Here is a 56,565-nt window from a genome sequence, read left to right on the forward strand (position 1 = left end):
CCGGGACACAGCTCCTGCCGGGACACAGCTCCTGCCGGGACACAGCTCCTGCCGGGACACAGCTCCTGCCGGGACACAGCTCCTGCCGGGACACAGCTCCTGCCGGGACACAGCCCCCACCCTCCCAAGGGGGCGTCCCACGTCCATTCTATCGGCCACCCCCGACAAAACCCGTGGTCAAGGCAATCGAGGGCTGAGTTGTCCACAACTCGAGGATGCTGTGGACAACTCCGCTATCGGGGTGCGGTGGCGCTGTGAACAGCGTGAATCGCCTCGCCGTAAGTCGAAGAGTGGAAGGGTTCGCCAGGAGCGAAGAAGGCCGGCATCACGCCAGCGGTCGACTGCCGGCGGAAATGCGGTGGTCAGGACCGGGCCGATAACGAGGGAAGCCGGTATGGGCCATTGATCAGGACCAGTACAGCCGAGGGACCGACCGGCCTCAGGTCCGCCGGAGTCCGAATGCGGAGCCTGGGCGGCCAGCCGACGGCGGAAGCAACCCGACCACGGCCCCGAGACCGCAGGCCACCCCACCTCAAACTACGCAGCCGCAAGGCCCAAGACCGCAAGCCCAAGATCGCGGGCCGCGCGCCTGCCAGTCACGCGACCGCGGGCCGCCGACCGGAGGCCTAAGACCGCAGGTCACGCGAGCCCAAGCTGCCGGACCGCAAGCCAGGCCACGCGACCCCAGGCCACACAACTGCAAGTCGCGCGACCGCAGGCCGCCGACCGCAAGCCCAAGACCTCGGGCCACGCGACCGCAGTCCACCCGACCGCCAGCCACCCGACCCCAAGGGCCGCATCACCACAGCCACCAACCACCCCACACAAGAAAAGGCCCCCGGGAACCAACCCCGGAGGCCTCTTCACAGCGGCAAACCCCAGCTCAGCGTCGCCGGATCGTCCGCTGCACGTTGCGCATCTTCGCGCCCGCCGGCATGGGGCCCTTCGGCATGGCCGCGCCGCGGTTGCCGAGGGCGGCGAGCTTGGCCTCGAGGGCGTCGACCTGCGGGGGCTTGAGGTTGCGGGGCAGCTTCATCAGCGTGCTCTGCAGCTTCTTGAGCGGCACCTCGTCGGCGTCGTTGCCGATGGTGAAGTCGTAGATCGGGGTGTCGCCGATCAGGCGCGACACGCGCTTCTTCTCCTGCGCCAGCAGGGTCTTCACGCGGTGCGGCACACCTTCGGCCACGAGGATCACGCCCGGCGCGCCCAGCACGCGGTGCACGGCGTCGAGCTGTGTCGTCGCGGCCACGGTGGGCGTCACGCGCCAGCTGCCGCGCATGTTCTCCAGCGCCCAGGCGCCCGCGCCCGGCTGGCCGTCGGCCTTCGTGTACACCGTCTTCTGCACGCGGCGGCCGAAGATGATCACGGCGAGCAGCACACCGAGCACGACGCCCAGCGGCAGCAGCGCCCACTGCATGTTGAAGATGAACCCGACGCCGAACAGCACACCGGCGACGACCACGATCGAGCCGACCATCCAAGGAATCAGCATCGGATCTTCGCGGCGTTGCATCTTGAACGCCTCGAAGAGCTGACCGCGCCGGGCCTTGCCGGCCGCGCGCTTCTCCGCCTTGGCCTGCTTGGCCGCTTCCTTGTCCTGCTTACCCGCCATTTAACCAGGATACGGCCGCGTGCCCTGCCACGAATCCGTCGGCCCCCTCTGCGAGGATCGCGGGGTGGCAAGCGCATCGTCTCCGAAGAGCCGTCCGAGCCTCCTGGACGGGCTCGACCCCGAGCAACGTGCCGCCGCCGCCGCGCCGCGCGGACCCGTCTGCGTCCTCGCCGGCGCCGGGACGGGCAAGACGCGCACGATCACGCACCGCATCGCGCACCTGGTCAGGTCGGGGCACGTCGCGGCCGGGCAGGTGCTCGCCGTCACGTTCACCGCGCGCGCGGCGGGCGAGATGCGCACGCGGCTGCGCGGCCTCGGCGTCGACGCCGCGCAGGCGCTCACGTTCCACGCGGCCGCGCGAAGGCAGCTGCGTTACTTCTGGCCGCGCGTGGTCGGCGACCGGCCGTGGGACCTCGTCGACAACAAGTTCCGGCTCGTCGCGCAGGCGGCGCAGCGTGCGCGGCTGAGCACGGAGACGGAGATCCTGCGCGACCTCGCGAGCGAGATCGAGTGGAGCAAGGCCTCACTCGTGTCACCCGACGACTACCCGGCCGTCGCGGCGCGCACGCAGCGCGACACCCCGGCGCCGGTCGCCCAGGTCGCGCAGGTCTACCGGTTGTACGAGGAGATCAAGAACTCCGCGCAGGTCCTCGACTTCGACGACCTCCTGCTGCACACCACGGCCGTCCTCGAGAAGCACGAGGCCGTCGCGACGGAGTTCCGCGACCGCTACCGCTGCTTCGTCGTCGACGAGTACCAGGACGTCACGCCGTTGCAGCAGCGGCTGCTCGACGCGTGGCTCGGCGGCCGCGACGACCTCACCGTCGTCGGCGACGCGAACCAGACCATCTACTCCTTCGGCGGCGCCTCGCCTCGGCCTCTGCTGGAGTTCACGCGGCGGTTCCCCGAGGCCACCGTCGTGCGGCTCGAGCGCGACTACCGGTCGACGCCCGAGGTCGTCGCGCTCGCGAACCGGGTGATCGGCGCCGCGCGCGGGCGGCCGGCGGGCTCGCGGCTGAAGCTCGTCGGCCAGCGGCAGGCGGGGCCCGAGCCGCGGTTCGCCGAGTACGACGACGAGTCCGCGGAGGCCTCGGCCGTCGCACGGCGCGTGCGCGAGCTGCTCGACGGGGGAGTGTCGGCGAGCGAGATCGCGGTGCTGTTCCGCGTGAACGCGCAGTCGGAGGCCTACGAACAGGCGCTCACCGAGGCCGGCATCCCGTACCTCGTCCGCGGCGGCGAACGGTTCTTCTCACGCGCCGAGGTGCGGCAGGCGATGTCGGCGCTGCGCGTCGCGTCCGGCGACCCCGCCGGGCCCGACCTGGTGACGACGGTCCGCTCGGTGCTCGCGCGCGTCGGCCTCACCGAGCAGCCACCGGCGGGTGGCGCCGCGAAGGAGCGGTGGGACGCGCTGCTCGCGCTGGTGGAGCTCGCCGAGGAGCTTTCGGCGACCGTCGAGGACGCCGACCTCCCGCGGCTGGTCGCCGAGCTCGACCAGCGCGCGGCGGCTCAGCACCCGCCGACGGTCGAAGGCGTCACGCTGGCGTCGCTGCACGCGGCGAAGGGCCTGGAGTGGGACGCGGTGTTCCTCGTCGGCCTGTCCGAGGGCACGATGCCGATCCTCCACGCCGACGGCGACGAGGCGGCCGTCGAAGAGGAGCGCCGCCTGTTCTACGTCGGCGTCACGCGGGCGCGTGAGCACCTGTCGCTGTCGTGGTCGCTGTCGCGCACGCCGGGCGGCCGGCGCAACCGGCGGCGCAGCCGGTTCCTCTACGGGCTGATCCCGGAGGACCACCCGGCGGCCCGCGTCGCGCGGTCGCAGCAGGTGTCGTCGGCGGGCACGAAGGCCGCGCGGTGCCGGCTTTGCGGCGGGCCGCTGCTGCAGACGCTGGAGGTGAAGCTGGGGCGGTGTTCGAAGTGCCCGTCCACAGTGGATGAAGAACTCCTCGAGAAGCTGAAGACGTGGCGTGGTGAGCGTTCGCGGGAGCTGAAGGTGCCGGCGTTCGTGGTGTTCACGGACGCGACTCTGATGGCGATCGCCGAACAGCGACCGACCGACGACGGAGCGCTCGTGTCGATCTCCGGGATCGGCGCGACGAAGCTCGAACGCTTCGGCGCGGAGGTGCTCGACGTGGTCCGCTCGACGATGCGGTCTTGACCGCGTCCGCACCCTGATCGATGCGGCGAACCCGCTGCTCGCACGCGATCTTCGTAGCTTCGGAGAGTTTTCGGGAAAATGAGTTGCCCCCGTCTCGCAGGGGCAATAACCTGCACGTACCCGGGTGGGAAGAGCCCGGTCTGGGGATCCATGTGACGAGTGCCGCCCGGTGCGGCAGCGTCCGGACAGCGAAAGGTGGTGCCGGTGAAATGATCAGCAACATGACGCTCACGAACCCTGGCACCGGTCTGTCCGGCTGCGGACTCATCCCCGCTTCGCGCCAGGGTACCGGTGTGTCCACGAGTGCTCACCTCGGCGGACTCCGCCGGGTCGATGAGCGTACGTGGACCTCGGTTGAGGTCACCCTGGCCAACGCTGCCTTCGTTGGCGCGTACCCGCAGGTCGAGGTCGATCTGCCGACCATCAAGCAGTTCCGTGTTCCGTTGTCGATACGGGAGCGAAGTTCCTGACCTAGTCAGGACACGAGGCTCACGAAGGCCGCGGAACCGGTAACCGGATCCGCGGCCTTCGTGTTTTTTTGGCTGCACAACCCCGAGGAACAAGTTGTCCAGTTCGATCGACAGTCCGAAAACCACCGCAACGATGAAGAGGAGCACGGAAATGTCGTCCGCCATCGCCTTCGCCGAGGGGTTCGACCTCGGTATCGGCGACCTGCTCGACGGGGTCGCCGCCCCCGAGCTCGAGCTGCCCTGCCGTTCCCGCGACGCAGACCTCTGGTTCGCCGAGTCGCCTGCCGAGCTCGAGCGCGCCAAGTCCCTGTGCGCCGACTGCCCCGTCCGCGAGGCCTGCCTCGCGGGTGCCCTTGCCCGGCGCGAGCCGTGGGGGGTCTGGGGTGGCGAGATCTTCGAGCGTGGTGTCGTCATCGCGCGGAAGCGGCCCCGTGGCCGTCCGCGCAAGAACGCCGCGCTGGAGCCCGCTGCCGCTGCCGGGAGCGCCGCCGCATGACCGTCGAGCTGATCACCATCCGCGATTACGAGGCGCGCACCCGTGAACCGGATCGCGCGCAGCCACTTCCCCAGCAGAACGACACTCAGGAGACCAGCGAAATGTTGCTTCACGAAGAACTGTCCAGGGCCCGAATACGGGATCTGGAGGAAGAAGTACAAGCGCAACGCCCTTGGCGTCGCGCACGCGCCGCGCGCCGGTGGGCCCGCGTCGCCCGGTGGGCGGCCGACCGCTCCCGCCGGTTCCAGGATTGATCCGCGCGGAGGGCCGGTCACTTCGGTGGCCGGCCTTCCGGCTTTTTCCCTGAACTCGCACGGAGTTCACCGCGCGGTCGCCGGTCCGTCGGCTCGTTCGGCCGCGGGGTTCGGGTGTTGAATGAGGGTCGTGTCCGCACACCACCATTCCCACAGCCACACCCACGACCACATCGACTGGGCCGACCGGCTCACCCAGCTCCGCACGGCCGACACCCTCGACGCCGACGCCCAGTCCGCGATCGCCCGCCGCCTCGTCGCGGCCCTCCCGCGCGGCGCCACGATCGTCGACCTCGGCTGCGGCGCCGGCGGCATGAGCACCCACTTCGCCACCGCCCTGGCCTCCCACGGCGGCGGCACCCTCATCCTCGTCGACGCGACGCCGGAGCTGCTCGCCGTCGCCGAGGAAACGGTCAAGGCCGCCGCTTCGGGCGGCCCTTCGGCCGCCGGTTCTGGTGCGGCACCGGCTGTCGCCGTGCCTGGCGGAATTGGTTCGGGTGCAGGGGTTTCCCCTGCGGGTCCGGTCGCGACGGGTGTGGCCGGCACGGTTGGCTCCGGTGCTGGGGTTGCGCCCGCCGGTTCGGTTGCGACGGGTGTGGCCGATACGGTCGGTTCTGATGACGCTGTTGCGCCCGATGGCTCGGCCGCAATGGGCGCGGCCGAGCGGGTTGGTTCCGGCGACGCGGTCGCGCCCGCCGGTTCGGTCGAGACGGGTGTGGCCGACGAGGTTGGTTCGGGCGCAGGGGTTTCCCCTGCGGGTCCGGTCGCGACGGGCGTGGCCGGTTCCGGGTCCGGTCCGGTGCCTGCGGGTGGCTCCGGCGCGGTCGGTGCCGGGCCTGTCGAGGTGCGGGCCGTGCTCGGGGATCTCGCTGATGCGGAGCTCCCGGAGTCTTTGCCGGCGGCGGATCTGGTGTGGGCGTCGCGCGTGGTGCACCACTTGCCGGATCAGCAGGCGGCCGTGGGGACTCTCGCGCGGGTCGCCAAGGCGGGCGGGTTGGTGGCGCTCGCTGAGGGTGGGCTGGATTTCCGTTGTCTCCCTTGGGATCTGGGGATCGGGCGGCCGGGGCTCGAGGACCGGTTGCTGGCCGCGCAGGCTGAGTGGTTCATCGGTATGCGCGAGGGCATCGAGGGTGCGGTCGCGATGCCGTACGGCTGGTCCACGGCGCTTGAGCACGCCGGGCTCACCGACGTCGACTCGTTCGGCGCGCTCGTGCACCACCCGTCGCCGGGTCCTGCGATGCTGGCCGACTACGTCGTCCACCGCATCACGCGCATCTTCGAGTTCGGCGGCGAGTACCTCACCCCGGACGACCGCGAAACCCTGACCTCCCTCCTCGACCCGGACGGCCCCCACCACCTCGCCGCCCGCCACGACCTCTACCTCACCGGCGCGAAAATCGTCCACTGTGGACGACGCCCGTGACCGCCCCCGACGCCACGTGCTCCCGCTGCAGCCGCCCCCGCTCCGGCGAATCCGACCCCCTCGCCGCCCTCTCCTGGGTCTCTACCAAGGACGACGGCCGAGAACGCTGGCTGTGCCCGAACTGCGCCCGCGACCACGTGCGCGACATCGAAGCCAAACTCCCCGACGAGTACTGGTGATCTTTTCCGATTCCGACCGCACCTCCTCCCCCTGACGGCCCGACCCGCCCGGGCGACCCGTGCGACTACCGCGGATCACGCGCCGGTTGCTCACGGGCCGCCGTTCACCAGCACACGCAGGCCACGGCGACCGACACCAGGCCGGCGCTCGCCGGCGAGTGGTGCGCCGGACCGGGACCGCAGCGGGTGGCCGCGTGAGGTCAGGCGAGCGGCCCGCTCGACCGCAGCAGGGCACCTGGTGCTGCTCCCAGGCATGCGGCTTGTGGCCCGGTGAGTGGTGCGCTCGATGGCCGCGAGTGTGCCAGTGGCCTGCGGGCAGGCCACTGGCGCACCTCTGCTGCGGCGCACCTCCGGCGGTGGCGCACCTCGGCGGTGGCGCACCTCTGCTGCGGCGCACCTCCGGCGGTGGCGCACCTCGGCGGTGGCGCACCTCGGCGGCGGCACGCCTGCTGAACACCGCGCGGCCGGTAGCAGCTCGCGGCCCGGCGAGCCGGGAGTGCGCACGGCCGCACCGCGTCGGGCGGGCTGCCGGTGGCCAGGGGAGCTGTGCGCCGGTTCGCAGCGTGCCGGGCAGGCGGCCCCAAGTAACACTTCGGAGCGCGCGGTGGGGGACCAGGAGCGCCCCGGTAGGGGCCCGGGGAGCGACCCGCTAGGCGGCCGTTCCCGACCGGTACACGGCGCGGACCTTCGGGCGCGGGGTGCGGGCCGCTTGGGTGTAGGCGCGGACGAGTTCGCGGGCGACGGCCTTGGGGGTTTCGTGCAGTTGCTCGGGGGTGCAGCGCATCAGCACGGTGCCCGTGGCGGTCAGGGCGAGGTGGCTGAAGTCGGTGGGGCCGGCGGCGGTGCGGTAGCGCCAGGCGAGCCCGACCTCGTCCCACCAGGCGTCGGCGGTGCCGATGCGGCGGCCGCGGCGGTCGCAGACCGAGACGTTCCACTGCGGGGCCGGCAGGGGCGTCTCGTGGACGACACGCAGGGCGTGGCCGTGGGCGAAGGCCTCGTGGGTGTCGAGCGCCCGGAGCACCGCACGGACGGTGGCGGAGCCGCGCTGGTTGCCGGCGTTGAGTTCGGCCAGTAGCTCGGTGCGGTCGCACAGGCCCCAGAGCAGGGGGAGCGTGGCGAGGCGCTCGACCGCGGCCGGGTCCTGCTCGCGGCGAGCCAGGTCGAGGGCGGCGCGCGCCGGGCTCGCGTAGGGCAGGCCGTTGATCATCACGGGCTCGGGCAGGCGCGCCGTGCGGCAGGTCAGCACGCCGTGTTCGGAACCCGGACGGCGGTAGTGCGGCAGGAGCAGGTGGATCTCGTCGGTGGCCGGGTGCGTGACGCCGTGGGCCCGCAGTGCGTCGACGCCCGTGATGACGGCCGTCGGGCCGTAGCGGGCGATCGTCGCGTGCAGGAGTTGTAATCGGGTCGGCGGTTTGTCCTGGGTCAGGAACACGCCGGGGTACACGCGACGCCACGGTCCGCCCGGCCGGGCCAGCCTCGCGGCTCTTCGGTTCGAGACCCCGGCGCTGCGCAGCCGCTTCAAGTCGATCACGCCCGCGGCGGAGGCGAAGGCGCTCGAATCACTCAACGCAACGGCGCGGGTGCTTGCGGTAGTCGTCATGGTTCGAGGATGACCGCTCGGCCATCCGAGTGGAACCGGCTTTTCGAATCTGTGGACAACTCCCGCTCTGCGGCGCCCAAAACGCCGGAGCCTGTGGACAACTCAGCGCGCGAACCCGGGCTGCCAGCGCTCCACGATGCCCCGCGCGGGCACCTCGGCGTCGAGCTGGCAGAGGATGCCCGTGGATCCCGCGGTGACCCGGTGGATCATCAGGTACTCGGGCGGCAGGTTCAGCGACCGGCCGACGCGGAAGTCGCTGCCGCGGGTGTCGCCGACGCGGCCGGCCTGCTTCTGCATCCAGCGGCGCGTGAAGTGGAACGTCGGCGTGGCCAGCGGCTCCGTGAACGGCGCCAGGTACGCGAGCACCTCGTCGGCCGAGAGGTCGGAGTCGGTGCGGACGAAGCCGTTCTCCCGCAGCAGCCGCATGAGGTCGGAGGAGTCGCCGTCGAGCGCCAGGCGGGTCATCTCGCCCAGGTGGCGCGGGATGCCGTGGGGCAGCTTCGCGACGCCGCCGAAGTCCATCACGCACAGGCGGCCGTCGTCGGTGATCATGAAGTTGCCGGGGTGGGGGTCGGAGTGCAGCAGGTGCGCCCTGGCCGGCGACGAGTAGTGGAACTCCATGAGCAGCCGGCCCGCGAGGTTGCGGATCTCGCGGTCGCCCTCGGAGATGACCTTGGCCAGCGGCGTGCCCGTGACCCACTCGGTGATGACGACCTTCGGCGCGCTCGCCACCACCCGCGGGATCAGGAACTCCGGGTCGCCCTCGAAGGCCTTCACGAAGGCGCGCTGGTTGTCGGCCTCGTTGAGGTAGTCGAGCTCCTCGTCCATGCGGTCGGCCAGCTCCGCGAGCAGCGGTTTCACGTCCGTGCCGGGTACGAACGCCTGGAACAGCCGGCTGAACCGCTGCAGCTGCCGCAGGTCGCTGCGCAGCGCCTCGTCGGCGCCCGGGTACTGGACCTTCACGGCGACCTCGCGGCCGTCGTGCCAGGTCGCGCGGTGGACTTGGCCGATGCTCGCCGCCGCCGCCGGGACGTCGTCGAAGTGCGCGAACCGGCCTTCCCACGACCGGCCGAGCTGCTGGGCGAGCACGCGGCGCGTCTGCTGCGCCGACATCGGCGGGGCGGCCGACTGCAGCTTCGTCAGCGCCTCGCGGTACGGCTTGGCCATGTCGTCGGGCACGGCGGCCTCGAACACGCTCAGCGCCTGGCCGAACTTCATCGCGCCGCCCTTCAGCGTGCCCAGCACCTCGAACAGCTGCTCCGCGGCCTTCGCCGACAACGTCGCGCTGACCTGGTCCGCGCTCTGCCCCGCGAGCCGCTTGCCCCACCCGCCGACGGCGCGTCCGGCGATCCCGATCGGGATGCTGGCCAGCTTCGCGGTGCGGGCGGCACCTCGTCGCGGCAGGATTGATTCGCGGTCTGCGATTGATTCGCGGTCTGCGGCGGAGTCGGTCACCCTGCGATTCTGCCTTGGTGACCTTGCCCGCCGCAGCCTGCCGGTGGGTGTGGGCTACGTCTCCGGGTGCGGTTCGGGGGCGCCGCAGTCGCAGTCCGGGTGGGGCTCCCAGTACCGGTGCCGCAGGCGACCCTCGAACGCGTCGAGTTCCATGGTGCTGTTCCAGCTCGGCGGCGGTTCCGCGCTCGGCGACAGCACGCGCAGCGCCTGCGCGACGGCCAGCGCGGCACACGACTGCACGGCCCCCAGATCGGGCCGCTGGTCGACGTCCACGAGCTGGCTCGCGAGCCGCGGCCACGCCGCGTCCAGGTCGGTGCGGTGCAGGTCGCAGCACCGCAGGCAGGCGCTGCGGCCGGGGACGACGAGCGGGCCCACGATCGTCGTGCCGTCGCGGACCTTCGCGGGCAGGTGGGGGACGCCCGCGTCGACGAGCTCGGCCACCAGCTCCGGCGCGGGTACCAGCGCATCGGTGAGCACCACGACGTCGGGCGTGCGGTGGTGGTTGCGGCCGGTGGTGACGTCGGGTGCGACGCGAGCCAGCACGTTCAGCACCGCCCGTCTTCGCGGCAGGCCCAGCTCAGCGGTGGTGAGGCCGGAGCCGAGGTCGGCTTCCCCGACCGCGCCGGACGCGCGGACGTCGATGTGCCCGACGCCCGCGTTGGCCAGCAGGACGGCGACGGCCACGGCGATCCGGCCGTCGCCGCGAACGGTCACCAGGCTCTGTCGCCGTCGTTCCGTGAGCGCGGTCTGGTGGTGGCGGGCGCGCAGGGACCAGAAACCGGTCTCGACGCGCTTCGCGGTGGGCGTGGGTGCCTCCGTGACGAGACCCAACGCGGTGAGCTGCTTGAGCAGCAGCCGCAGCTGGCCGAGGTGTTCGCTCTCGGCGAGCAGGGTGTCGAGGTGGCGCCTGCCGTCGAGCCGGCGCACGAGTTCGACCACGCTCGGCTCGAGCCGGCCGGCCACGACGCCGTGGCGCGGGTCGAGGCCGATCTGGATTTCGCCGTCGCCGCGTTCCAGCACGTGGAGGCCCGGGAGCAGCGTCGGGTAGGCCGGCAGCAAGACGTCCGGCGGCGGAACGGTGGACAAGGTCATGATGATCAGCTTGACACCCACACGGCGTTGCCCTGCCCCAAATCCGCGAGTTATCCACAGGGCAGGCAAGTTGTGGACAACTCGGGGCTGTGACCTTAAGGCGCTCCAAGTTGTCGGCCGCTGGCCTTACCGTTGTCGAGTGGTCGAAGCACGGATGCCCTCGCTGAGGGGCCGGGGCGGAACGAACCCCCCGTCGGACACTCCTGAACACAAGGTCGAGGTACGGCGCAGCACGCGCCGGCGCCGGACGGTCACCGCGTACTGGAAAGACGACACCCTCGTGGTGCTCATCCCGGCACACTTGTCCCGCGCGGAAGAACGGCACTGGGTCGCGGAGATGGAGCGCAAGCTGCAGCGCCCAGAGCCGCGCAAACCCGCGTCACCGAAGGCGTCGGACGACGCGCTGCTGGCGCGCTGCGCCGTGCTGGCGGCGAAGTACGTGCACCCGCGGGCGATCCCCGCGAGCGTGCGCTGGGTGCCGCCCATGCGCACCCGCTGGGCCTCCTGCACCCCGGTCGACGCGACGATCCGCGTCAGCGACCGGCTGCAGCGGGTGCCGTCGTGGGTCCTGGACTACGTGCTGGTGCACGAGCTCGCCCACCTGCGGGAACCGGGGCACGACGCCGCGTTCTGGACGTTGGTGAACCGCTACCCGAAGACGGAGCGCGCCATCGGGTACCTGGAGGGTTTGTCGGCGGCGGCGGGGTGGGGGATTTCGGAGGAAGACTGAGCGCGACCCCCGGCTGAGTGGCGAGAAGACGCCCGAAACGACCCCGGTCCTCCGTCGCGGGGCGGCGGAGGACCGGGGTCGGGTGCGCAGGGGTCAGGACGACGGGGTGTCGCCCTTGTCGCCCTTGTCGTCCGAGTCGGGCTTCGGGGCGGCTTCGGAGCCAGAATCGGCCGCAGCATCGGCTTCGCGCTTCTGGGTCCGCTCCAGCTCGGCGATCGGGTCGAAGTCGTCGCCGAGCACCGGGGTTTCGCCGAGGCGGTCGGCGAAGTCGAGGGGCTCGTCGAGATCTTCCGCGGTCGGCATGAGGTCCGGGTGGGACCAGAGGCCGTCGCGCTTCTCCATGCCGTGGCGGTCGCCCACGAGCTTCCACAGGGAAGACGCGGCACGCATCCGGCGGGGACGCAGTTCCAGGCCCACCAGGGTCGCGAAGGTCTGCTCGGCGGGCCCGCCCGTGGCGCGCCGGCGGCGGAGTGTCTCGCGCAGGGCCTCGGCGCCGGGCAACCGGTCGCCGATGGCCTCGGCGACGACGACGTCGACCCAGCCTTCGACCAGGGCCAGCAGGGTTTCGAGCCGCTTCAGCGCCGATTCCTGCTCGGGCGTGGTCTTGGGCTCGAGCAGGCCCGAGGACATGGCCTCTTCGATGCTCGCCGGGTTGGCCGGGTCGATCTGGCCGGCCAGCGATTCGAGCGCGGAGGTGTCCACGGTGATGCCGCGCGCGAACTCCTCGACCGTCGCCAGCAGGCGCTGGCGCAGCCACGGCACGTGGGCGAACAGGCGCTGGTGCGCGGCCTCGCGCGCGGCGAGGAACACGACCACCTCGCTGCTCGGCACCTCCAGCCCCTCGGTGAACTTCTCGATGTTCGCGGGCAGCAGCGCCGACGTGGTGGCCGGGCCCAGCGGCAAGCCGACCTCCGTGGACGTCAGCACCTCCTGGGCGAGCTGCGCGAGCGCGTTGCCGAGCTGGGAGCCGAAGGCCATGCCGCCCATCTGCCCCATCATGGACAGCAGCGGCCCGGCGGCCTGCTTGGCCTCCTCGGGCAGCGCCTGCATCCACGCGCCGGACACCTGCTGCGCGACGGGGTCGCAGAGCCGCTGCCACGTCGGCAGCGTCTTCTCGACCCACGTGCGCGCCGACCACGCGACGGTGGTGGTCGCGCCGGCGGGCAGGATCGTCGCCGCGTCGAGCCACAGCTCGGCGAGGTGGGCGGCGTCGCGCACTGCGGTCGACGAGTCGCCCGTGGACGAGGCGAAGCCGATCTTCGCGTCCTCCGAACCGCTGAGGTTCTGGAGCGCGATCTGTTTCGCCAGGTCGTAGTTCACCGGCCCGCTCGAGGAGCCCGCCTGGCTGAGCATCTGGCCCAGCTGGCTCAGCATCTGCCCGAGCTGGTTGAACGCCTCGGCGCCGGACGGCTGCTCCGGGTCGTTGTCGCCTCGTCTGTCGGGATCGGGCGGTCCGAAACCGAACGGGGGTTTGCTCATACGTCCACCGTACGCGGGTAGGGCCCCTCCCAGCGCGTCAACCATGGCCTTCACCGGGAAGCGAACACGGTCACCGTACGCTGTCGCTCGTGACCAAACCCGACGAGGAGACCGCGACCGCGAACAGCCGGACCGAGCCGTCGAGTGAACCGGCCCGCGAAGAGCGGCGGATGACGCGCCGCGGCTGGACCCTGCTGGTCAGCGGAGCGCTGTTCCTGGTGTTCGTCCTAGCCGGTTTCCTGGTCCAGGTGCCGTACGTGGCCATCAGTCCCGGCCCGACGTACGACACGCTCGGTCGCGACGCCGCCGGCAACGAGGTGATCCAGGTCAAGGGCCACCAGTCCTTCCAGACCAACGGCGAACTGCGCATGACCACCGTGTCCCTCAACGACGGGATCAACCTCTTCACCGCGCTCGGCCTCTGGGCCAGCGGCCGCTACGCCCTCGCGCCGCGCGAGGAGTACTACCGGCCCGGCGAGACCAACGAGCAGGTCAAGCAGGAGAACATCCAGCAGCTGCAGGATTCGCAGAGCAACGCCCAGGTCGCCGCGCTGCGCCACCTCGGTTACCCGGTGGAGGTCGTGGCCAAGGAGATCGTGTCCGGCAGCCCCGCCGACCACGTGCTCGCGCCCGGCGACAAACTCCTCACGGTCAACGGCAAGCAGGTGAAGGAGGCCGCCGACGTCGCGGCCGCGCTCACCACCACCAAGCCCGGCCAGAGCGTGCAGGTCACCTTCCAGTCCGACGGCCGGCCCCAGCGCACGGTCCCGATCACGCTGGCCCAGCGCTCCGACCGCACCCAGGGCTTCATGGGCCTGACCGCCGTCGACCACGCGCAGGCGCCGTTCGACGTCAACATCTCGCTGCAGGACGTCGGCGGCCCGTCGGCCGGCCTGATGTTCACGCTGGCGATCATCGACCGCCTGACCCCGCCCGGGCAGCCCGACAGCAACCTCGCCGCCGGCCGCCACATCGCGGGCACGGGCGAGATCAGCGAGACGGGCGAGGTCGGCCCGATCGGCGGCATCTCGTTCAAGGTCGTCGGCGCGCGCGAAGCCGGAGCCACCGACTTCCTCGTGCCGGCGCACAACTGCGCCGAAGCGAAGTCGGCCGTGCCGGACGGGCTCAACCTGATCAAGGTGTCCACTCTGGACGACGCGCTGACCCAGCTCCAGAACCTCAAGACCGGCCGGCCCACCACGCACTGCTGAGGACCCCCGTGCCAGCACTCGCCCGGATCCGGAGGCCCCCACGCGGAGGCCTCCGGTTCAAGGCGGCTCAGGGCAGCAGCGTCGTCTTCAGCGCTTCGAGCAGGTTGGGCGCGAGGTCCGGGCTCTCGACGATCTCGTCCAGCGCGTCGGCGTCACCCGCTTCGTCCGGTCGCGCACCGCGCAGCCGCATCACGCACGCCACATCCCCTTCGCGCAGCACGGCCGCCACGAGCCGCGCTTCGGTGCGCCGCGGGTGGTCGGCCGCCGCGCGGCGCAAGCGTTCGGCGTCGGCCTCGGCGACGCCCTCGAGCTCAGCCTCGACGTCGGGCGGCAGCACGATGATCTCCTGCGCGAGCGCGCAGCCCACCACGATCTCGGGCCAGGCGATCCGCCCGAGCGATTCGGCGAGGTCTCCCTCGGGCAGCGCCTCCTGCGCGACGGGGGTCAGCGGGTTCGCGCGGTCGAGCTGGCCGGCCAGCTCGGGCTGCTCGTCGAGCAGCGCCGCGGTGGGCACCAGCGCGAACAGCTGCGGCGGCTGGTCCCAGCCGCCCGAGGCGACGAACTCTTCGACTTCCCGGGCCAGGCCGGCGACGGGATTGGCGGCGGGCGGATCGGTCGGAAGCATGGCGACATCGTCGCAGGCCGCCCCGCACGGCGTCGTCCGACGTCCGGTTTGGGCGGTCCCGGGAACTCGGGAACCCATCCGTAGAGTTAAACCGTCAAGGGACGACCGCGTCCCCGCGATCGTGTTCACGAAGACAGGAGCGTTGCCGTGGCGTCTAGGCCCGTGAGCCTGAAGCTGTCCCGCCGCAGCCGGATCCTCCTCATCGTCGCCGCGGTGATCGTGCTGGCGCTGCTGCTGGGCGTCAGGTTGCTCGACACCTACGTCGACTGGTTGTGGTTCGGCGAGGTCCAGGCGCGCCAGGTGTTCACGACGGAGATCCTGACCCGGATAGTCCTGTTCGTGGCCGTCGGGCTCCTCGTGGGCGGCACGCTCGCGGTCAGCCTGATCATCGCGTACCGGACGCGCCCGGTGTTCGTGCCGGTCTCGGGCAGCGACGACCCCCTGTCGCGCTACCGCTCGATGATCGTCGCGCGCATCCGCCTGTTCGGCATCGGTATCCCGGTGATCACCGGCCTCATCGCCGGTGCGTCGGCGATGGGCGACTGGCAGTTGATCCAACTGTTCCTCAACGGCACGTCGTTCGGGCAGAAGGACCCGCAGTTCGGGCTCGACATCGGTTTCTACGCGTTCGACCTGCCGTTCGTGAACTGGCTGATCGGCTGGCTGTTCGTCACGGTCGTCATCGCGTTCTTCGGCGGGCTGATCGCGCACTACATCTTCGGCGGCATCCGCCTCGCGGGCCGCGGCGGCCAGCTGTCGGGCCCGGCGCGCGCGCAACTCGCGATCACCGTCGGCATCTTCGTGCTCCTGAAGGCCGTCGAGTACTTCTTCGACCGGTACAACTTGCTGTTGTCCGATCGAGACATGCCGCTGTTCAACGGCGCCACTTACACCGATCTCAACGCGGTGCTGCCGGCGAAGCTGATCCTGCTGTGCATCTGCGTGATCTGCGCCGTCGCGTTCTTCGCGGGCGCGTTCCTGCGCAACCTGCAGCTGCCGGCGATCGCGCTCGTGCTGCTGATCCTGTCGGGCGTGCTGATCGGCGTCGCCTGGCCCGCGATCCTCGACCAGTTCTCGGTCAAGCCCAACGCGAACGACAAGGAAGCCACGTCGATCCAGCGCAACATGGACGCGACGCGCGCGGCGTTCGGCCTGCAGAACGTGAAGTACGAGAACTACCCAGGCACGAACACGGCGACGCCCGACGCGGTGAAAGCCGACACCGGGACCGTGTCCAACATCCGGCTGCTCGACCCGAACGTGCTGAGTGACACCTTCACCCAGCGCGTCGGCCGCGAGAACTTCTACGGCTTCCCGGCGAAGCTCGACATCGACCGCTACACGATCAACGGCACCACGCAGGACTACATCGTGGCCGCCAAGGAGATGAAGACCGACGGGCTGACCGGCAACCAGACCAACTGGATCAACAAACACCTCGTCTACACCCACGGCAACGGGTTCGTCGCCGCGCCGGCCAACACCATCGACCGCGCCGTGACGGACGTGTCCGACTCGAACTCCGGCGGCGGCTACCCGATCGCCACCACGAGCGACACGACGAACGCCACCGGCGCCGGTTCCGTCGGTGGCAAGCCCGGCATCCGCGTCGACCAACCGCGCATCTACTACGGCGAGTTGGCCAACGAGAACGACTACGCGATCGTCGGTGGCACACCGGGCAAGGCGCCCGGCGAATACGACACCGACAGCCAGCGCAACTACCTGTACAACGGCTCGGGCGGCGTCTCGCTCGACAGCTGGTTCAACCGGCTCGCGTTCGCGGCCGAGTACGGCGAGCGCAACATCCTCTTCTCCGACGCCATCGGCGCCGGTTCGAAGATCATGTACAACCGCGACCCCCGCGACCGCGTCAGCAAGGTCGCGCCTTGGCTGACGCTCGACGGCGACCCGTACCCCGCGGTCGTCGACGGCAAGATCGTCTGGATCGTCGACGGGTACACCACGCTCAACAACTACCCGTACGCGCAGCAGACGCAGCTCGGCGAGGCCACCAACGACTCGCTCAACGGCGTGACCAAGCAGGGCAACAGCTCGATCAACTACATCCGCAACTCGGTGAAGGCGACCGTCGACGCGTTCACCGGCAAGGTCACGCTGTACTCGATCGACGACAAAGAACCCGTCCTCAACGCGTGGGAGAAGGTGTTCCCGGGCCTGGTGAAGCCGAGCGCGGACATCTCACCCGACCTGCGGGCGCACTTCCGCTACCCCGAGGACCTCTTCAAGATCCAGCGTGAGCTCCTAGCCCGCTACCACGTGGACAGCCCGCAGGAGTTCTACGCACAGCAGGCCTTCTGGAGCGTCCCTCAAGACCCGACGGAAGACGGCAGCGCCACCACGGCTGCCGCGAACGTCGCGAACCAACCCGGCTACTACGTCCTCGCCGACGCAGCGGGCGAAGGCACGCCGACGTTCCAGCTGACCAGTGGGCTCACCGGTCTGCAACGGCAGTACCTCGCGTCGTGGATGTCGGTCTCGTCCGATCCGCAGGACTACGGCACGATCCGAGTGCTCCGACTACCCCCGGCCAGTGGTTCGAACCAGGTGGATGGGCCGGTGCAAGTCCAAAACAGATTCCAGAGCGACCAGCAAGTCGCCTCCGACCGGACTCTGCTCAACAACCCCAACGTGGTCCCGATCTACGGCAACATGATCACGCTGCCGGTCGCCGACGGGTTCCTCTACGTCGAACCCGTGTACATCAGACAACGCAACCAGCTGAGTTACCCGCAGCTGGCCCGTGTGCTCGTGTCGTTCGGCTCGCAAGTCGGCTACGCGCCGACGCTCAACGAGGCGCTCGATCAGGTCTTCGGCAAGGGCACCGGCGCCGCGGCGACGACACCCGTCGAAGGGGCACCGCCGTCCTCGTCAACGACACCGCCCAAACAGACGACACCGGCCAGCCCCACGTCGCCGGCGGCGCCGCCCAACTCGGGCGGCAGCAACCCGGCGCTCGACAAAGCCGTGACGGACATCCAGTCGGCACTGGCGAAGCTCAGGGCCGCCCAGCAATCCGGCAACTTCGCCGACCAGGGCACGGCACTCGCCGCACTGGACGCCGCCGCGAAGGAGTACGAGTCGGCCAAGGCGAGCCCCCCACCGGCCGGCAGCGGAACCCCTCAGCAGCCCGGCGGGTGACGTCGCCAACGCGAAGTGGCACCTGCTTTGCACCCCCGAGAAACCAGGGCGTAAGGTAGGTGTCACGACGCGGGGTGGAGCAGTTCGGTAGCTCGCTGGGCTCATAACCCAGAGGTCGCAGGTTCAAATCCTGTCCCCGCTACAGAGGTGGGAGGCCCGTGCTTGCGGAATGCGCAAGCACGGGCCTCTTTCGCATTTCTACGGGGGTCGAACCCCCGGGCCCCCGCCAGGAGGGGCTTCGCCCCCCTGGACCCCCCGAGGTGGGTTGCGTTGGGTGGTGAGTGTTGCCCTCTCTAGGTGGTGGGAGCGGCGGGCTGCGCCCTGGCTCCTGGTGGGGTGAGTTGGGTGGTGGGTGTCGCCTCCCCAGGTGGTTGCGGTGGGTAGGAGCTTCGGGCTGCGCCCTGGCTCCGGGTGGTGAGGGTCGCGTGCCGGGTGGGTGGGAGCGTCGGGGGTGCCCTCGGTCCCGGGGTGGGGAGCTGCGGTGGTGGGGGAGTCGTGGGTGAGGGCGGAGTGTGAGGGCAGTGGTGCGGGGCGGTTAGTGGGAGGGGAGCCAGGAGAAGTGGCCGTCGGGGCGGAGGAGGGCGGCGGCGGAGGGGAAGGGCAGGGCCGGGAGGTCCGTTGTGGACAGTGGGCCGGGGACGTGGGGCAGGGCCGAGAGGTCGGCGCCGGGGGTGCGGAGCAGGACGTGGTGGCCCGCGTGGAAGAGCGTGCTGGCCCACGAGCCGTCCGGTAAGCGGAAGTCGGGCAGGCGCGCGCCGGTCAACGGGTGGGCGTCCGCGGGGGCCGGGTAGTGGATGGCGAGGCCCGAGACCAAACCGGATAGGTGGCGGGACACGTCGGGTAAGTCCGCCAGGGTCGTGAAGAGGGCGCGGAGTGCGCGGCTCGACGTCGACTGGGGGATGAGGCCGTTCTGGGCGGCGACGTTCTCCAGCACAGCGGCGCCGACGGCGCGGCGTTCGGTTTCGTAGCTGTCGAGCACGGAAGAGTCCCCGCGGACGGCCGCGGCCAGCTTCCAGCCCAGGTTCATCGCGTCCTGGACACCCAGGTTCAAGCCCTGGCCGCCGGCGGGGAAGTGGATGTGGGCCGCGTCGCCGGCGAGCAGGACGCGGCCGGTGCGGTAGCGGGCCGCGAGGCGCGACGCGTCGGAGAAGCGCGACAGCCAGCGGATCTCCCTGATCGCCGCCGGACCGTACGTGGCGGCGAAAGCCTCGTGCACCTCGTCGGCGGTGACGGGATCGCGGAAGTTCGCGGGCCGGTGCGCGCGGTCGCCGAAGGTCAGGCGGTACAGCAGCGGCTCGTCGAGCGGGATGAGGCCGCAGAAGCCCGTCGGGCCGGCGGACCGGACCATGCCGCGCACCGACGTCCACGTACCGGCCGCGCCGTCCGGCACGCGGTCCACGACGACGTCGGCCACCACGCCGTAGCCGCTGCCGTCGTCGCCCTCGAACGGCACGCCCAGCAGCTTGCGGACGGTGCTGCGGCCACCGTCGCAGCCCACCAGGTACCGGCCGCGCAGGACCAGCTCCCCGGCGACGGCCCGCACCCCCTCGTCGTCCTGCGTGAGCGAGCCGAGCTCGTGCCCGCGCAGCACCTTGCCACCCAGCTCGGCGAAGCGTTCCTCGAGCAGGTCCTCGACCCGCGCCTGCGGGATGCCGAGCTGGTACGGGTGGGGCGTGTCCCAGCCGGCGTAGCTCACCGGGATGACCGCGAAGTGTCCCTCCTGGACGGTGGCGAACGCGCGTTCCTCCGCTCTCGGCAGCAATCCGCGCAGGTCGAGCACCTCCGCGGTGCGCGGTTGCAGGTTCAGCGCCTTCGACAGTCCGGTGCGCTCGGGCAGCCGTTCCACCACCACGGCGTCGACCCCGGCCAGCCGCAGTTCCGCGGCCAGCATCAAGCCCGTCGGGCCCGCCCCGACCACGACGACATCGGCGTGCAGCTCGTTCACGACCACTCCTTAACGTTGTTAAATTGACCTGCCGCCAGAGTGCCCTTAACATCGTTAAATTGTCAAGCGAGGAGGACGCCATGGCCCTGACCAGGCAAGACATCGCGCGCTCGGGGTTGCGCCTGCTCAACGACGTCGGCCTGAACGGGCTGACCCTGCGGCTGATCGCCGGCGACCTCGGCGTCAAGGCGCCGGCGCTGTACTGGCACGTGAAGAACAAGCAGGAGCTGCTCGACCGGATGGCCACGCAGATGCTCGCCGACGCCGTGGCCGATCGCGTGCCGCCCGACGGGCTCGACCCGTGGCAGCTCCTCGAGCACCAGGCCAGGACGCTGCGCCGCACGTTGCTGGCCTACCGCGACGGCGCGAAAGTCTTCTCGGGTACTTACCTCGACGACCTGAGCCTGCTCGGCCCGCCTCCGCTGCAGGGCCTGATCGACGCCGGGCTCGACGCCACTCGCGCCGTGCGGGCGACGTTCACCGTTTACAGCTTCGTGATCGGGTTCACCATCGAAGAGCAGGCCGTGTACCCGCGGCCCGGTGAGCGGGACGAACGCTACGGCCCGGCCGACGAGGGCGCCGCGATCTTCCGCGACGTCGAGGCCGGGTTCTCCGACGGGCTCGCGATGGTGCTGAGCGGGGCCCGCCAGTGGGTCGAGGCGGCATAGTCGCAGGTAGACGGTGCCGCTGAGGGTTAACGGGGGGTGCCGGAATAACCCCTGGACCCCTGCTGTTAGTCTATTTACACACGACGCGGGGTGGAGCAGCTCGGTAGCTCGCTGGGCTCATAACCCAGAGGTCGCAGGTTCAAATCCTGTCCCCGCTACTGCGAAACAGCCCGGTTTGCACAAGGTGCAGGCCGGGCTTTTTCGTGCGCTGACCTGCCGATTCGCTCAGGTGGTGGTTGCGCACCGGCGCCCTGGTCGTTTTGCGCCGGAACGGGCGCCCGTCCGGTTGCGGAGCGTGTCCAGGTCCACAGTGGACCTGCCTCCGGATTGGGCCGAATGAGGGGATAACACTAGCCACAATGGACAGATCCCGAGGCCACTGTGGACATACCGCCGAAGAAGTGGGAACGTAGGGGTGTGTCCGAATTGAATGCAACAGCCGCCGCCCTGCTCGGTCTCCTCCACGACGGTCCCGCCACGGGTGGGCAGCTGGTCGCGGGCGCCGACGAGCGCTTCGGCGCCTTCTTCAGTGTCACCCGCAGCCAGGTCTACCGCGAGCTCCCGGCGTTGTCCAAGGAGGGCCTCGTCCGGCTGGGCAAGCAGGGTCCGCGCTCGAGCCAGCAGTACGTGCTCACCGCGGCGGGCAAGAAGGCCTTCAAGACGTGGCTCACGTCCGAGGCCGGCCCCGACCACCTGCGCAGCCCGCTCATCCTGCGGCTCGTGCACGCCGGTTCGCTGACGGCGAAGCAGCGTTCGTCGCTGCTCGACGCCGCCCGCGGCACCTACCAGGGTCAGCTCGACGAGGCGAAGGCCGCCACGAAGGGTGCCGACGGCCCGTACGCGAAGGCCGTCGCCGAGTTCGCACAGGCGCAGGCCAAGGCCGCGCTGAAGCTGCTCGACGCGATCCCGCAGGCCTGACGCCCGCCGCTGCCCACGACCGGTGCGCAACCGGTCGTGGGTTTTGCCGTAACCTTGGACATCGTGAGTGATGAGTTCGATGCGGCCCTCAAGGACCTGTCCGGCAAGCTGACGCAGATCGAGTCGGTGATGGACCTCGATGCGCTGCGTGCGCAGGTCGCGGAGCTCGAGCAGCAGGCGTCCAGCCCCACCCTCTGGGACAACCCGGAGGAGGCGCAGAAGGTCACGAGCCAGCTGTCGCACCGCCAGAGCGAGCTCCGGCGCGTCTCGGAGCTGCGCCAGCGCCTCGACGACATCGGCGTGCTCTACGAGCTGGCCGAGGCCGAGGGTGATGCCGGCAGCGTGCAGGAGGCCGAGGGCGACCTGTCCGGCCTCGGCAAGGACATCGACGCGCTCGAGGTCCGCACGCTGCTGTCCGGCGAGTACGACGACCGCAACGCCGTCGTCACCATCCGCGCGGAGGCCGGCGGCGTCGACGCGGCCGACTGGGCCGAGATGCTGCTGCGCATGTACCTGCGCTGGGCCGAGCGCCACGGGTACCCCACCGACGTCTACGACATCTCCTACGCCGAAGAGGCGGGCATCAAGTCGGCGACGTTCAAGGTGAGCGCCTCCTACGCCTACGGCACCCTCTCGGTCGAGCAGGGCACCCACCGGCTGGTGCGGATCTCGCCGTTCGACAACCAGAGCCGGCGCCAGACGTCGTTCGCCCACGTCGAGGTGCTGCCGGAGGTCGAGGAGGTCGACCACGTCGACATCCCGGAGAAGGACATCCGCGTCGACGTCTACCGTTCGTCGGGCCCTGGTGGACAGAGCGTGAACACCACCGACTCCGCGGTGCGCATCACGCACATCCCGACGAACATCGTCGTCTCCTGCCAGAACGAGAAGTCGCAGCTGCAGAACAAGGCCGCGGCGATGAAGGTCCTCCAGGCGCGGCTGCTGCAGCGCAAGAAGGAGGAGGAGCGCGCGGAGATGGACGCGCTCAAGGACGGCGGCTCCAGCTGGGGCAACCAGATGCGCAACTACGTGCTGCACCCGTACCAGATGGTCAAGGACCTGCGGACCGAGCACGAAGTCGGCAACCCGAGCGCCGTGCTCGACGGTGAGATCGACGACTTCCTGGAGGCCGGCATCCGCTGGCGCAAGCAGGCCGCGGTCGCCTGATCCACTTTCGACAGACCTGCGAAACCTTCGGACGAGGGACTTCCGCTACCGCCCGGCGCGGCGAACGCCACGCTCGGCGACGACGGGAGTCCCTCGTCGCATGAGGGCACGGGCAACCCGGGCTTAACGAGAGTCATGGGTAGTATGCCGAACCGTGATCCGGCTCGAAGAGGTTTCCAAGGTCTACAAGACCTCGACCCGTCCCGCTCTCGAACGGGTGTCGGTCGACGTCGGCAAGGGTGAGTTCGTCTTCCTCATCGGCCCTTCGGGTTCCGGGAAGTCGACGTTCCTGCGGCTGCTGCTGCGGGAAGAGGTGCCTACCAAGGGCCGCGTGATGGTGTCCAACTTCGACGTCGCCAAGCTCGCCCGGCGCAGGGTCCCCCGCCTGCGTCAGACGATCGGCTGCGTGTTCCAGGACTTCCGCTTGCTGGCCAACAAGACCGTGGCCGAGAACGTCGCGTTCGCTCTCGAGGTCATCGGCAAGCCGCGCAACACCATCAAGAAGGTCGTGCCGGAGGTGCTCGAGCTCGTGGGCCTGGAGGGCAAGGCCGACCGCCTGCCCAACGAGCTCTCCGGTGGTGAGCAGCAGCGCGTGGCGATCGCGCGCGCGTTCGTGAACCGGCCGCTGGTGCTGCTGGCCGACGAGCCGACCGGGAACCTGGACCCGGACACCAGCCAGGACATCATGCTGCTGCTCGAGCGCATCAACCGCACCGGGACCACCGTGCTGATGGCCACCCACGACCACTCCATCGTGGACTCGATGCGGCGCCGGGTCGTCGAGCTGCAGCTCGGCCGCGTGATCCGCGACGACGCCCGCGGGGTGTACGGCATCGGTCGCTGATCCCCAGCCGACCCCGCCGCCCGCCTTCCCCGACAGCCCCGACCCAACAAGGGACAAGTACCTGCGATGCGTGCCAGTTTCGTCTTCAGCGAGGTCCTCACCGGTTTGCGCCGGAACGTCACGATGACCATCGCGATGATCCTCACCACGGCGGTCTCGCTCGCCATGCTCGGCGGTGGCCTGCTGGCCGTGCGGACGATCGACAAGATGAAGGCGAACTTCCTCGCCGAGGTCGAGGTGCAGGTGAGCCTCGTCGAGGACATCAGCGCCAACGACAAGAACTGCTCGCAGCCGCTCTGCAGCGGCCTTCGCCAGTCGCTGCAGAACAACCCGGGTGTCGAGTCCGTCGTGTTCGAGAACCGCGACCAGGCCTACGACCGGTTCAAGAAGATCTTCGCGAGCCAGCCCGAGCTGCTCGAGCTGACCGGCCCGGAAGCGCTCCCGGCGTCGCTGCAGGTCAAGCTGAAGGACCCGGACCGCAGTGCGGCGATCATCGCCGAGTACTCGGGCAAGCCGGGCGTGCGCAAGGTCGACGACCAGAAGAAGTTCCTCGACCGCGTGTTCAACGTGTTCAACGGCATCCGCAACATCGCGTTCGGGATCGCGCTCATCATGGCCGTCGCCGCGCTGCTGCTGATCGCGAACACCATCCAGGTGTCCGCGTTCACCCGGCGCACGGAGGTCGGCATCATGCGGCTCGTCGGCGCCACGCGGTGGTACACCCAGCTACCGTTCCTCCTGGAGGCGGTGGTCGCCGGCGTGGTCGGTGCGGTGCTCGGCATCGCCTTCCTGCTGGTCGCCAAGCTGTCCTTCCTCGACTCCGTGCTCACCGGTGAGGTGTTCCCGCAGATCACGACGCTGGAGCTGCTGTTCCCGGTCGCGCCGATCCTGCTGGCGGTGTCGGTGGTCATCTCGGCGATCACGGGTTACGTCACGCTCCGTCTGTACGTCCGCCACTAGCGGGCCGATTAGCACCTGCTCGCGGCCCGGAACTCACGTAGAGTGGTCACATGCCCAAGGAACGTGGTCAGAAGGTCATCGCGTCGAACCGCAAGGCTCGGCACGATTACTCCATCCTGGACACCTATGAAGCGGGACTGGTGCTCCAGGGCACGGAGGTGAAGAGCCTTCGGGCCGGCAAGGCCTCGCTCGCCGACGCGTTCGCGACCGTCGACGACGGTGAGGTGTGGCTGCGCAACGTGCACATCCCGGAGTACACGCAGGGCACCTGGACCAACCACACGCCGCGGCGCACGCGCAAGCTGCTGCTGCACCGCGGCGAGATCGAGAAGCTCATCGGCAAGACCAAGGAGAGCGGGCTCTCGCTCGTGCCGCTGTCGATGTACTTCAAGGACGGCAAGGTCAAGGTCGAGATCGCGCTGGCCAAGGGCAAGAAGGCCTACGACAAGCGCCAGACGCTGGCCAAGCGCGACGCCGACCGCGTCATCAGCCGCGCGATGGGGCGGGCGCTGAAGGGCCGGTTCACGGAGTGACGCCGGGCCCCGCTTCGGACGCCGCCGTCGCGCGGTGGACCGCCTCCCTCGGTCTCGACGGGCTCGTCGACATCCACGTGCACTTCCTCCCGAAACCGGTCATGGACAAGGTCTGGGCCTACTTCGACCGCGCGCAGGAGCACTACGGCACCGAATGGCCCGTGCACTACCGCACGCCGGAGGCCGAACGCGTGCAGACGCTGCGCGAGCTGGGCGTGAAGACGTTCGCGCCGCTCGTCTACCCGCACAAACCGGGCATGGCGGAGTGGCTCACGTCGTGGGTGCTGGAGTTCGCCGAGCAGGTGCCCGAAGCGGTGCCGACGGGCACGTTCTACCCCGAGCCGGCCGCCGCGTCCTCAGTGGACGAGACCCTGCGCGCGGGTGCGCGGTGCTTCAAGGCCCACGTGCAGGTCGGTGCGTACGACCCGCGCGACGACCTGCTGAAGCCCGTCTGGGGCTCGCTGGCCGACGCGGGCGTCCCGGTCGTCGTCCACTGTGGACACGGCCCGATGCGCGGTGACTTCACGGGGCTGAACGTGTTCGCCGAGGTCCTCGAACGGCACCCGAACCTCACGGCCGTGCTGGCCCACGCCGCGATGCCCGAGTTCACGAGCGCGTTCGAGCTCATGGCGCGCTTCCCGCGCGTGCACATCGACACCACGATGGTCGGTGTGCCGTTCGCGCAGAACATGTCACCGCTGCCGGCCGACTGGACGGCGCGGCTCGCCGACTTCGCCGACCGCGTGGTGCTCGGCACGGATTTCCCGAACATCCCGTACTCCTACGCCACGCAGCTGCAGGCGATCGCCGGCTGGGCAACCGACGACCGCCTGGGGGAGCCGTTCCTGCGGGCCGTGCTGCACGACACCCCCGCGAAGCTCCTCAGCGTTTGACCCGCGTCGTCTCGGCCACCGTCACGGCCCGGCCGAGCAGCGGCAGCACGGACACCTGGCGGCCGGCGAGCGCGAACCCGGCGGCGAGCAGCACGACCCAGGGGACCGGCCCGTGGGCGAAGCCGACGCTCAGCGGCTGGAACCCGTGCGCCGCCAGGCCGAGCAGCCCACCGGACGCGAGCAGGCCGGCCAGCACCAGCTGCGGCGTGCGGGCGGTGACCACCAGGTCGTCGCGCTGCAGCTCGAAGCGGGCGAACAGCCGCAGCAGCACCAGGAGCACGGCGGCGCAGAGCGCGAACCACGCGGGCGCCAGCGCCAGCCACAGCACCGAACCGGGCGCGGGCGTCGCGTACCCGAGGCCGAGCACCGTCACCCCGGAGACCACGATGAGCGCGGGCATGTGCCACAGGTACACGCTCATGAACCGCGCACCCAGCCAGCTCAGCGCGGCGCCGAAGCGCGGGCGGGCGGCCAGCGCGGTGAGCTGCGGCCGGAACGCCAGCAGCAGGCCCAGCTGGCCCATGGCGAGGAACAGCAGCAGCACGGTCGGCGGGCTCATGTTCGACACGGGCGCGCCCGGCATGCCGATCATGCTGGCGGGGTAGGGGCCGAACGCGACGAGCAGCGCCGTGACCCCGAACCCGGCGGCGGACAGCGCCAGCGCGCCGCGGCGCGTCAGCTCGCCCAGCTTGCCCTCCACGTAGGCGAATCCGAGCTGGTGCACCGCGACCCACACGAACACCGCGTTGACGTACCCGATCAGCCCGAGGTCGGCGAAGCGGGCGACGTCGACGAGCGCGCCGGCCACCGCCATCACCAGCGGCACCTTCAAGCCCCAGCGGCGGTGCGCCGCGACCATCACGGGCGTGAGCAGCACCGTGAGCACGTACACCGAGAGGAACCACAGCAGCTGCGCCGCGATCGAGCTCGCGATCTGCACGGGCTGCGGGGGAATCCCCAAGCCCTGCAACAGGTCCGGCACCACGAGCCAGACGGCGAGCAGGGGAAGCACCGGCACCAGCAGGCGCCGCACCCGCGCGGCGAGCCACGCCCGCGAAGATTCGGCGCGGCGCAAGGAGATCAGGTTCGCCGCGCCGCCGGCGAAGAACACGAGTGGCATGACCTGGGACAGCCACGTCACCGTCCACCAGCCGGGCGTCGCGAGCGCGTTGCCCGTGGTGAGGGTGCCGTGGGAGTAGGAGAGCACCGGCATCACCCAGTGCTGCGTGATCACCGCCAGGATCGCGCCGGCCCTGACCACGTCGAGGAACTTGTCCCGGCCGGGTTTTCCGGCCGCTGTGCTGACCCGCAGCTGGCTCGTCGTCATGCGTCAAGGCTGGCCGCTCGGGCCTGCGGAAACAGCGGGGTGAGCCGCCGAGTTCGACCTCTGGTGAGCCCTCGGTCGGTACGGGGGTTGTCCCTACCTCAGGCCGTCGGGCTCCGATTCGGAGTGCGTGGGTTCGGTGTGCGTCGTCGCGCTCACGCGGTACTCCCACCCGTGTTCGGTCAGGCCGAGTTCGTACAGCGTCTCGATCTTCGGGCCGCCGTGCAGGTGGATGTGGCGCACGATCGTGCCCGGAACCGGTTCCTGGTCGGTGAGTTCCTGCACGCGACCGTCGAGCGGACCGCCGAAGAAGCGGACGCTGCGGTCGGTTTCCGGATGCTCCTCACCAGACATTGGTCCATGGTAGGCGAGGCTCGCTCGTGCGTGCTGCCGCCAGAACGGGTGACCGTGATCTCCTCAGCGACCCAGGTACGTCAGCACCGCCCGCACCCGGCGGTGTTCCTCCGCGCTCGCTTCGAGGCCGAGCTTGGAGAAGATGTTGCCGATGTGCTTTTCCACGGCACCGTGCGAAACCACGAGCGAGTTGGCGATCGCCGTGTTGGACAGGCCTTGCGCCATGAGGCCGAGCACTTCCGATTCGCGCGCGGTGAGCGAGTCGAGCGGATTGCGGCGCCCGCGTGCCATCAGCTGCGCGATCACGTCAGGGTCGATGGCCGTGCCTCCGCCGGCGACCCGGCGCACGGCGTCGAGGAACTCCGCGACGTCGGCCACGCGCTCCTTCAGCAGGTAACCGACGCCGCCGGCGCCACCGGAGAGGAGTTCCACGGCGTAGCTCTCCTCGACGTACTGCGAAAGCACCAGCACGGGCAGACCGGGCACGGACTGGCGCGCGGCGAGCGCGGCGCGCAAGCCCTCGTCGGTGAACGTCGGCGGCATCCGCACGTCGACGATCGCGAGGTCGGGCCGGTGCTCGGTGACCGCGCCCAGCAAGTCGTCACCGTTGTCGACGGCGGCGACGGTTTCGATGCCCTCGTCGGCGAGCAGGCGCGTGACCCCCGCCCGCAGCAGCACGGCGTCTTCGGCGATCACAACCCGCATCAGGCCCCCAGGCTCGTGAGTGAAGTCTCCCGGGGCTATTCACTCACGGCCGGGTCACCACTGGCACGGCAGGTCCGCCCGGATCACCGTCGGGCCGCCGACGGGACTCACCACGGTGATCACGCCGTCGATCGTCGCGGCGCGGTCGGCCAGGCCCGCGAGCCCGCCGCCGGGGCGCACCTCGGCGCCGCCGTGGCCGTTGTCGGTGATCTCGACGATCACGTGGGTCTCGCTGCGCCAGACCTTCACCACGGCCTCGGTGGCGCCGGAGTGCTTGGCGATGTTGGTCAGCGTCTCGCCGACGATGAAGTACGCCGTGGTCTCGACCGCGGCCGGCGGACGCGGCTCGACGTCGACCCGGACGTCGACGGGGATCGGCGACTTCGCCGCCTGCGCCGAGAGCGCCGCGTCGAGGCCGCGGTCGCCGAGCACGGCGGGGTAGATGCCGCGCGCGAGGTCGCGCAGCTCGGAAACGGCGAGCTTCGCGTCTGAGTGGGCTTCGTCGATGAGGTCGCGCACGGCGTCGGGGTCGTTGTCGAACTTCGACTTCGCGCGGCCCAGGCTCATCGCGACGGCGACGAGCCGCTGCTGCGCGCCGTCGTGCAGGTCGCGTTCGATGCGCCGGCGTTCGGCTTCCGCCGCGTCGACCCCTCGCGCCCGCGACGCCTGCAGGTGCTCGGCTTTCGCTTCGAGCTTCTTCGTGCGGTTCGGCCCCAGCAGCGACAGTGCGAGGTTGCCGTGGAGCCAGCCGAGCCACGGCGTCACCCAGATCGCCATCGGCAGCAGCACGATCGACGCGATCGCGACCGGCAGCTCCGCGACGGCCAGCGGGAACGCGATCATCAGGTACGACAGGTCCCGCCACGTCGTCGGGTCCGTGAGGCGGGTGAGCCAGCGGCGCGTCAGCGACTGGCCCTCGAGTGGCAGCCGTTCGACGGGCGTGAGCGGCGTCCGCAGCATCTTGCGCGCCCAGCGGCGCTCGGCGTCGCCCGACCAGCGGACGAAGCCGGTGGTGGCGAGCAGGATCGGGAACCCGACCCACACCACGACGGTGGCGACCCCGACCGTCGCGCCCACGACGATGAGCACGAACTGGACGAGCCGGAAGACGAAGCTCGTGATCATGTAGACGATCGTGCGCGCTGGATTCGGCCGGGGATGCTCCGGCAGCTGCTGCTCCGTGGTCATCCGGTCACCGCGCTCATCCCGTCGATCTCCTGCCACGAGCGCTCCATGCGCCGGCGCTGGGAGACGGTGGGCCGCAGCATCGCCACGGCGAACCCGCTGTGCATCGCCGCCAGCCCCCTGGTCAACGCCACGGACAAAGCGGCGAACAGCACCCCCAGCGCCGCCCACGGCAGCGCGGCCACCGTCGTGTCGACGGTGAACCACCGCACATCGTATCCCGGGAAGAACCAGGCGCCCTCGGGCAGGAATCGGTAGTAGATCGGCAACGCGACCAGCGCCAGGCTCACGGCCCAGAACGTCACGACCAGCACGAACTCCACGAGCGCGACCGGGAACAGCAGCGTGAAGTAGGCCAGGTCGCGCCAGGTGGCGCCGTCTTTCACCCGGGTCAGCCAACGAGCGCGCTGGCCGCTCGGCGGGAGCGGGAGGTACGGGTTGTCGATGTAGGTGTCGAGCAGCGCGAAAACGCGCGCCCGCTCCATCCGGCCGCCGCCCCGGGCGAGCAGCACCAGCAAGCCCAGCAGGGGCAGCCCCAGCCACACGACGGCCGTGCCCAGGCCCGCCGAGAACAGGACCGTGATCAGCGTGAAGGCGAAGATGCCCAGTGGCAGGTTGAGGAGCAAGTACGCGAGTGACCCACCGAACGGCGGGTTGCGCCTCTTCGCAGCGGACACGGTGACCATGGCGGGGCTCCTTCACAGGGCGGTTGACCTGCTCAGCTTCGCTCCCGAACCCGCCCCGGAAGAATGGGGCGCGCGGGCATCTCCTGGGTAGGGCCAGCCCCACCCCGCCGGGAATCAACCCGGTTGCCGTGGGCGTTATGATGAACAGGTTGTGTACCACCTACAAGGGGGTGAACGGTTTCGACTTTGGACGTTGAGTCAGGGGAAGCGTGTCGGTGCAGGCGAGAGACCACCGCAAGCGTCATCGCAAACCAATAAGCGCCAAGGCCAATAGCCAGCGCGACTTCGCTCTTGCTGCCTAAGTAGCAGAGTGAGTCTGTCGGCCCGGGATCGCCTCCGACCCGGTCGCCGGCATCAGCTAGGAGGCTTACCGCCAGTCCCGGCCGCGGGTCCTGGTTGGGAAGCAAACAGCGGCTGGGCCCGTCACTCCAGCTTGTTCACGTGACTGGAGGGGCCGAGTAGAGACAGAGTGGACTGCACACGGAGAAGCCCTGTCAAGACGCCAGAGGACCCGGGTTCAATTCCCGGCACCTCCACAAGATTGGCCGGCTCATGCTCACTGGGAGCGTGAGCCGGTTTTCTTGTGTCGGGGTTGTTTGTGGGGGCGCGGCCCCCACACCCCGCCCGGGGAGGGCCCCGGACCCCCATCGCGGTGGGTGCGTTGGTGGGGTCGGTGCCGGTTGGCATCAGGTGTGGGTGCGTTGGTGGGGTCGGTGCCTGTTGGTGAGGGGGAGCCAGGGGGTCAGGCAGGCGGGGTGGGGCGGTGGGCGTCGGTGAGGTCCAGGAGGGCGCGGAGCTCGGCGGTCGGGGGGCGGCGGGACGACGTGGCGGCCGACAGCGTCCAGTCCGGCACCTGATCGGCGGGCCGCACGAGCTGCGTGCCCGGGGCGTCGCGGGCGGCGAACTCCGGGACCAGGGCCAGGCCCAGGCCGTGGCCGACGAAGGCCGCCGTGGAGGCGAGGTCGGCTGATTCCACCGTCACGCGCCGGTGGACGCCGGCGCCGGTGAAGACGGTGTCGGCGAGGTCGCGCAGGCCGGAGCCGAGGGGGAAGTCGACGAAGGGTTCCTCGGCGAGTTCGTGCAGGCGGACCTGTTTGCGCCCGGCCAGCCGGTGGCCGTCGGGCACGAGCAGCACGAGCGGGTAGGACGCCAGCGGACGCGCCGTCAGGCCCGCCGGCAGGCGCCGGACCACGGACAGGAACGCGACGTCCAGCTCGCCCGCCAGCAGGCTCTGCGCGAGGCCCGCCGAACCGGTCGACGAGAGCCGCAGCCGGATCGCGACGTCCGGCCACTGCGCGTGGAACGCGCCGACCAGCGCGGGGAAGTCGATCAGCAGCACGGCGGTGGTGGCGCCGACGTCGAGCGTCCCGCTCAGGCCACCGCTGCCGGCGCGCACGGCGCTCTCCCCGGCGCGCACCGCGGCCAGCGCCGCGCGGGCTTCGGGCAGCAGCGCGTGCCCCGCGGCGGTGAGCGCGACCCGCTTGCCCGACCGGTCGAACAACGCCGAGCCGAGCTCCTTCTCCAGCGCCCGCACCGTCGCGGACACCCCGGACTGGACCACGTGCAACCGGGCCGCCGCGCGCGTGAAGCTCTGCTCCTCGGCCACGGTCACGAAGTACTGCAGATGGCGAAGTTCCACGCACCCATCATCATAAATACTGCTGATCAACAGCAAAAATCATCACTTTACGTGACTGACCACTCGGCCAATACTCGAAAGGAGAAAGGAGCTCACGAAATGACTGTGGTCCCCGCTCCGGAAGCGGTCCCCCGTGGCCGCCTGGAGGTCTCGCACAGAACGGGTTTCTGGTTCGCCGCGGTGGCCTTCACGATCCTCATGGCGTTCGGCACCGCCCCCACCCCGCTGTGGCCGCTGTACGCGGCGCACGACGGCTTCAGCACCACCACGCTCACAGTCGCCTTCGCGATGATGGTGATCGGCGCGAGCGTCGCGTTCGCGTGCTTCGGGCACCTGTCCGATCTGTTCGGCCGCCGCGTCGTGGCCGCGTCCTCGCTGGTCGTCGCGATCGTCGCGTCGGTCACGCTCGCGCTGTGGCCCGAGCTGCCGGGGCTGCTGCTCGGCCGCTTCCTCAACGGCATCAGCACCGGGCTCATGGCCTCGACCGCCACCGTCTACCTGCACGACCTCCACGGCCACGCCCGGCCGCACCGCGCGTCGTCGCCGCTGCCCGCGGTGGTGTCGACCATGGCGACGCTCGGGGGCCTGGCCCTCGGCCCGCTGGTCGCCGGGTGCGTGGCGCAGTGGAGCACCGACCCGTTGCTGATCACGCAGGCCGGCTTCGGTGTGGCGCTGCTGCTGTGCCTCGGGCTGGTGCTGGTCACGCCGGAAACGCTCGAGCGGCGCACGGTTGCGAAGAGCCGGTTCTCGCTGGTGCACCGAGGGCACCTCGGGTTCAGCGCCGCGTCGGGCACCGCGTTCTTCTCGTTCGCCATCCTGGGGCTGCTCAGCGCGATGGGCGCGAAGGTGCTGCAGGACGAGCTGCACCTCGGTTCGCACTTCATGGCCGGGTTCGCGCCGTTCCTCATGTTCGGCGCGTCGGCGCTGGGGTTGCTGCTGCTGTGGTCGTTCAGCGTCGGGCAGACGCTCGTCGCCGGCATGGTCGTGGCGCCGATCGGGCTGGCGCTCGTCGTGGTGTCGCTGGTCCACCCGCTGCTGTGGCTGTACCTGCTCGCGCTCGTGCTGGCCGGCGCCGGCTGCGGGGCGCTGTTCAAGGGCGGCGTCGGACGGACGCACTCGGTGGCGGTGCCGCACGCGCGCGCCGGCGTGCTGGCCACGTTCTTCGTGATCGCCTACCTCGGCATGGGTCTGCCGCCGATCCTGTTCAGCCTGACCCTCGCCTCCGCTGGGCTCGCCGCGGCGATGGCGGTGTTCGCCGTCGTGCTGTCGATCGGCGCCGTGATCGCGGCGACGATCGGGGCGCGCTGGCGCGCAGTCGAGCAAGGCTGATCCGGCGTCCGGCGCAACCACCCTAAATCCGGCTCAAGACCGCTTCCTGTGTGAGCTCACCGGTGGTAAACCTCCCGTCACATGCTCATCGGCGAGCGAACGGCGTGCGCTGCCCCTCGCCGGGAGTCCCGGAAGACCGTTGCAGGTCTGAGAAAGGGAGTGCAATGAGCCGACGTCGAACACTCACCGCCCTGCTGTCCGCGGGGTTGACCGCAGGCCTGGTGGCCGCCGCCGCGCCGGCGGCCTCGGCCGGCCCCGGTGGCCCGGACAAGCAGCCGGTCGCCGAGGGTTACGGCGGGGCGGTCGTGTCGGACACCGTCGAATCCACGCAGGCGGGCATCGACGTCCTGCGCCGGGGCGGGACCGCCGCCGACGCCGCCGTCGCGGTCGCCGCCACGCTCGGGGTCACCGACCCGTACGTCGCCGGGCCCGGCGGTGGCGGGTACTTCGTCTACTACGACGCGAAGACCAAGCGCATCTCGACCATCGACGGCCGCGAGACCACGCCGGAAGCGGACAAGTCGGACATGTTCATCGACCCGGCCACCGGGCAGCCCTACGCGTTCGAGACCGCCGTCGAGAGCGGCAAGTCGGTCGGCGTGCCCGGCATGGTCGCCACGTGGCAGCGGGCGTTGCAGCGGTGGGGCAAGTTCAGCCTCGCCGACGACCTGCGGCCCGCCGTGAAGGTCGCGGACCACGGGTTCGTGGTGAACCAGACGTTCGCGGACCAGACCATTTCGCTCAAGGACAAGCTGTCGCACTTCGCGCCCAGCGCCGCGCTGTTCCTGCCGGGCGGTGCGGCGCCGAAGGTCGGTTCGGTGTTCCGCAACCCCGACCTCGCCGAGACCTACCGCCAGATCAGCCACCAGGGCATCGGGGCGCTCTACGGCGGTTCCGTCGGCCGTGACCTGGTGAAGACGGTGCAGAACCCGCCACTGGCGAAGGACGCGCCGATCAAGCCGATCCCCGGCCCGATGCAGCTGTCGGACCTGCAGGCCTACCGCGCCCTCGACGGGTCGCCGACGCACGTGAACTACCGCGGGTACGACGTCTACGGCATGGCGCCCTCCTCCAGCGGTGGCATCACGGTCGGGGAATCGCTGAACATCCTGGGCAACTTCGATCTGTCCAAGATGGACCGGGTGCAGGCGCTGCACCACTACCTGGAGGCGAGCCGGCTCGCCTTCGCCGACCGCAACCGCTACATCGGCGACTCCCGCTACGTGCAGGTGCCGCAGCAGCAGCTGCTGTCGAAGCAGTTCGCGGCCACGCGCGCGTGCCAGATCGACCCGGGCAAGGCGGGGCAGAGCCCGGTCGCGCCCGGTGACCCGTACTCCACCAGTGGCGGGTGCACGACGGGCACGGCGGCGTCGTCGGACAGCAACGAGCAGCACACCAACCACTTCGTGGTGAGCGACAAGCAGGGCAACGTCGTGTCGTACACGAACACGATCGAGCAGCTCGCGGGCAGCGGCATCACCGTCTCCGGCCGCGGCTTCCTGCTCAACAACGAGCTGACGGACTTCAACTTCGCGCCGACGCAGGGCACCGCGCCCGACCCCAACCTGCCCGCCCCGGGCAAGCGGCCGCGGTCCAGCATGTCGCCGACGATCGTGCTCAAGGACGGCAAGCCGGTGCTCGCGGTCGGTTCGCCGGGCGGGGCCACGATCATCACGACCGTGCTGCAGGTCCTGGTCAACCGGCTCGACCTCGGCATGAGCCTGCCGGACGCGATCGCCGCGCCGCGCGCGTCGCAGCGCAACGCCAAGACGAGCGACGCGGAGCCGGCGTTCCTCGCGCAACCGACCACGGCCGGGCTGCAGGCGCTGGGCCAGAGCTTCACCAACGTCGGCTCGATCGGCGTCGCGGCCGGGCTCGAGTTCGAGCGCGCCGGCAAGATCCTCGCGGCCGGTGAACCCGTCCGCCGGGGCGGCACCTCGGCGATGGTGGTTTCCACGCACCGCTGAGCCGCTGGTCCGACCGGCCCGCTGCGCCGTCCTCGACCAGGACGGCACAGCGGGCCGGTTTCGTCGCTACGGTGTGGTGCCGCCGATGCGGACGGTCAGTTCGGCGGCTGCTTCCGCGACGGCCGCGGCGAAGTCCGGGAACGTCTCGCCGCACGGGCCGTCGCCGGGGCTGTCGTCGGGGCAGAGGTGGCGCAGCGTCACGGAGATCGACGCCAGCGGGCGGGCGCCGTGGTCGAACACCGGGGCCGCGACGGAGGCGAACCCGTCGGTCACGTGGCCGTCTTCGACGGACCAGCCGAGCCGCTGTTCCGCCGCCAGCGTGCGGCGCAGGGCGGCCAGTGAATCGGGTCCGCGGCTGGTCCGCAGCACGAACGAGCCCGCCGTCGGGAACAGCGCGCGGACGTGCGCCGCGGGCAGGTGGCGCAGGATCGCGCGCCCCGACGCGGTGAGCTGCGCGGGCAGGCGGACTCCGACGTCGGTCACGAGGGTTTCGGGCCGCGCGGGGCGTTCCTTGATCAGGTACAACGATTCGTTGCCGTGCAGCACGCCCAGGTGGGCGGTGTGACCGACGCGGTCCACGAGCTTGCGCAGCAGCGGCCCGGCCAGCCGTTCGAGCGGGTCGTGCCGCAGGTACGCCGAGCCGAGCTCGAACGCGGCGATGCCGAGGCCGTAGCGCCGTTCGGCGGGCAGGTGGGCGACGAAGCCGGCGGCGGTCAGCTCGTTGAGCAGGTGGTAGGTCGTCGAACGCGGCAGGTGCAGGTCGCGGGCCACGGTGGCCGCGGAGACGGGGCCGGCGTGGCGCGCGAGCAGCCGCAGCACGGCGAGGCCGTTGCGGAGCGCGGGAACGTCCGAACTGCTCACCCGGCTCCTTCCCGAAGAGTGCACGAGCGGGACACTCGTGCCAGGCACCGATGCTTCAACCTCGTGTTGTCTTGAATACCAGACACTACCGCGAACTTCGGCCTCCCGCCGGGGGCGCTGATCGTTGTCCAATGACTGACATGCCGGAACCAGTGCTCTTGGGCTCGAAGCCGATGACCGCGGCCGACGTCGTCGACGTCGTCCGCGGGCACGCGCACGTCGGGCTCGCCGAGGCGGTCGAGAAGAACCTCGTCGCCACCCGTCAGCACATCGAGGACCTCGCGCACGCGACCTCGCCCACGTACGGCGTCTCCACGGGCTTCGGCGCGCTCGCCACGCGGCACATCCCCGTGGAGAGCCGCACCGCGCTGCAACGCAGCCTGATCCGTTCGCACGCGGCGGGCGCCGGGCCCGCGGTGGAGACCGAGGTCGTCCGCGCGTTGATGCTGCTGCGCCTGCGCACGCTCGCCAGCGGTTACACGGGCGTGCGCCCGGAGACGGCGCAAGCGCTTGCGGGCTTGCTCAACGCGGGGATCACGCCGGTCGTCCACGAGTACGGATCCCTCGGCTGCTCGGGTGACCTGGCCCCGCTGGCGGCGGTCGCGCTCGCGCTGATGGGCGAGGGCGAGGTGGACCACGACGGAGCGCGCAAACCCGCCGCCGAGGCGCTGAAGGCGGCCGGCCTCACGCCCGTCGTGCTGGCGGAGAAGGAAGGCCTGGCGCTCACCAACGGCACCGACGGCATGCTGGGCATGTTGCTGCTGGCGGCTGCCGACCTGCACCGGCTGCTGGACATCGCCGACCTCACCGCGGCGATGAGCGTCGAAGCGCTGCTGGGCACCGACCGGGCGTTCGCCGCGGACCTGCAGGCGCTGCGGCCGCACCCCGGCCAGGCGACCAGCGCGGCGCGGATGTTCGCGGCGCTGCAGGGGTCGAAGATCGTCGAGAGCCACCGCGGGCCCGACTGCAACCGCGTACAGGACGCGTACTCGCTGCGGTGCGCGCCGCAAGTCCACGGCGCCGCGCGCGACACGCTCGCGCACGCCGAGCTCGTCGCCGACCGCGAGCTGCGGTCCGCTGTGGACAACCCCGTCGTGCTGCCCGACGGGCGGGTCGAGTCCAACGGCAACTTCCACGGCGCGCCCGTGGCGTATGTGCTCGATTTCCTCGCCGTGCCGGTGGCCGATGTCGCCAGCATCGCCGAGCGGCGCACCGACCGGATGCTCGACAAGGCGCGGTCCCACGGGCTGCCGCCGTTCCTGGCCCACGACCCGGGCGTCGACTCCGGGCACATGATCGCCCAGTACACGCAGGCCGCCTTGGTCAGCGAGCTCAAGCGGCTCGCGGTGCCCGCGTCGGTCGACTCCATCCCGAGCAGCGCGATGCAGGAGGACCACGTCTCGATGGGCTGGTCCGCGGCTCGGAAGCTGCGCAAGGCCGTCGACGGCCTGACGACGGTGCTGGCGATCGAGTTGCTCACCGCCGCCCGCGCGCTCGACTTCCGCGCACCGCTCGAACCGTCGCCGGTCACCGGCGCGGTGCGTGACCTGCTCCGCACGAAGGTCGCGGGCCCCGGCTCCGACCGCCACCTGGCGCCCGAGATCGCGGCCGCCGAAGAACTCGTCCGCTCCGGCGCCGTCCTGGCCGCCGCCCGTCTGGAGGTCTGAGAATGTCCCGCACCGTCCGCGCCGCGCGCGGCACGCAGCTCACCGCGAAGTCGTGGCAGACCGAAGCCGCGCTGCGCATGTTCCACAACAACCTCGACCCCGAGGTCGCCGAGCGCCCCGAGGACCTGGTCGTCTACGGCGGCACCGGCAAGGCCGCGCGCAACTGGGCGAGCTTCGACGCGATCACGCGTGAACTGACCACTTTGGACAACGACGAGACGCTGCTCGTGCAGTCGGGCAAGCCAGTCGGCGTGTTCCGCACGCACGAGTGGGCGCCGCGCGTGCTGATCGCGAACTCGAACCTCGTGGGCGACTGGGCGACCTGGCCCGAGTTCCGCCGCCTCGAGCAGCAGGGCCTCACGATGTACGGCCAGATGACGGCCGGTTCGTGGATCTACATCGGCACGCAGGGCATCTTGCAGGGCACCTACGAGACGTTCGCCGCCGTGGCCAAGAAACTCGCTTTGAAAGGACGCAGTGGAGGCACGTTGCGCGGCACGCTCACCGTCACCGCCGGTCTCGGCGGGATGGGCGGGGCTCAGCCGCTCGCGGTGACGATGAACGACGGGGTGGCCCTCGTCGTCGAATGCGACCCGCAGCGCGCGCACCGCCGGGTGGAAACGCGTTACCTCGACGAGGTGGCCGACGATCTCGACGACGCCATCCGCCGCGTCACCGCCGCGAAGAAGGAGCGGCGGCCGCTGTCGGTTGCCGTCGTGGGCAACGCCGCGGAGGTGCTGCCGGAGCTGCTGCGCCGCGGCGTCGAGGTGGACATCGTGACCGACCAGACCTCGGCGCACGACCCGCTGTCGTACCTGCCCAAGGGCGTGAGCGTCGACGACTGGCACGACTACGCGGCCAAGAAGCCCGACGAGTTCACCGACCGGGCGCGCGAGGCCATGGCCGACCACGTGAACGCGATGCTCGGTTTCCTCGACGCCGGCGCCGAGGTCTTCGACTACGGCAACTCCCTGCGCGGCGAGGCGAAGCTCGGCGGCTGCGAGCGAGCGTTCGACTTCCCGGGCTTCGTGCCCGCCTACATCCGCCCGCTGTTCTGCGAGGGCAACGGCCCGTTCCGGTGGGCGGCGCTCTCGGGCGACCCCGAGGACATCGCGGCGACCGACCGCGCGATGCTCGAGCTGTTCCCGGAGAACGAGTCGCTGGCGCGCTGGATCAAGCTGGCCGGCGAGCGCGTGGCGTTCCAGGGCTTGCCGGCGCGGATCTGCTGGCTCGGCTACGGCGAACGCCACCTCGCGGGCCTGCGGTTCAACGAGATGGTGGCCAGCGGAGAGCTGAAGGCCCCCGTGGTCATCGGGCGCGACCACCTCGATTCCGGCAGCGTCGCGTCGCCGTACCGCGAGACCGAGGGCATGGCCGACGGCTCCGACGCGATCGCCGACTGGCCGCTGCTCAACGCGCTGGTCAACACCGCGTCGGGCGCGAGCTGGGTGTCGATCCACCACGGTGGTGGCGTCGGCATGGGCCGGTCGATCCACGCGGGCCAGGTGACCGTCGCGGACGGCACGCCGCTGGCCGCGCAGAAGCTGGAGCGGGTGCTGACCAACGACCCGGGCACGGGCGTGATCCGGCACGTCGACGCCGGTTACGACCACGCCGCCGAGGTCGCCGACGAGCGCGGCGTGCGGATCCCGATGCGGGACAAGGCGTGACGGCCTCCGGGCTCCTCGACGAGATCGCCGGCGTCGGGCGCGACGGGAAGCGCGGCGGCTATTCGCGGCACGCGTTCGACGCGCCCGAACACGATCTGCGCACGTGGTTCGTCGAACGCGCGGAGCGGCTGGGCCTGGCCGTGGAGACCGATCGCAACGGCAACATCTGGGCCTGGTGGGGCGCGCCGGGGCCGGACGCCGTGGTGACCGGCAGCCACCTGGACTCGGTGCCGGGCGGCGGTGCGTTCGACGGGCCGCTCGGCGTGACGAGCGCTCTGACGGCCGTGGAGGCGTTGCAAGCCAAGGGGTTCCGGCCGGCCAAGCCGTTCGCGGTAGTCGTGTTCACCGAGGAGGAAGGCGGCCGGTTCGGCGTGCCGTGCCTCGGCTCGCGGCTGCTCACGGGCACCATCAGCGCGGACCGGGCGCGAGCGCTGCGCGACCCGGACGGCGTCACGTTCTGGGAGGCGGCCGCGAAGTCCGGGCTCGACGTGGACCGGATCGGCGCGGAGCCCGACCGGCTGGGGCTCATCGGGCGGTTCCTGGAGCTGCACGTGGAGCAGGGCCGGGGGTTGATCGACCTGGGTTCGCCGGTGGCGGTCGGCAGCACGGTGATCGCCCACGGACGGTGGCGGTTCTCCTTCGCCGGCCAGGGAAACCACGCCGGCGCGACGCTGATCGCCGACCGCGTGGACCCGATGCTGCCGGCGGCCGAGACCGTGGTCGCGGTGCGGCGGCTGGCGAAGGTCCGGTCCGACGCGCGGGCGACCGTCGGCCGGCTGGTGCCGACGCCGGGTGGCACGAACGTCATCGCGTCCACTGTGGACCTGTGGCTCGACGCGCGGGTGCCGGGCACGGTCACCCCCGAGCTGGTCGAGGACATCACCCGGGCTGCCCAGGCGGCGGCCGAGGCGGAGGGGTGCGAGCTGACCGTCGCGCGCGAGTCGTATTCCGACGACGTCGTGTTCGACGAGCGGCTGCGGCGCGACCTGGGGGAGTGGCTCGGCGGCGTGCCGGAGCTGCCCACGGGCGCGGGCCACGACGCGGCGATCCTGGCGGAGTTCGTGCCGGCCGGAATGTTGTACGTGCGCAACCCCACGGGCATCAGCCACTCGCCGGAGGAGTTCGCCGAGGCCGACGACGTCGAGGCGGGCGCGCGGGCGCTGGCCGAGGTGCTGGAGCGGCTGGCGGGATGACCACGTACTGGTGCGAACGGGCGTGGCTGCCCGGCGGGATCGCGGACGGCGTGCTGGTGGACGTGCGCGACGGGGTGATCACGGCGGTCACGCCCGGGGCGCCGCGGTCCGGGACCGTGCTCGCCGGGCTCACGGTGCCGGGGTTCGCCAACGGCCACTCGCACGCGTTCCACCGCGCGCTGCGGGGCCGGACGCACCACGAGCGCGGCACGTTCTGGACGTGGCGCGAGCGCATGTACTCGCTCGCCGCGCGGCTCGACCCGGACGCCTACCACCGGCTCGCTCGGGGCGTCTACGCGGAGATGGTGCTCGCGGGTTACACCAGCGTCGGTGAGTTCCACTACCTGCACCACGCGCCGGGTGGGCGGCCGTACGCGTCGCCCAACGCCATGGGTGAAGCGTTGCGCGAGGCCGCGCGCGAAGCCGGGATCCGGCTGACGCTGCTGGACACGTGTTACCTCGCGGGCGGCATCGGCGTGGCGCCGGACGAGGTGCAGCAGCGGTTCTCCGACGGTTCGGCGCAGCAGTGGGCTTCGCGGGTTTCGGAGCTGGCGGAGGACGACTTGTTCCGCGTCGGCGGGGCGATCCACTCCGTGCGCGCGGTGCCGGGCGCCGACCTGCCGACGGTGGACGCGGCGGTGCCGGCCGGGCGGCCACTGCACATCCACCTGTCCGAGCAGCGGGCGGAGAACGAGCAGTGTGAGGCGGCGTACGGCTGGACGCCGACGGGTCTGCTACAGCACCACGGCGTGTTGGGTGACCGGATCGTCGCCGTGCACGCGACGCACCTGACCGATCAGGACGTGAAGTGGCTGGGCGACGCGCGTGCGGCCGCGTGTTTCTGTCCCACGACCGAACGCGACCTCGGCGACGGCATCGGGCCCGCGCGGCAGCTGCTCGACGCGGGTGTGCGGCTCGGGGTCGGCAGCGACAGCAACGCCGTGGTCGACGCGTTCGAGGAAACCCGCGCGCTGGAGCTCGACGACCGGCTGGCGAGTGAGGAACGCGGCCGGTTCACGGCCGAGGAGTTGCTTGCGGCGGGCACGGATCACGCGTCCGTCGGGTGGCCCGAGGTGGGGCGGCTGGCGGTCGGTGCCGGGGCGGACCTGGTGACGGTAGCGCTGGATTCGGTGCGCACGGCGGGGATCGAGCCGTCGGGCGTCGTGTTCGCCGCCGGGGCCGCGGACGTGCGGCACGTGGTCGTCGCGGGCCGGGACGTGGTGCGTGAGGGCCGCCACGCACTCGTCGAGCGACCGGAAACCGTACTGGCGGAGGAGATCGAGGCACTGTGGCAGTTCTGATCACGGGAATCGGTGAGCTCACCACCAACGACGCCGAACTGGGCAAGCTGTCCGGCGCGGCGCTGGTGCTCGACGGCGGGGTCGTCGCGTGGGCCGGGCCGGCCGCGCGGGCGCCGGCCGCGGACGAGCGGGTGGACGTCGAGGGGCGGGCCGTGCTGCCGGGGTGGGTGGACAGCCACACGCACCTCGTGTTCGCGGGTGACCGCACGGCGGAGTTCGAAGCGCGCATGGCCGGAAAGCCCTACACCGCGGGCGGAATCGCCGTGACGGTCGGGGCGACGCGGGAAGCCTCCGACGAGCAGCTGGCGGCGAACCTGCGCCGGCACGTCGAGGAGGCCGCGGCGCAGGGGACGACGTGCCTGGAGACCAAAACCGGCTACGGGCTGACGGTCGAGGACGAGGCTCGTTCGGCGCGGATCGCGGCGGAGGTGGCCGACGAGGTCACCTACCTCGGGGCGCACCTCGTGCCGCTGGGCGCCGACGCGGAGTCCTATGTGGACCTGGTGTGCGGCGAGATGCTGGCCGCCGTGGCGCCGCACGTGCGGTGGGCCGACGTGTTCTGCGAAACGGGCGCGTTCGACGAGGCGCAGTCGGCGCGGGTGCTGAAGGCGGCGGCGGAGCGCGGGCTCGGGTTGCGGGTGCACGGCAACCAGCTGGGTGAAGGTCCCGGCGTGCGGCTCGCGGTGGAGCTCGGCGCGGCGAGCGTGGATCACTGCACGTACCTGAGTGCCGAGGACGTCGAGGCGCTGGCGGCGTCGGACACGGTGGCGACCTTGTTGCCCGCGTGTGATTTGTCGACCCGGCAGGCGCTGGCGCCGGCGCGGCGGTTGCTCGAAGCCGGGGCGACGGTCGCGTTGGCCAGCAACGCGAACCCGGGCAGCTCGTACACGACCTCGATGGCGTTCTGCGTGACGACAGCGGTGCTGCAGATGCGGATGACCGTCGAGGAGGCCGTGTGGTCGGCCACAGCCGGGGGCGCGCGGGCGCTGCGGCGCGACGACGTCGGCTACCTGCGGCCGGGCGCGCGGGCTGACGTGCACGTGCTGGACGCGCCTTCGGTCACGCACCTCGCGTACCGGCCCGGGGTGCCGCTCACGCACGCGGTGTGGAGGCGGGGTGAGCGGATGCGCTGAGGGGATCAGCCGTGTGCTGACAGGTGCTCGAGCAGGAGCGGGCTGACGCGGTCGGCGGCTTCTTCCGGCAGCCAGTGGCTGGCGTCCTCGAAGATCTCGAAGCGGTACGGGGCGTCGACGAACTCCGCGGTGTTCGTGGCGGCCGTGCGGCCGAGCTTGGTGTCCTGGCCGCCCCACCCGTAGAGGGTGGGGACCGTGATGCGGCCGGCGGGGACGGTGAAGTCGTCGTCGGTGGCGCCGCGGTACCAGTTGAGGGTCGCGGTGAGGGCGCCCGGTTCGCTGAGGCGGGCGCTGTTGCGCTCGACCTGGTCGTGCGGGATGCGGCCGGCGTAGGCCGCGCGCAGGCGGGCCGCGCCGTCGGCCAGCAGCGAGGCTTCGGCGACGCCGCCGGGGGCGCGGAAGAAGCGGACGTAGTCGAGGTCGCGGTTCTGCTGCTCCTCGGCCCGCGCCGCGCCCTGCAACGCGGCGGGGTGCGGGGTCGCGAGCACGCTGAGCGACTTGAGCCGTTCGGGGTGCCGCGTGGCGAGCACCCAGGCGACCATGCCGCCCCAGTCGTGCGCGACGAGGTGGAACCGCTGCTGCCCGGGGCTCAGAGTGTCCGCAAAGGACAGTGCGTCGGCCACGAGGGCGTCGATGGAGTAGTGCTCGACACCGGCGGGCCGGGCCTCGCGCGCGTACCCCCGCTGATCCACGGCGACGGCACGCCAGCCGGCAGCGCTGAGGGCGCGCAGTTCGGCCGTCCAGGAGTCGGCGAACTGGGGCCAGCCGTGCAGCAGCAGCACGAGCTCACCGTCCTGCGGCCCCGCCGCCAGCGCGCTGTGCCGGCGCCCGCCGGCCTCGACGGTCAGCTCCCGCAACTCCGTCACCACCGAGCCCCCACCGGCCGCGACTGGCGGGTGACCCGGGTACCTCGCGCGATCATGCCCCCACCGTAATCCGCGACGATCTTGCTCCGCCAGGCGCCGCTGGGCAGGGCCGGTGCCCTCATTCGCCGCCGGCGGGGCGGTGCTGCTCCTCGCGCGGTGTGGGCGGTCGGAGCGGCCCGGCGCCCTGCGCCGCCATCTGGTGCGGGGCCCTGCGCGGCGGGCTGGGGGAGCTCGTTGGACAGCGCTGGGCAGGGCCGGTGCCCTTACTCGCCGCCGGTCGGGCGGGGCTGCTCCTCGCGCGGTGTGGGCGGTCGGAGCGGCCCGGCGCCGTGCGCCGCCATCCGATGTGGCGTCCTGCGCGGCGGGCTGGGGGAGCTCGTTGGACAGCGCTGGGCAGGGCCGGTGCCCTTACTCGCCGCCGGTCGGGCGGTGCTGCTCCTCGCGCGGTGTGGGCGGTCGGAGCGGCCCGGCGCCCTGCGCCGCCATCTGGTGTGGCCCCCTGCGCGGCGGGCTGGCTGAGCTCATCGGACAGGCGCCGTGGCTCCCCGGTGTGTGGTTTGCGCGGGGCGATCCGTCCGGCGCTCTGCGCGGCTCGCCGGCGCGGGTCTGCGGGCAGGTAACGCGGCAGTCCGAGGCTATTGCTGCGCGGGGTTCGTCCGGAGCTCTGCGCCGCCTGGCTTGTCCGGACCAGCGGGACGGCGCTCCGGGCGTGTGACCGCGTGGCTGGTTGGTCCGGCCCCCTGCGCGGTCGGCCGGCCTGGGTCGCCGGAGTGCTCCGTGGCGACCCGGCGAGTGGCTGCGAGGGCGCTCGGCGCGGGGCTACGGCGTCTGGCTCTCCCGGCGTGTGCGGCGGACCGTGAACGCGAGGCCGGTCACGGCGACGAGGGCGCAGAGCCACGCGAACCAGTCGCCGAAGCGGCTGTAGGGGGTGTGGCCGGGGCCGAGGGGGACGTCGGCGAGGGTGGTGGCCATCGGGGTGGCGCCGGTGCGGGTTTGGGCGAGGACGTGGCCGGTGGCGTCGCTGAGGGTGGGGGTGCCGCGGGCGGCGCTCCAGGCCACCGCGGTGCCGCTTTCGACGCCGCGGAGCAGGGCGGTGCGGCTGTGCTGCCAGCCGTCGGTGTCTTCGTCGGAGGCGGGGATGAGGAGCAGGCCGGTGCCGGCGCGTCCGTAGTCGCGGGTGGGGGAGGGGCCGTTGACGTCCATGCAGACCTCGAGGCCGATCGGCCGGCCCTCGAGGTGGGCGAGGTCGTGGCCGGGCGTGATGGGCGACGAGCCGTTGCGCCACTTGCGGTATTCGACGACCGGGCCGGCCGGGGGCACGTCGAGTGCGGTGTTGTAGGTGTGCTGCGGGTCCTTGACGATCGCGCCGGTGACGACGTGCAGGTTCTTGGTGCGGGCGACGTCCGCGAGGGGACCGGTCAGGCTCGCCAGCCGGGCGCGGTCGGTGCCGAACGCGCCCTCGGGCAGCACGGCGATGCGGACGTCGGGCGGCAGCTGCCCGAGCGCGTCCACATAGGACTGGAGCACGCGCTGCCCGGCGGGTGTCGCCGGATCCGGCGCCCAGTTCGGCTCGCTGCGCGCGACGACGGCGACGCGCACGTGGTCCGGTGCGGCGGGCGGCGGCTGCGCGCCCCAGACGAGTGCCGCGGCGACGGCCGCCGCCGTCACCACGGTGATGCCGGTGCGCGCCGCCAGGCGGACGCCGGGAGCCAGCGCCGCCGCGAGCGCGGCCGGGGCCAGCAGCACGAGGTACTCGACGCCCCACCCGCCGGTCACCGACGCCAGGCGCAGCACGGCGGGCTCGTCGCCCTGGCTCGTCACGAACGTCCCCATCACGCCGAACGGGTTCGTCACCGCGACGGCGTACAGCGCGGCCGTCCACAGCGCGGGCGTCGCCACACCGGCGAGCACGGGCCTCCCGACGCGCACGAGCCGCCGGAACAGCGCCACCGTGGCCGCGAACAACACCGGCGACCCCACCAGGATCGCGACCGCCCCGGGCAAGGGGATCGACTGCGAGTGCAGGAAGTAGCTCCAACTCCCCGCGCTGCCCCCGAAATACGCCAGGAACGCGGCCGTCACCGCCGCCCCCGCCCCGACTCGCGGCGCCACCACCAGCACCGGCAAGGGCGCGACCCACGCCAGCGCCGCCACGGGTTCGAACCCCAACCCGAAGTGCACCAGCACGCCCGACACCACAGCGGCGGCCAGCGCCCACGCCCACCCCCGGCCCCGACCGGCTGTCGCCGCTCCACCCGGAAGGCGCTTCCCACCGCTGCCGGCGGCGGGAAGCGGGTTCGTGCCACGTCCATCGCCACCCAGCGCATCCCCTGCGGTGTCTTGTCTCGTGAGGATGGGCGAAGCACTTTCACCGGAGGCGGGCGCACGACCGGCATGCGGGTTCGTGCCGCCCCCATCGCCTCGTGGGTCGGCGGCCGCCTCGCCCGAGCGTCGAAGCGCGTTCCACGCGCGTTCTTGTCTTGCGGGGATGGGCGGACCACCTTCACCGGAGGCGCTCGCCTGGCCGGCACGCCGTTTCCCGCCGCCACCAATACCGGTCGCCGCGGAATTCGGGGTGGGGGCGAAGTCGAGCTTCCCGGTGGGTTCCGGTGGAGTGCCGGTGCCACGGAGGTGGTGCGGACCGGTCATCGCGAGGCCCCTTTCGTCGCGGAAAGCCCCACCGTCGCAGGGAAAGTGGCCGAGGGCACTGGGCTGGGCCGCAGTGTTCGTGGTGGAGCCAGCCCTACCGTGAACCGCGCAAACGCACTAAACAAAACGAACCAGGCAAACCGGAAATGGGCTTACGCGCCAACGGTTCGTTGATCACCAGGTGAACGCGGGAAAAGGGTCTGCCCATCAGTTCCCTCGTTCACGCAGAGTTCAATCAGTGGCCATTGCGACGAGATCAGCGCTCCCCCGGGTGATCGGTAACTTCACCATGGCACGACCACCGAGCTGGAGAAAGCCCATGGACTTTTCCTTGATCGTCCTGGTGGTGATCGTCGCGGCGCTCGCCTTCGACTTCACCAACGGGTTCCACGACACGGCCAACGCGATGGCCACTTCAATCGCGACGGGAGCTCTCAAGCCGAGAATCGCCGTCGCCATTTCGGCCGTGCTGAACCTCGTCGGCGCGTTTCTTTCGATCGAGGTCGCGAAGACGATTTCCGGTGGCATCGTCGACGACACGAAGGTGACGCCGGTGGTGATCTTCGCCGGGCTCGTCGGCGCGATCATCTGGAACCTCGTCACGTGGCTCGTCGGGCTGCCGTCGAGTTCTTCGCACGCGCTGTTCGGCGGGCTGATCGGCGCGACGTGGATCGCGTCGGGCGCGGACGCCGTGCACTTCGGCAAGGTCGTCGAGAAGGTCCTGATCCCCGCGGTCGCGTCGCCGATCGTCGCCGGGATCGTGGCGCTCGTCGGCACGTTCCTCACCTACCGCATCACTTCGAAGGCGAAGGAAGGTGTCGTCCGCAGCAGCTTCAAGACGGGTCAGGTCCTTTCGGCCAGCCTCGTTTCGCTCGCGCACGGCACCAACGACGCGCAGAAGACGATGGGTGTCATCACGCTCACCCTCATCGCCGGCGGCACGCTCGCGCCCGGCTCGAACCCGCCGCTGTGGGTCATCTTCGCCTGCGGTCTGGCGATCGCGCTCGGCACCTACCTCGGCGGCTGGCGCATCATCCAGACCATGGGCAAGAAGCTCACCGAAATCCAGACGCCGCAAGGCTTCGCGGCCGAGACGAGCTCCGCGGCCGTGATCCTCGCGTCGTCGCACCTGGGCTTCGCGCTCTCGACCACCCACGTCACCTCGGGCGGCGTCATCGGTTCCGGCCTCGGCCGCAAGCTCGCCGAGGTCCGCTGGGGCGTCGCGGGCAAGATGGTCATCGCGTGGGTGCTCACGCTGCCGGCCGCCGCCATCGTGGGCGCCGTCGCCGCGGCGATCTCGACGCGCGGCAGCTGGGGCACGGTCGTCGTCGGCGCCGTCGGTGTGCTCGTGGCCCTGGGCATCTGGCTCACCTCGCGCCGCAACCCGGTGACCGCCGAGAACATCAACGACGAGCCCGAAGCCGCGCAGCCGGCTCCGGTCGCGGCCTGAGGGAGCGGGAGATGGACATCAACTGGGGCTCTCTGGGGCTCGTCTTCGTCGTCGCCCTCGCCGCGGCGGTGGTGCTGACGGTGCTGTTCGCCTACGGCGTCCGCGGCCTCGCGGGCCGCGAGGTGGCCCGCGAAAGCGGCGGCAGCGGCGTCGGGCAGCTGACGGGTGCCATCGTGTGCTTCGCCGTGTGCGCGGCGGTGGTCGTGTACGGGATCTACTTGATCGTCGCCTGAGCGCGCGAGCGCAGTTCGCCGGGAAGCTCGTCGAGCAGCGGGAGCACCGCTTCTCGGCGAGCTTTTCCCAGGTGTGCCAGCACGTCGAGCGCCGGCTCCCACAACGACTCGTCGGCGGCGGCCGTGCGCACCAGCCGGGCGGGCCGGTCGGCGGGCAGCAGGCCCAGCACGTGGTCGATGCGGCTCTTGTCGTCGAGCACGTACGCGGTCCGCAGCAGCGCGGCGTCGTCCAGCACGTCGAGGCTGCGCCGCACGGTCGGGTCCGGCAGGTGCCCGACGAACCGGCCGAGCGTGATCCAGTCCCCCCGCCGCGTGAGCTCGCCGGTCACCGCGACCACGGTGTCGAGCGGGATGCGCGTGATGATCGACGTCGCGCGCCGCGGGTCCAGCTCCGCGGCCACCGAGGCGAGGAACTTCGGCGGCAGCCGCTTCGCGACGTCCACCCCTCGGGAGACGTCGACCAGCCCGGCGATCCGCGCGCACAGCAGCGGGCCGAACACCTTCTCGGCGATCTTCGCGACCACCGGCGCGGGCAGCAGCCGGCTGGCCAGCGCCATGCGTTCGAGCACCACGAGGTTCGCGTCGAACAGCGTGGTCGTGACCTGTTCGCGGAACAGCTGCAGGTCGGCGGGGTCCACGTCGCCCAGGTAGGTCAGCCGGGCCGGCTCGACGTCGAGCACGCGCGCGAGCTTGAGGATTTCCGGGTTCACAGGCCCACCGCCTTGCGGACGGCGCCTCGCAGGAGAGCGGGTACGTACTTCAGGCCTTCCTCACCCGCCCGGGCGAGGGCCTTGGCCTGCCGGTGCCGCGCGTCGCGCAGGGCGGCGGCGAGGTCGCGCCGGGCGTCCTCGGGCAGGGCTTCGATGCCCTCGGGCAGGGGGCCGCCGAGCTGCTCGGCGAGTGTGCGCTCAGCCATGGTCAGCCATTTTGCCCCAGCTCTTGACTTTCGACAGTGGTGGCCGCCACGCGGGCCCTTGTAGCGTCAGCCGTATGAAGGAGGTGACCAGACGCAGGTGGCGCGTGGTGCTCGACGTCCTGCTCTGGCTCTTCCTCGGCCTCGTCGCGGCCACCGACGCCTCGAACAACCCCAACCCGTGGGAGATGATCTTCGGCCTGGCCGCGGTGACCGTGTCGGTGGCGGCGTGGCGGCGGCTGCCGATGGTGTCGCTGATCGTGACGGTGTGCACGGTCGTGGTGGTGGCGCTGGGCTGGGGCGGGCGCGTGGCCGTGTGGGAGGTCTTCCTCATGGTCACCATCGCCTACCTCACCGGGCTGCGGATGACGCAGGTGCGCGTCACCCTGCTCGTGTGCGGGGGCGTGGCGCTGGCCGGGCTGCCGGTCGCGTTGCTGATCCCGACGGCGGGCTTCGGCGCGTGGGCCGCGATGCTCGGGGTGATCGCGTTCGCCGCGGTCGCGCCGTGGCTGCTGGGCCGGCACGTGCGGCTGCGGCGGGAGCTCGCGCGCGCCGGCTGGCGCCGGGCGGAGGAGATGGAGAGCCGCCAGCGGCTCGTCGCCGACCAGGCGCGGCTGCGCGAGCGCGCGCGGATCGCCAGCGACATGCACGATTCGCTGGGCCACGAGCTGAGCCTGATCGCCGTGCGCGCGGCGGCGCTCGAGGTGGCCGGTGGCCTGGACGACGGGCAGCGTGCGGCGGCGGCCGAGCTGCGCGAGAGCGCGGCGACGGCGACCGAGCGGCTGCGCGAGATCATCGGCGTGCTCCGCGAGGACGCGGCGCCGGTCGAACCCGTGCAGGGTGACCTGGGGGAGCTGATCGAGCGGGCGCGGGCGTCGGGGCTGCTGATCGAGTCGCAGGTGGATGGTCTGGAGGCGGCGCCGCCGATGGTCGCGCGGGCGGCGTACCGCGTGCTGCAGGAAGCGCTGACGAACGTCGCCAAGCACGCGCCCGGGGCGGCGGTGACCGTGTGGGTGCTGAGCTCGGCCGAATCCACCGAACTGCGCGTGGTCAACGCCCCGCCGCCCGCCGGCCCGCTGCCGGGTGCGTCGGGCCGGCGCGGGTTGATCGGCCTGCGCGAGCGCGTCCGGCTGATCGGCGGGACGCTGCGGGCCGGGCCCGACGCGCGGGGCGGCTTCGAGCTCGTGGCGACGTTGCCGCACGACGCGGCGCCGGTGCCCGAGGGCGAGGCCGGCACCGACGAGGTGGGGCAGTCGGAGTCGGCGCGCGAGCTGGAGCTGGCGCGCCGCGACGTGCGGCGCAGCCTGGTGCAGGCCATCGTGATCCCGCTGGCGCTCTTCGGGGTGGTGATCGGCGGCAGCGGGGTGGCGTTCCTCGTGCAGTGGTACGGCTCGGAGGTGTCGATGGGGGCCTACGAGCAGATCGAGGTGGGGGACACGCGGCAGGCGATCGCCCCGCGCCTGCCTTCGCAGCAACGGCTGGCGAAACCGTCGAACGGTGAGCCGCCGCAGCCGGCGGGGACCACGTGCGAGTACTACGGGACGTCGCGCAGCTGGTGGAACGTGCGGTACGCGGCCATCCGGCTGTGCTTCGCGGGCGACCGGCTCGTGACCAAGGACATCTACAGCGAGGCCGAACAACCGTGATCCGCTTGCTGCTGGCCGACGACGAGACGATGATCCGCGCGGGCGTCGCGGCGATCCTGGCTTCCGACAAGGACATCTCGGTGGTCGCCGAAGCCGGCGACGGGCGCGAAGCCGTGGCACAGGCCCTGGCCACCCGCCCGGACGTCGCGCTGCTCGACATCCGCATGCCCGGGCTCGACGGCCTCGCCGCGGCTGAGGAGATTCGCCGCCTGCTGCCGGGCACGGGCGTGATCATGCTGACGACCTTCGGCGAGGACGACTACATCGAACGCGCGCTGGGCCTGGGCGCCAGCGGGTTCCTCCTCAAGGCCGGCGACCCGCGCGAGCTGCTGTCCGGCATCCACGCCGTCGCCGACGGCGCCGCGTTCCTGTCGCCGAAGGTCGCGTCGCGGGTCATCGCGCGCCTGTCCGGCGGCCGGCTGTCGCGGGGCGCGGCGGCCCGGGACCGCATCGCCGCCCTGACGGCCCGCGAACGCGAGGTGCTGACCCTGCTCGCCGCCGGACTGTCCAATGCGGACATCGCGAGCCGCATGTTCGTGGTCGAGGGCACGGTCAAGGCCCACGTCAGCACGATCCTCAACCGCCTGGGCGCGCGCAACCGCGTGCAGGCCGCCATCACGGCGTACGAGGCCGGGCTGGTCGGCGGCGACGAGGCGGCGGCCGGCGGTTGATCGCGGCGGGTGCGATCACGGCGTACGGGGCCGGGCCGGCCGGGGGAGCCGAGGCGGTGTCCAGCTGTTGATCCAGCTCTCCGCGTGGGCCATCGCGGACGCGGGGGCCAGGTGCAGCACCGCGGTGCGCAGGGCGCGCCCGACGGGGTTGCGCAGCAACGGGCCGGCGGAACCGGCGCGGACGGACGCGTGCCACACGCGCTGGCTGCGTGGACGGCGCTGCGCGTCGTAGCGGCGCAGGCCTTCGGTGACGTCGTCCGTCGCGGCCAGCGCGGCGGCGAGGACGACGGCGTCCTCGAGAGCCATGCAGCCGCCCTGGCCCAGGTACGGGGGCATGGCGTGCGCGGCGTCGCCGAGGAGGGCGAGGCGGCCGGAGGTGTAGGTGGGCAGCCGGGTGGCCAGCTGGTACAGGTCGTGGTGCAGGATCTCCGGCGTCGCCGAGATCAGCGTCGGCACGGGGGCGTGCCAGTCGCCGTAGCGGTCGAGCAGGTAGGCGCGCACGTCGTCGTGGCGGACGCCCTCCGGCCGCGCTTCGGCCACCCACCAGTACACGCGGCCGTCGTGTAGGGGCAGCACGCCGACCTCCGTCCCGCGGCCCCACGTGGTGCTCAGGCTCGCGCCGGGCAGTTCGGCGACGCCGCGGAAGGCGGTGCCGCGGCTGTAGGCCACCCGCGCCTGCGGGTACAGCGCCGTGCGGACCGGGCTGTGGATGCCGTCGGCCGCGACGACCAGGTCGGCGCGGATCGTGCCGGTCGCGTGCCGCACGAGCCCGTCCGGCGAGGCCGAAAGCACGTCGACGCCGGTGTGCAGGCTCGCTTCCGGCAGCGCGGCGCGCAACGCGTCGATCAGGTCCGCGCGGTGGATCGCGGTGAGCGGGAGACCGTAGCGGCGCACGTACGGGTCCATCGCCCACCGCGCGAGCTCGCGGCCGCGCGGGTCGCGCAGCGCGCCGTCGCGCTGCGGGGCCAGGGGCGCCTCGACACCCAGCTCGGCGAGCGCCCGCTGCGCGTTGGGCCAGATCGAGATCCCGGCGCCGATGCCGGCGAACTCCGCAGCCCGCTCGTAAACCGTCACCTGCCAGCCGGTGCGGTGCAGCCCGACCGCCGCGCTCAGTCCCCCGATGCCGCCGCCGATCACGACGGCGTGCCGTTGCTCCATGACCGCCTCCTCTACGTCTGTAGAGGACTCTACACCTGTAGAGTGAGCTCGTGGACAGGATTTCGGTGCTCGGCGACGCCGCGATCGAGGTCATCGCCGCCGAGGGCATGCGTGGGCTCACCCACCGGGCCGTCGACCGGGCCGCGGGCCTGCCCGCGGGTTCGACCTCGTACTACGCGCGCACGCGGCGCGCGTTGCTGGAGCTCGCGATGGCGCGGATGGTCGAGCTCGACGAGGCCGTGATCGACCCGGACGCGAAGGACCTCGCCGACGTCCTCGCCGCGACGGTCCACGCGGCCATCACCGCCGGCCGCAGCCGGATGCTGGCGCGCTACGAGTTCGCGCTCGAGGCCACGCGCCGCCCGGAGCTGCGCGCGGCCTACGACGAGGGCGGCCGCACCATCCGCGACCGCTGCGTCGAACTGCTCGCGGCTGCGGGCTCACCGCAGCCCGAACGGCACACGCGCGTGCTGCTCAACTGGCTCGACGGCTCGATCTTCGACGCCCTCGCGGGCGCCGGGTCGACAAATCCACCCGATCGGGTGGAGCTCGCCGACGGCGCCCGGGCCGTGCTCAAGGGCCTCGGTCTCCCCCTCACGCGGTGACGGGGAGACCGGAAACCCTTCAGGCGTCGCGCTTCTTCAGCACCGAAGTGCCGAGCAGCAGGCCGGCCGCCGCCCACACCAGGCAGATCAGCACGCCCACCAACGGCGAGTACGGCGCGATCCCGCCCATCATCGGGTTCGCCTCCCCACTGGGCACCATGCCGTTGATGCCCGCGAACGCCGGGAAGTAGTTCATGATCTCCGGCGCGACGTACGCCGTGAGCAGCATCGGCAACGGCAGCAGCAGCACCATCACCACCACGATCGTCCCGGCCGCGCTGCGCAGCGCGAACCCGATGCCCGCGCACAGCACGCCGAGCAGCGCGAAGTACGCGCCCATGCCCGCCGCCGCGGTGAAGCCCTGGCCGAACGTCGTCGTCGCGGCTCCGCTCGGCATCAGCGTCGCCGACAGCAGCATGCCCACCAGCGCGAGCACCACGCCGTACGCGAAGAGCACCGGCACGAGTACCGCCGCTTTCGCCGCGGTGACCCGTGAACGCACCGGAACCCACTGCAGCGTCGAGCGGATGCTGCCGCTCCCGTACTCGCTCGTGACGAACAGCGTCGCCGCCGCGAGCACGCAGAACTCCACGAGGTAGATCGAGCCGTTCACCACGATCGAGTGCGGTCCCTGCGGCGGATCGGTTTCCCCGAACCGCTGCGACAGCCCGGAAACCCCGCTGTACAGCAGCATCAGCAGGAAGCCACCGGACAGGCACCACCACGTCGCCCGCACCGACCAGAACTTCGTCCACTCCGACGCGACGGCGCCCGAAAACCCGCCGCCGGTGCGCACCTGTGTGGTCGTCATGCCGTCACCCCGTATTCCACCGACGACGCGGTCAGTTCCATGTATGCCTGCTCAAGCGAAGCCGTGCGCTCGCCGAGGCCGTGCAGCCGCACACCCAGCTGGTGCGCGAGGTCCCCGACCTGCGTGACGTCGGCGCCGGTCACGAGCAGCTCGTCGCCGTCGGCCTGCACGGATGCGCCCTGCGCCTGCAGGTGCCGCGCGAGCGTGTCGCGCTCGAGCGGCGTCGGCACGAGCACGGCGACCGAGCTGCGCGAGTTGCCGGCGATGAACTCGTCGATCGGCGCGTCGGCCAGCAGCTTGCCCTTGCCGATCACCACGAGGTGGTCGGCCGTCAGCTGCATCTCGCTCATGAGGTGGCTCGACACGAACACCGTGCGGCCCTCCTCGGCGAGGGAACGCATCAGCTGCCGCACCCAGCGCACGCCGTCGGGGTCGAGGCCGTTCACCGGCTCGTCGAACATCAGCACGCCGGGGTCGCCGAGCAGCGCGCCCGCGATCCCCAGCCGCTGCCCCATGCCGAGCGAGAACTGCCCGGCTCGTTTGCCCGCGACGTCGCTGAGCCCGACGGTGGCGAGCACCTCTTCGACGCGGGCCACCGGAATTCCGTTGCTGCGCGCCATCGCCGTGAGGTGGCGCGCGGCGCTGCGGCCCGGGTGCAGTGACTTGGCTTCGAGCAGCGCCCCCACTTCTCGCAGTGGGTGCTTCAGCGCGGCGTACGGTTTGCCGTTCACCAGCACGTCGCCGGCGGTGGGGTGGTCGAGGCCCACCGTCATGCGCATGGTCGTGGACTTGCCCGAGCCGTTCGGCCCGAGGAACCCCGTGACGCTGCCGGGTGCGACGACGCACGTGAGGCCGTCGACCACCGTTTTCTCCCCGTAGCGCTTCGTCAGTCCGCGAAGCGTGATCATGTGCCCTCCCTGGGTCGGATCCCTGGGCACTGAGTCTGCGTTCGCGCACCCGCCGCGGGCATCGGCCGTCCGGTCCGGCCGACCCCCGACTTTCGACGGGGGTCAGCGCTGCCGCCGGGTGGTGTGCCGCGTCGGGCTGACGGTGGCGGGGTCCTCCGGCCACGGGTGCTTGGGGTAGCGGCCGCGCAGGTCGGCGCGCACGGCGGCGTAACCCGTGCGCCAGAACGACTCCAGGTCGGCCGTCACGGCGGCGGGCCGGCCGGCGGGGGAGAGCAGGTGCAGCAGCACGGGGATGCGCCCGTCGGCCACCGTCGGGGTGGCGGTCCAGCCGAACGTCTCCTGCAGCTTCACCGCGAGCACGGGCTGGTCGCCGGTGTAGTCCACGCGGTACCGGGAACCGGACGGCACTTCGAGCCGATCGGGGGCCAGTTCGTCGAGCCGCGCGGCTTCGGGCCACGGCAGCAGGCCGCGCAGGGCGGCGCCGGCGTCGACGTTCGCGAGATCGGCGCGGCGGCGGGCGCGCGACAGGTCGAGCCAGCTGTCTACTTCGGACAGCAGAGTGTCCGCGTCGACCGCGGGCCACGGCGCGCCGAGCACGCGGTGCAGGAACGCCAGCCGCTCGCGCAGCCGGCGGCCGTCGTCGCTCCAGCGCAGCAGGCCGAGGCCCTCGGTGCGCAGGCCGGTGACCAGCGCGTCGTGGACGAGGTCCCGGGACGGGGAACGCAACGGGCGCTCGGCGAGCACGATCGCGCCGAGCCGGCGCACGTGCCGGGTCACCACGTCACCGTCCCACGCGACTTCGTCCACTTCGGACACCAAGGCGGGCGCCGCGCGCACGGCGAGGTGCTCGTCCGCGACAGCGGCGAGCCGGATCGTGCCCTGCGCGCGGCCCGGGTCGCGGGTGGCTTCGCCGACCGCGAGCCAGTCCGCGGCGCCGATCCCGCTGCCCGCGGGCAGTTCGGCCGCGGTACCGCCGGCCATGAGGTACACCGGCGCCGCGCCGCTGCGCCGCCGGGCGAGCCGCTCGGGGTGGGCCAGCGCGACGATCAGCGCCGCGTCGGGTTTTCCGGGCTGTGCCGGGGAATTCACCAGTCCCGCGAGCCGGCGCACCTCCCTTTTCCACCGCCGCGCCGCGTCGTCGGTGCCGCCGCGCAACCGGCGCAGCTCGGCCTCGACGTCGGTGAGCTGCGCCCCGGCGTCGAGCAGCGCCACGACTTCGGCGGCCGCGCGCGAGCCGACGGCTTCGGACCCGTCGAGCAACGCGCGGGCCAGCCGCGGGTGCAGGCCGAGGTCGGCCATGCGGCGCCCGCGCGGGGTGACGGTGCCGTCGGCGTCCGTCGCGCCGAGCGTGACCAGCAACGCGCGGGCGGCCGCGAGCGCGCCCTCACCCGGCGGGTCCCACCACGCCAGGCCGCTGCCGTCCGGAGTGGACCAGCAAGCGAGCTCCAGCGCGAACCGCGCCAGCTCGGCCGTGCGGATCTCGGGCTCGGGGTACGCGGGCAGCGTCGCCTGCTCGTGCTCCGGCCAGCAGCGGTACGCGCGGCCCGGCGCCTCGCGGCCCGCGCGGCCGGCGCGCTGCTCGGCCACGGCCGCGGACACCCGCACCGTCGCGAGCCCGGCCAGCCCGCGGCGGTGGTCGACGCGCGGCACCCGGGCGAGCCCGGAGTCCACGACGGCGCGCACCCCCGGCACCGTCAGGCTCGACTCCGCGACGGCCGTCGCCAGGACGACCCGGCGCCGTTCGCGGGGCCGCAGCGCTTCGTCCTGGCG

50 protein-coding genes, 2 tRNA genes and 1 other RNA gene (1 of these 53 cut by a window edge) are annotated in these 56,565 nt (G+C 71.7%); 31 read left to right on the plus strand and 22 right to left on the minus strand.

Going from position 1 to position 56,565, the window contains the following annotated elements:
• Window positions 1-883: 883 nt before the first annotated feature.
• Window positions 884-1,612, minus strand: coding sequence for a DUF4191 domain-containing protein (locus ACIA77_RS46045; RefSeq protein ID WP_395892521.1), 729 nt, complete (start codon window positions 1,610-1,612; stop codon window positions 884-886).
• A 64-nt stretch (window positions 1,613-1,676) separates the two neighbouring features.
• Here ACIA77_RS46045 and ACIA77_RS46050 point away from each other — a divergent pair, with 64 nt between their 5' ends.
• The 6 genes from ACIA77_RS46050 to ACIA77_RS46075 all read left to right on the plus strand — a co-directional run bounded on the left by ACIA77_RS46050 (window position 1,677) and on the right by ACIA77_RS46075 (window position 6,589).
• Window positions 1,677-3,767: an ATP-dependent DNA helicase UvrD2 gene (locus ACIA77_RS46050; RefSeq protein ID WP_395892522.1), complete on the plus strand. Its 2,091-nt coding sequence runs from the start codon at window positions 1,677-1,679 to the stop codon at window positions 3,765-3,767.
• A gap of 209 nt (window positions 3,768-3,976) precedes the next feature.
• Entirely contained in the window at window positions 3,977-4,237 is a 261-nt protein-coding gene (locus ACIA77_RS46055) for a hypothetical protein (protein ID WP_395892523.1), read from the plus strand.
• A gap of 151 nt (window positions 4,238-4,388) precedes the next feature.
• Window positions 4,389-4,733: a WhiB family transcriptional regulator gene (locus tag ACIA77_RS46060; RefSeq protein ID WP_239154148.1), complete on the plus strand. Its 345-nt coding sequence runs from the start codon at window positions 4,389-4,391 to the stop codon at window positions 4,731-4,733.
• Entirely contained in the window at window positions 4,730-4,987 is a 258-nt protein-coding gene (locus ACIA77_RS46065) for a hypothetical protein (RefSeq protein ID WP_395892524.1), read from the plus strand. The genes ACIA77_RS46060 and ACIA77_RS46065 overlap by 4 nt, the downstream gene beginning before the upstream one ends.
• A gap of 130 nt (window positions 4,988-5,117) precedes the next feature.
• The gene (locus ACIA77_RS46070) at window positions 5,118-6,410 is read left to right on the plus strand and encodes a methyltransferase domain-containing protein (protein WP_395892525.1); all 1,293 of its coding nucleotides are present in this window, start codon (window positions 5,118-5,120) and stop codon (window positions 6,408-6,410) included.
• Window positions 6,407-6,589 carry a hypothetical protein gene (locus ACIA77_RS46075; protein ID WP_395892526.1) on the plus strand — a complete coding sequence of 61 codons (183 nt, stop codon included), beginning with the start codon at window positions 6,407-6,409 and terminating at the stop codon, window positions 6,587-6,589. The genes ACIA77_RS46070 and ACIA77_RS46075 overlap by 4 nt, the downstream gene beginning before the upstream one ends.
• 649 nt (window positions 6,590-7,238) lie before the next feature.
• Here ACIA77_RS46075 and ACIA77_RS46080 read toward each other — a convergent pair.
• From ACIA77_RS46080 to ACIA77_RS46090, 3 genes are all read right to left on the minus strand, one after another.
• Window positions 7,239-8,189 (minus strand): hypothetical protein, encoded by a 951-nt coding sequence (locus tag ACIA77_RS46080; RefSeq protein ID WP_395892527.1) that lies wholly within the window; start codon window positions 8,187-8,189, stop codon window positions 7,239-7,241.
• A 102-nt stretch (window positions 8,190-8,291) separates the two neighbouring features.
• A complete protein-coding gene (locus ACIA77_RS46085) occupies window positions 8,292-9,644 on the minus strand; it encodes an ABC1 kinase family protein (RefSeq protein WP_395892528.1) in 1,353 nt (450 codons plus the stop codon).
• Between the two features lie 54 nt (window positions 9,645-9,698).
• Window positions 9,699-10,736, minus strand: a complete 1,038-nt coding sequence (locus ACIA77_RS46090) for a hypothetical protein (RefSeq protein WP_395892529.1) — start codon at window positions 10,734-10,736, stop codon at window positions 9,699-9,701.
• Between the two features lie 163 nt (window positions 10,737-10,899).
• Between ACIA77_RS46090 and ACIA77_RS46095 the strand changes: the two genes are divergently transcribed.
• The gene (locus ACIA77_RS46095; RefSeq protein WP_395892574.1) at window positions 10,900-11,466 is read left to right on the plus strand and encodes a M48 family metallopeptidase; all 567 of its coding nucleotides are present in this window, start codon (window positions 10,900-10,902) and stop codon (window positions 11,464-11,466) included.
• 93 nt (window positions 11,467-11,559) lie between these two features.
• On the opposite strand, the gene ACIA77_RS46100 is transcribed toward ACIA77_RS46095, so the two are convergent.
• On the minus strand, window positions 11,560-12,945 hold the full coding sequence (locus ACIA77_RS46100) for a zinc-dependent metalloprotease (protein WP_395892530.1): 1,386 nt from the start codon (window positions 12,943-12,945) through the stop codon (window positions 11,560-11,562).
• Between the two features lie 191 nt (window positions 12,946-13,136).
• Here ACIA77_RS46100 and ACIA77_RS46105 point away from each other — a divergent pair, with 191 nt between their 5' ends.
• Window positions 13,137-14,156: a PDZ domain-containing protein gene (locus ACIA77_RS46105; protein ID WP_395892575.1), complete on the plus strand. Its 1,020-nt coding sequence runs from the start codon at window positions 13,137-13,139 to the stop codon at window positions 14,154-14,156.
• Between the two features lie 67 nt (window positions 14,157-14,223).
• Here ACIA77_RS46105 and ACIA77_RS46110 read toward each other — a convergent pair whose 3' ends face one another.
• A complete protein-coding gene (locus ACIA77_RS46110; protein ID WP_395892531.1) occupies window positions 14,224-14,781 on the minus strand; it encodes a PPA1309 family protein in 558 nt (185 codons plus the stop codon).
• 162 nt (window positions 14,782-14,943) lie between these two features.
• Between ACIA77_RS46110 and ACIA77_RS46115 the strand changes: the two genes are divergently transcribed.
• The gene (locus ACIA77_RS46115) at window positions 14,944-17,943 is read left to right on the plus strand and encodes a UPF0182 family protein (RefSeq protein ID WP_395892576.1); all 3,000 of its coding nucleotides are present in this window, start codon (window positions 14,944-14,946) and stop codon (window positions 17,941-17,943) included.
• A gap of 68 nt (window positions 17,944-18,011) precedes the next feature.
• Window positions 18,012-18,085, plus strand: a tRNA-Met gene (locus ACIA77_RS46120).
• 393 nt (window positions 18,086-18,478) lie between these two features.
• Here ACIA77_RS46120 and ACIA77_RS46125 read toward each other — a convergent pair.
• Window positions 18,479-19,888, minus strand: coding sequence for an FAD-dependent monooxygenase (locus tag ACIA77_RS46125; RefSeq protein WP_395892532.1), 1,410 nt, complete (start codon window positions 19,886-19,888; stop codon window positions 18,479-18,481).
• 80 nt (window positions 19,889-19,968) lie between these two features.
• On the opposite strand from ACIA77_RS46125, the gene ACIA77_RS46130 reads away from it, so the two are divergent.
• From ACIA77_RS46130 to ACIA77_RS46165, 8 genes are all read left to right on the plus strand, one after another.
• Entirely contained in the window at window positions 19,969-20,556 is a 588-nt protein-coding gene (locus tag ACIA77_RS46130; protein ID WP_395892533.1) for a TetR/AcrR family transcriptional regulator C-terminal domain-containing protein, read from the plus strand.
• A gap of 84 nt (window positions 20,557-20,640) precedes the next feature.
• Window positions 20,641-20,714: transfer RNA gene (locus ACIA77_RS46135), tRNA-Met, on the plus strand.
• Window positions 20,715-20,973: 259 nt separating this feature from the next.
• Entirely contained in the window at window positions 20,974-21,474 is a 501-nt protein-coding gene (locus ACIA77_RS46140) for a PadR family transcriptional regulator (RefSeq protein ID WP_395892534.1), read from the plus strand.
• Window positions 21,475-21,537: 63 nt separating this feature from the next.
• Window positions 21,538-22,641: a peptide chain release factor 2 gene (gene prfB, locus ACIA77_RS46145; RefSeq protein WP_395892535.1), complete on the plus strand. Its 1,104-nt coding sequence runs from the start codon at window positions 21,538-21,540 to the stop codon at window positions 22,639-22,641.
• A gap of 154 nt (window positions 22,642-22,795) precedes the next feature.
• Window positions 22,796-23,485 carry a cell division ATP-binding protein FtsE gene (gene ftsE, locus ACIA77_RS46150; protein WP_204091253.1) on the plus strand — a complete coding sequence of 230 codons (690 nt, stop codon included), beginning with the start codon at window positions 22,796-22,798 and terminating at the stop codon, window positions 23,483-23,485.
• 66 nt (window positions 23,486-23,551) lie between these two features.
• On the plus strand, window positions 23,552-24,445 hold the full coding sequence (gene ftsX / locus ACIA77_RS46155; protein WP_395892536.1) for a permease-like cell division protein FtsX: 894 nt from the start codon (window positions 23,552-23,554) through the stop codon (window positions 24,443-24,445).
• A 50-nt stretch (window positions 24,446-24,495) separates the two neighbouring features.
• The gene (gene smpB / locus ACIA77_RS46160; protein ID WP_395892537.1) at window positions 24,496-24,978 is read left to right on the plus strand and encodes an SsrA-binding protein SmpB; all 483 of its coding nucleotides are present in this window, start codon (window positions 24,496-24,498) and stop codon (window positions 24,976-24,978) included.
• Complete coding sequence (locus ACIA77_RS46165; protein ID WP_395892538.1) at window positions 24,975-25,871, plus strand: amidohydrolase family protein; 897 nt, start codon at window positions 24,975-24,977, stop codon at window positions 25,869-25,871. Before smpB ends, ACIA77_RS46165 begins: the two co-directional genes overlap by 4 nt.
• Here ACIA77_RS46165 and ACIA77_RS46170 read toward each other — a convergent pair.
• The 5 genes from ACIA77_RS46170 to ACIA77_RS46190 form a co-directional block, all read right to left on the minus strand.
• Window positions 25,861-27,198 (minus strand): acyltransferase, encoded by a 1,338-nt coding sequence (locus ACIA77_RS46170; RefSeq protein ID WP_395892539.1) that lies wholly within the window; start codon window positions 27,196-27,198, stop codon window positions 25,861-25,863. The two genes, ACIA77_RS46165 and ACIA77_RS46170, sit on opposite strands and share 11 nt — an antisense overlap.
• 93 nt (window positions 27,199-27,291) lie before the next feature.
• Window positions 27,292-27,549, minus strand: a complete 258-nt coding sequence (locus tag ACIA77_RS46175; protein WP_395892540.1) for a hypothetical protein — start codon at window positions 27,547-27,549, stop codon at window positions 27,292-27,294.
• A gap of 63 nt (window positions 27,550-27,612) precedes the next feature.
• Window positions 27,613-28,254, minus strand: a complete 642-nt coding sequence (locus ACIA77_RS46180) for a response regulator (RefSeq protein WP_395892541.1) — start codon at window positions 28,252-28,254, stop codon at window positions 27,613-27,615.
• Between the two features lie 54 nt (window positions 28,255-28,308).
• Complete coding sequence (locus tag ACIA77_RS46185) at window positions 28,309-29,442, minus strand: sensor histidine kinase (protein ID WP_395892542.1); 1,134 nt, start codon at window positions 29,440-29,442, stop codon at window positions 28,309-28,311.
• Window positions 29,439-30,125, minus strand: a complete 687-nt coding sequence (locus ACIA77_RS46190; RefSeq protein ID WP_395892543.1) for a sensor domain-containing protein — start codon at window positions 30,123-30,125, stop codon at window positions 29,439-29,441. The genes ACIA77_RS46185 and ACIA77_RS46190 overlap by 4 nt, the downstream gene beginning before the upstream one ends.
• A 166-nt stretch (window positions 30,126-30,291) precedes the next feature.
• Between ACIA77_RS46190 and ssrA the strand changes: the two genes are divergently transcribed.
• Window positions 30,292-30,664, plus strand: a transfer-messenger RNA (tmRNA) gene (gene ssrA / locus ACIA77_RS46195).
• A 203-nt stretch (window positions 30,665-30,867) separates the two neighbouring features.
• Here the strand turns inward: ssrA and ACIA77_RS46200 are convergent.
• Window positions 30,868-31,764: a LysR family transcriptional regulator gene (locus tag ACIA77_RS46200; protein ID WP_395892544.1), complete on the minus strand. Its 897-nt coding sequence runs from the start codon at window positions 31,762-31,764 to the stop codon at window positions 30,868-30,870.
• A 99-nt stretch (window positions 31,765-31,863) separates the two neighbouring features.
• Between ACIA77_RS46200 and ACIA77_RS46205 the strand changes: the two genes are divergently transcribed.
• Both ACIA77_RS46205 and ggt read left to right on the plus strand, forming a co-directional pair.
• A complete protein-coding gene (locus ACIA77_RS46205; protein WP_395892545.1) occupies window positions 31,864-33,093 on the plus strand; it encodes an MFS transporter in 1,230 nt (409 codons plus the stop codon).
• A gap of 164 nt (window positions 33,094-33,257) precedes the next feature.
• The gene (gene ggt / locus ACIA77_RS46210) at window positions 33,258-35,060 is read left to right on the plus strand and encodes a gamma-glutamyltransferase (protein WP_395892546.1); all 1,803 of its coding nucleotides are present in this window, start codon (window positions 33,258-33,260) and stop codon (window positions 35,058-35,060) included.
• 66 nt (window positions 35,061-35,126) lie between these two features.
• Here ggt and ACIA77_RS46215 read toward each other — a convergent pair whose 3' ends face one another.
• Window positions 35,127-35,921 carry an IclR family transcriptional regulator gene (locus tag ACIA77_RS46215; RefSeq protein WP_395892547.1) on the minus strand — a complete coding sequence of 265 codons (795 nt, stop codon included), beginning with the start codon at window positions 35,919-35,921 and terminating at the stop codon, window positions 35,127-35,129.
• A gap of 140 nt (window positions 35,922-36,061) precedes the next feature.
• Between ACIA77_RS46215 and hutH the strand changes: the two genes are divergently transcribed.
• Genes hutH through hutI form a run of 5 tightly spaced genes read left to right on the plus strand, consistent with a single transcriptional unit; the run spans window position 36,062 to window position 42,885 of the window.
• On the plus strand, window positions 36,062-37,588 hold the full coding sequence (gene hutH / locus ACIA77_RS46220; protein ID WP_395892548.1) for a histidine ammonia-lyase: 1,527 nt from the start codon (window positions 36,062-36,064) through the stop codon (window positions 37,586-37,588).
• Window positions 37,589-37,590: 2 nt separating this feature from the next.
• On the plus strand, window positions 37,591-39,258 hold the full coding sequence (gene hutU, locus ACIA77_RS46225; protein ID WP_395892549.1) for a urocanate hydratase: 1,668 nt from the start codon (window positions 37,591-37,593) through the stop codon (window positions 39,256-39,258).
• On the plus strand, window positions 39,255-40,451 hold the full coding sequence (locus ACIA77_RS46230; protein ID WP_395892550.1) for an allantoate amidohydrolase: 1,197 nt from the start codon (window positions 39,255-39,257) through the stop codon (window positions 40,449-40,451). The genes hutU and ACIA77_RS46230 overlap by 4 nt, the downstream gene beginning before the upstream one ends.
• Complete coding sequence (locus ACIA77_RS46235; RefSeq protein ID WP_395892551.1) at window positions 40,448-41,752, plus strand: formimidoylglutamate deiminase; 1,305 nt, start codon at window positions 40,448-40,450, stop codon at window positions 41,750-41,752. The genes ACIA77_RS46230 and ACIA77_RS46235 overlap by 4 nt, the downstream gene beginning before the upstream one ends.
• A complete protein-coding gene (gene hutI, locus ACIA77_RS46240; protein WP_395892552.1) occupies window positions 41,740-42,885 on the plus strand; it encodes an imidazolonepropionase in 1,146 nt (381 codons plus the stop codon). Before ACIA77_RS46235 ends, hutI begins: the two co-directional genes overlap by 13 nt.
• A gap of 5 nt (window positions 42,886-42,890) precedes the next feature.
• Here the strand turns inward: hutI and ACIA77_RS46245 are convergent, their stop codons facing one another.
• Window positions 42,891-43,751: an alpha/beta fold hydrolase gene (locus ACIA77_RS46245; protein ID WP_395892553.1), complete on the minus strand. Its 861-nt coding sequence runs from the start codon at window positions 43,749-43,751 to the stop codon at window positions 42,891-42,893.
• Window positions 43,752-44,570: 819 nt separating this feature from the next.
• Entirely contained in the window at window positions 44,571-45,938 is a 1,368-nt protein-coding gene (locus ACIA77_RS46250) for a nitrilase-related carbon-nitrogen hydrolase (RefSeq protein WP_395892554.1), read from the minus strand.
• Between the two features lie 781 nt (window positions 45,939-46,719).
• Here ACIA77_RS46250 and ACIA77_RS46255 point away from each other — a divergent pair.
• Together ACIA77_RS46255 and ACIA77_RS46260 are read left to right on the plus strand one after the other, a co-directional pair.
• Window positions 46,720-47,850 (plus strand): anion permease, encoded by a 1,131-nt coding sequence (locus ACIA77_RS46255; protein ID WP_395892556.1) that lies wholly within the window; start codon window positions 46,720-46,722, stop codon window positions 47,848-47,850.
• A gap of 11 nt (window positions 47,851-47,861) precedes the next feature.
• Complete coding sequence (locus ACIA77_RS46260; protein WP_395892557.1) at window positions 47,862-48,083, plus strand: hypothetical protein; 222 nt, start codon at window positions 47,862-47,864, stop codon at window positions 48,081-48,083.
• Here the strand turns inward: ACIA77_RS46260 and ACIA77_RS46265 are convergent.
• Window positions 48,065-48,793 carry a hypothetical protein gene (locus tag ACIA77_RS46265; protein ID WP_395892558.1) on the minus strand — a complete coding sequence of 243 codons (729 nt, stop codon included), beginning with the start codon at window positions 48,791-48,793 and terminating at the stop codon, window positions 48,065-48,067. The genes ACIA77_RS46260 and ACIA77_RS46265 overlap by 19 nt on opposite strands.
• Complete coding sequence (locus tag ACIA77_RS46270) at window positions 48,790-48,999, minus strand: hypothetical protein (protein WP_204091233.1); 210 nt, start codon at window positions 48,997-48,999, stop codon at window positions 48,790-48,792. The genes ACIA77_RS46265 and ACIA77_RS46270 overlap by 4 nt, the downstream gene beginning before the upstream one ends.
• A gap of 74 nt (window positions 49,000-49,073) precedes the next feature.
• Here ACIA77_RS46270 and ACIA77_RS46275 point away from each other — a divergent pair, with 74 nt between their 5' ends.
• Both ACIA77_RS46275 and ACIA77_RS46280 read left to right on the plus strand, forming a co-directional pair.
• On the plus strand, window positions 49,074-50,642 hold the full coding sequence (locus ACIA77_RS46275) for a sensor histidine kinase (protein WP_395892559.1): 1,569 nt from the start codon (window positions 49,074-49,076) through the stop codon (window positions 50,640-50,642).
• The gene (locus ACIA77_RS46280) at window positions 50,639-51,313 is read left to right on the plus strand and encodes a response regulator (protein ID WP_395892560.1); all 675 of its coding nucleotides are present in this window, start codon (window positions 50,639-50,641) and stop codon (window positions 51,311-51,313) included. The genes ACIA77_RS46275 and ACIA77_RS46280 overlap by 4 nt, the downstream gene beginning before the upstream one ends.
• A 15-nt stretch (window positions 51,314-51,328) precedes the next feature.
• On the opposite strand, the gene ACIA77_RS46285 is transcribed toward ACIA77_RS46280, so the two are convergent.
• A complete protein-coding gene (locus ACIA77_RS46285) occupies window positions 51,329-52,471 on the minus strand; it encodes an FAD-dependent monooxygenase (protein ID WP_395892561.1) in 1,143 nt (380 codons plus the stop codon).
• A 50-nt stretch (window positions 52,472-52,521) separates the two neighbouring features.
• Between ACIA77_RS46285 and ACIA77_RS46290 the strand changes: the two genes are divergently transcribed.
• Entirely contained in the window at window positions 52,522-53,076 is a 555-nt protein-coding gene (locus ACIA77_RS46290; RefSeq protein ID WP_395892562.1) for a TetR/AcrR family transcriptional regulator, read from the plus strand.
• Window positions 53,077-53,095: 19 nt separating this feature from the next.
• On the opposite strand, the gene ACIA77_RS46295 is transcribed toward ACIA77_RS46290, so the two are convergent.
• The 3 genes from ACIA77_RS46295 to hrpB all read right to left on the minus strand — a co-directional run.
• Window positions 53,096-53,887, minus strand: coding sequence for an ABC transporter permease (locus ACIA77_RS46295; RefSeq protein WP_395892563.1), 792 nt, complete (start codon window positions 53,885-53,887; stop codon window positions 53,096-53,098).
• Window positions 53,884-54,795 (minus strand): ATP-binding cassette domain-containing protein, encoded by a 912-nt coding sequence (locus ACIA77_RS46300; protein ID WP_395892564.1) that lies wholly within the window; start codon window positions 54,793-54,795, stop codon window positions 53,884-53,886. The genes ACIA77_RS46295 and ACIA77_RS46300 overlap by 4 nt, the downstream gene beginning before the upstream one ends.
• Before the next feature lie 102 nt (window positions 54,796-54,897).
• Window positions 54,898-56,565, minus strand: partial view of an ATP-dependent helicase HrpB gene (hrpB, locus tag ACIA77_RS46305; RefSeq protein ID WP_395892565.1) — the 3' portion only. It continues 765 nt past the right edge of the window; 1,668 of the gene's 2,433 nt are visible here — the last part of the coding sequence; its start codon lies off the right edge, out of view — the gene reads right to left on this strand; its stop codon occupies window positions 54,898-54,900.

Origin of the sequence: Amycolatopsis sp. NPDC051903, assembly GCF_044452505.1 — a bacterium.
In the GTDB taxonomy this organism is placed as follows: Bacteria; Actinomycetota; Actinomycetes; order Mycobacteriales; family Pseudonocardiaceae; genus Amycolatopsis.

What these genes read in the sequence shown, in the direction of transcription:
- ACIA77_RS46045 (WP_395892521.1), bottom strand. Translation starts at nt 1,612, where the DNA reads ATGGCGGGTAAGCAGGACAAGGAAGCGGCCAAGCAGGCCAAGGCGGAG.
- ACIA77_RS46055 (WP_395892523.1), top strand. Translation starts at nt 3,977, where the DNA reads ATGATCAGCAACATGACGCTCACGAACCCTGGCACCGGTCTGTCCGGC.
- ACIA77_RS46060 (WP_239154148.1), top strand. Translation starts at nt 4,389, where the DNA reads ATGTCGTCCGCCATCGCCTTCGCCGAGGGGTTCGACCTCGGTATCGGC.
- ACIA77_RS46065 (WP_395892524.1), top strand. Translation starts at nt 4,730, where the DNA reads ATGACCGTCGAGCTGATCACCATCCGCGATTACGAGGCGCGCACCCGT.
- ACIA77_RS46080 (WP_395892527.1), bottom strand. Translation starts at nt 8,189, where the DNA reads ATGACGACTACCGCAAGCACCCGCGCCGTTGCGTTGAGTGATTCGAGC.
- ACIA77_RS46090 (WP_395892529.1), bottom strand. Translation starts at nt 10,736, where the DNA reads ATGACCTTGTCCACCGTTCCGCCGCCGGACGTCTTGCTGCCGGCCTAC.
- ACIA77_RS46100 (WP_395892530.1), bottom strand. Translation starts at nt 12,945, where the DNA reads ATGAGCAAACCCCCGTTCGGTTTCGGACCGCCCGATCCCGACAGACGA.
- ACIA77_RS46110 (WP_395892531.1), bottom strand. Translation starts at nt 14,781, where the DNA reads ATGCTTCCGACCGATCCGCCCGCCGCCAATCCCGTCGCCGGCCTGGCC.
- ACIA77_RS46130 (WP_395892533.1), top strand. Translation starts at nt 19,969, where the DNA reads ATGGCCCTGACCAGGCAAGACATCGCGCGCTCGGGGTTGCGCCTGCTC.
- ftsX (WP_395892536.1), top strand. Translation starts at nt 23,552, where the DNA reads ATGCGTGCCAGTTTCGTCTTCAGCGAGGTCCTCACCGGTTTGCGCCGG.
- smpB (WP_395892537.1), top strand. Translation starts at nt 24,496, where the DNA reads ATGCCCAAGGAACGTGGTCAGAAGGTCATCGCGTCGAACCGCAAGGCT.
- ACIA77_RS46170 (WP_395892539.1), bottom strand. Translation starts at nt 27,198, where the DNA reads ATGACGACGAGCCAGCTGCGGGTCAGCACAGCGGCCGGAAAACCCGGC.
- ACIA77_RS46175 (WP_395892540.1), bottom strand. Translation starts at nt 27,549, where the DNA reads ATGTCTGGTGAGGAGCATCCGGAAACCGACCGCAGCGTCCGCTTCTTC.
- ACIA77_RS46180 (WP_395892541.1), bottom strand. Translation starts at nt 28,254, where the DNA reads ATGCGGGTTGTGATCGCCGAAGACGCCGTGCTGCTGCGGGCGGGGGTC.
- ACIA77_RS46185 (WP_395892542.1), bottom strand. Translation starts at nt 29,442, where the DNA reads ATGACCACGGAGCAGCAGCTGCCGGAGCATCCCCGGCCGAATCCAGCG.
- ACIA77_RS46190 (WP_395892543.1), bottom strand. Translation starts at nt 30,125, where the DNA reads ATGGTCACCGTGTCCGCTGCGAAGAGGCGCAACCCGCCGTTCGGTGGG.
- ACIA77_RS46205 (WP_395892545.1), top strand. Translation starts at nt 31,864, where the DNA reads ATGACTGTGGTCCCCGCTCCGGAAGCGGTCCCCCGTGGCCGCCTGGAG.
- ggt (WP_395892546.1), top strand. Translation starts at nt 33,258, where the DNA reads ATGAGCCGACGTCGAACACTCACCGCCCTGCTGTCCGCGGGGTTGACC.
- hutH (WP_395892548.1), top strand. Translation starts at nt 36,062, where the DNA reads ATGCCGGAACCAGTGCTCTTGGGCTCGAAGCCGATGACCGCGGCCGAC.
- hutU (WP_395892549.1), top strand. Translation starts at nt 37,591, where the DNA reads ATGTCCCGCACCGTCCGCGCCGCGCGCGGCACGCAGCTCACCGCGAAG.
- ACIA77_RS46235 (WP_395892551.1), top strand. Translation starts at nt 40,448, where the DNA reads ATGACCACGTACTGGTGCGAACGGGCGTGGCTGCCCGGCGGGATCGCG.
- ACIA77_RS46255 (WP_395892556.1), top strand. Translation starts at nt 46,720, where the DNA reads ATGGACTTTTCCTTGATCGTCCTGGTGGTGATCGTCGCGGCGCTCGCC.
- ACIA77_RS46260 (WP_395892557.1), top strand. Translation starts at nt 47,862, where the DNA reads ATGGACATCAACTGGGGCTCTCTGGGGCTCGTCTTCGTCGTCGCCCTC.
- ACIA77_RS46270 (WP_204091233.1), bottom strand. Translation starts at nt 48,999, where the DNA reads ATGGCTGAGCGCACACTCGCCGAGCAGCTCGGCGGCCCCCTGCCCGAG.
- ACIA77_RS46275 (WP_395892559.1), top strand. Translation starts at nt 49,074, where the DNA reads ATGAAGGAGGTGACCAGACGCAGGTGGCGCGTGGTGCTCGACGTCCTG.
- ACIA77_RS46285 (WP_395892561.1), bottom strand. Translation starts at nt 52,471, where the DNA reads ATGGAGCAACGGCACGCCGTCGTGATCGGCGGCGGCATCGGGGGACTG.
- ACIA77_RS46295 (WP_395892563.1), bottom strand. Translation starts at nt 53,887, where the DNA reads ATGACGACCACACAGGTGCGCACCGGCGGCGGGTTTTCGGGCGCCGTC.
- ACIA77_RS46300 (WP_395892564.1), bottom strand. Translation starts at nt 54,795, where the DNA reads ATGATCACGCTTCGCGGACTGACGAAGCGCTACGGGGAGAAAACGGTG.